The following is a 57,671-nucleotide window of genomic DNA, read 5'->3' as shown; positions in this document are numbered from 1 at the left end:
GATCCCGCCTCGGCGGTGCGGCGCAGCAGGCCATGGATGGACGATCCCGCCGCCGCCATCGCCGCCGCGGCGCTGCCGGTGCGCAGCCGGTGGAACAGGAACAGCGCGGCAATGGCGTCGCCGGCACCATTGACCGACACCGGCAGGCGCGGGGTGCGGAGCAGGTGGAACACGCCGCCCTCGAAGCTCAGCATGTCGATCGCGTCGGCCGGGGTGCTGTCCGTCTCCAGGCTTGTCAGCAGGATGCAGCCTGGCCCCGCCGAACGGAGCAGCGCGCGCAACCGCTGAATGGCATGCTTGGCGCCGCTCAAGGACCCGCAGTCGATGCCTGTCAGCCGTTCCAGCTCAAACCTGTTTGGTGTGGCGATATCGGCCGCGGGCAAGACGCTGTCGTGCAGCAGTGTCTCGATGCCGGGACGGACATAGACGCCCGTGTCGGTATCGCCGATTACCGGATCGCAGCAGTACAGCGCGGCTGGGTTCGCCCGTCGCGCGAGCGCCACGGCATGCAGGATGGCGTCGCCGATACCGGCGTCGCCGACATAGCCGGACAACACGGCGTCGCAATGGCGGAACGCGTCACGCGCGGCGATCCCCTCCACCAGCTCGCGCACTGACTGGCCGGAATACACCTGCCCCGCCCAGGCGCCATAGCCGGTGTGGTTGGAGAACTGCACGGTATTGATCGACCACACCTCGGCGCCGAGGCGCTGCAGCGGGAAGACCGCGCTGGCATTGCCGACATGGCCGTAGCAGACCCAGGACTGGATCGAGAGGATGTTCACAATGCCAATCCATGGATCTTACAGCGTGATCGCCTGAGGCTGACTTAGTCAGAAGGCGTGAGTCACGCGATCAAACAATGTGTTAAAGCGCGATTCGTAGGTCAACCTAAACCAATCGCGCTTTCATGCGAAACCCGTGCCTTCTTGATCGCCTCGCCGGTGCCGCACCCCACCTTCGTGCCGCCTCGGGCCAGGCTAACCACCCCCGCGCCAACGTCGCCGCCTCGCTTCCTTCGGCGACACCCATCATTGCCCATCCCGCCGCGGGATTGCACAATGGAACGTGCCCGGGGGACCATACCGGCGGGTCGTCCGGTATTACGGAGTTTTTAATGCGCCGTCGTCTGCGTAGCCTGTCGCGCCTGTGCCTTCCGGCGCTGTTGCTTGCCTTGTTCGGCTGCGGCCTTGGCCGCAACCAGTTCGCACCCGCTTGTCCCGTCGCTCAACTGGTGCCGGCGCTGGCGGACCTTACCCGCTATGCCACCGCCGGTGCCGGCGGCGGTCATGACCTGACCGATCTGATCCTGCAGGCGCGTGTGGTCAAGGTAAATGGCACCTGCCAGCCAACGGATTCAAAAACCATACTGGATGCGTCGGTGCAGGTCTCCATCTCCGTGCAGCGTGGGCCGGCGATGCGCGGGCGGCAGGCCGACGTGCCGGTCTTCGTCGCGGTCGCCGAGGGCAACGACGTGCGCGACAAGCAGATGTTTCCGGTTCACGTCGTCTTCCCGCCCAACGTCGATCGGCTGACACTGACCAGCCAGCCGATCGACATGGGATTGCCGGTTAGCCAGAACGTGAATGGTGCGGCCTACAACATCATATCTGGTTTTCAGCTCTCGCCGGACGAACTCGCGGCGAACCGCCAGGCGGCGGGGGGTTGAATATGTTTCACACGGGCCAACCAACATTGTCGATGGCGCGGAAAGGGCCGATATAGACAGACCATGAGCGATACGCCACCGAAGGGACGCCCGAACCAGGGAAGACGGCGAGGCATGAAAAAAGAAGACTGGGAGATTCCGCCCAATCTGCAGCCCGATCCCAGCGACTACACGTTCGACCTCGAACGGGCGCTGAAGGCTGTGGTCAGCCTGAAGACCTATGTTCCAGCGGATGCGTTCACCGCGAACACATTGGGAACGGAGCGCGCCGGCAGCGGCGTGGTGATCAAGGATACCGGCCTGATCGCGACGATCGGCTACCTGATCACGGAAGCCGAGACGATCTGGATTACCTCCGCCGACGGGCAGGCCGTTCCGGGCCATGCCCTGGCCTATGACCAGGAAAGCGGGTTTGGCCTGGTGCAGGCGCTGGGCAAGCTGAACGCCCCTGTTCTGGAACTGGGCGACTCCGACCGTCTGAAGGTCGGGGATCAGGCGGTGTTCGCCGCCGGCGGCGGTCGCCACCATGCGATCGAAACGCGCATCGTCGGCCGGCAGGAGTTCGCCGGCTATTGGGAATACGTGCTGGATGACGCGCTGTTTACCGCCCCGGCTCACCCGTTCTGGGGCGGCTGCGGACTGATCGGCAGCGACGGCAAGCTGATGGGCATCGGTTCCCTGATCCTGCAGCAGGGCGACGGCAAGGGGCGGCGGCTCGATATGAACATGGTGGTGCCGATCGGCCTGCTCGGGCCGATCATGCAAGACCTTCTCAGCTACGGCAAAGTCAACCGTCCCGCGCGCCCGTGGCTGGGACTGTATGCCACCGAGTCCGACGAAACACTGGTCGTCGGTGGCCTGGCCGACAATGGCCCGGCGGAACAGGCCGGGTTGCGCGCCGGCGACAAGATCCTGACGGTGAACGACGAGGAAATTCCCGATCTTGCCGGCCTCTGGCGCCGCGTATGGTCGTCCGGCAGCGCCGGCGCCGAGGTGCGGCTTCGGATCGAACGGGATGGTTCGCCCAAGCGCATTTCGCTGCGCTCCGCCGACCGCACCAGCTTCCTCAAGTCGCCGAAGCTGCACTGATATGGTGGATCAGGCCGCACCCAGGTTGCGTGGCACGATTGTCCCGGTGACGCCGTTCCAGCAGAACTGTGCCATCCTGTGGGACGACGCGACCAAGACCGGCATGGTTGTCGATCCCGGCGGCGACGTCGATCGCATCCTTGAAGCGATCGACCAGACTGGCGTCCAGATTGAGCGGATCGTGCTGACGCACGGCCACCTCGACCACGCTGGTGGTGCGGTTGCCCTGCGCGACGCCTTGCAGGCACGTTCAGCAACCGTCATCCCGATCGAGGGGCCGGACCTGCGCGACAAGTTCCTGCTGGATAGCCTCGCGGAGCAGGCGGCGAGCTATGGTTTCGAGGCGCGCAACGTCACCCCGGATCGTTGGATGGCCGAGGGCGACGCCCTGATGCTCGGCCCGCATCGCTTCGAGGTGCTGCATTGCCCCGGCCACACGCCCGGCCATCTGGTCTTTGTCAATCACGCCGCGCGGTTCGCGCTGGTGGGCGATGTGCTGTTCCAAAGCTCGGTCGGCCGCACCGATTTTCCTTACGGTGACCATGCCGCCCTGATCGCCGCCATCAAGACCAAGCTGCTGCCGCTGGGCGATGATTTTTCGTTTCTGTGTGGCCACGGCCCAGGCTCCTCGATCGGCACCGAAAAGGCAGCCAACCCATTTCTGCGCTGAAGCCGCCAACGCTGAAGCCGCCAACGCTGAAGCGGCTTGCACCGGTGCGGCTGCACGCATGAGGCCCGCGCTGACCGCCCATCCCGGTCAGCTTGGCCTGTTCACGCCCAACCCGACGCCATTGTGTGCTTTTGTCGATATGCTGCGCCGCTTTACCCTCAGCGGCGCGCCCACCGATGAATTCGAGACCGCCGGATTGCGCTACTTCGTCAACGCATTCTGGACCGCCGGTCAACGGCGTGGCCACAGCCTGCACGACGTCAGCTACCGCGCCTGCTTCAAGCCGCAGCTTCCCGGCTTCTTTATCGAACATCTGACGGCACCCGGCGCTCGCGTCTACGATCCGTTCTCCGGCCGCGGCACGACCGCACTTCAGGCCGCGCTGATGCGGCGTGCGCCAGCCGCCAACGACATCAATCCATTGAGTGCGATGCTGTGCGCACCGCGGCTCGAGCCGCCAGCCCTTGCCGCGGTGCGCGAGCGGCTTGCCGGCATCGACTTTTCCCGGACGACGACCGACCCGATCCAGGCGGACCTGCTCGCGTTCTATCATCCGGAAACGCTGCGCCAGATCACCGCCCTGCGTCTCTGGCTGCTGCAGCATGCGGACCCGCTGGACCGCGTCGATGCCTGGATCAGGATGGTCGCGATCAACCGTCTGACCGGCCATTCGCCGGGCTTCTTCTCGGTCTACACCCTGCCGCCGAACCAGGCCGTCTCCGCCGCGTCGCAGCGCAAGATCAACGAGAAGCGGGATCAGACACCGCCGCGTCGGGATGTGCCGGCGATCATTCTAAAGAAGACCGTGGCCCTGCTCGCCGACGGGCCGCCGGATCCGCATCCGCCGGCGGTGCTGATGACCGGGCCGGCGGAGCGCACCCCGGCGCTGGCCGATGCGTCAGTCGATCTGCTGATAACCTCGCCGCCATTCCTCAACGTCGTGGATTATCAGGGCGACAACTGGTTGCGCTGCTGGTTCGCCGGCATCGATCCGGCGCGGGTCGGCATCGACCGCCACGCCGGCATCGCGGCCTGGCAGGCGTTCGTCCGCCGCGCCTTCCAGGAATTCGCCCGCGTGGTCCGTCCAGGCGGGTTTGTCGCCTTCGAGGTCGGCGAGGTACGCGGCGGCACCATCCTGCTGGAACGCCACGTCGTCATGGCGATCGAGGGGCTGCCGTTCGACGTGCTGGGCGTGATGGTGAACCAGCAGGAATTCACCAAGACCGCGAACTGCTGGGGCGTCGGCAACAACCGCGCCGGCACGAACACCAATCGGATCGTCATGGCGATTCGGCATTGAGCTGGACCATTCCCGCTCACGCTGACCTGGCACCGGCACGCACCTCCACCCGGCCACCCTGGTGAACATACTTCCGTGGGTGGCCGGGATGAAGGCGGCGCGAAATAGGCTCTAGACCGAACTTTGCTGTGTTTTTGAGCCATCCGGTTGATTACCAAGGAAACGTGCCACGAACGTAGTCAAGCATTTGGCGAATTTCTCCTTGACACAGGCCGAACCGGTTTGATTCCATGCCTCATGCACATCGCCAAGGTCCCAAACCGTAACGCCAAACCGTCCTTCCTCCTGCGCCAAACCTATCGCGAGGACGGCAAGGTCAAGAACCGCACGCTGGCCAACCTCTCCAAGCTGCCGGTCGAGCGCATCGAGACTCTGCGTGCTGCCCTGCGTGGCGACCCGCTCGCCCCGGTTGGTGACAACGGCTTCGAGATCCGCCGCTCGCTGCCGCATGGCCACGTGCTTGCGGCGCTGAGCGTGGCACGGCGCATCGGCCTCGACGATCTGCTGCCGCGCCGCGCCCCGCCGCGCCGCCGTGACCTGGCGCTGGCGCTGATCGTCGCCAGACTGCTCGACCCGGCGGCGAAGCTGGCGACAGCGCGCATGCTCGACAGCGCCACCGCCAGCCACTCGCTGGGTGAAAGCCTCGGCCTTGGCTGCGTTACCGCCGGCGAAATCTACACCACCCTCGACTGGCTCGGCAGCGAGCAGGCCTTCATCGAAAACCAACTCGCCCGCCGCCATCTGAAGAACGGCGCGCTGGTGCTCTACGACGTCACCTCCACCTACCTCGAGGGCCGCTGCTGTCCGCTGGCCCACCACGGTTACAGCCGCGACAGCCGTGGCGATCGGCCGCAACTGGTGATCGGCCTGCTGTGTGCCGCGGATGGTTGCCCCGTGGCGGTCGAGGTGTTCGAGGGAAACACCGCCGACCCGGCCACCGTCGCGGCGCAGATCAGCAAGCTGAAGCAGCGCTTGCGGCTGCGCCACGTGGTGATGGTCGGCGACCGCGGCATGCTCACCGCCGCACGGATCGAACAAGCCCTCCGCCCCGCCGGCCTAGACTGGATCACCGCGCTGCGTGCCCCGGCGATCCGGCAACTGGCGGAAGGCGGACAGCTGCAATTCTCCCTGTTCGACACCCGCGATATGGCTGAGATCAGCAGCCCGGATTATCCCGACGAACGGCTGGTGGTGTGCCAGAACCCGCTGCTGGCGGCGGAACGCCAACGCAAGCGTGACGCGTTACTGGCGCTGACCGAGGCCGACCTGAGCAAGATCCAGGCCCGGGTGACGCGCGCGAAGAACCCTCTGCGCGGGGCTGGGGACATCGGCCGCGCGGTCGGCGCTCTCCTGGGCAAACGCAAGATGGCCAAGCATTTCGCGTTGACCATCACCGACGCCGCATTTGACTTCACGCGCAAGGCCGAAGCGATCGCCGATGAAGCCAGGTTCGATGGCTTTTACGTGCTGCGCACCAACCTCCCCGCCAAGCAGATCGATACCGCCGGGACCGTGCGGGCCTACAAAGCCTTGGCCCAGGTAGAGCGCGCGTTCCGCTGCCTCAAGAGCGTCGATCTGGACCTGCGGCCGGTGTTCCATTGGACCGCGCCGCGGGTACGCGCGCATGTCCTGCTGTGCATGCTGGCGTATTACCTGGAGTGGCATATGCGCCAGCCGCTGGCGCCGATGTTGTTCGACGATCATGACCGCGCGTCGGCCGAAGCAGAGCGGACGTCGCCAGTGGCCAAGGCCAAGGTCTCCAAGGCGGCTTATCGCAAGGCCTCGACGCAGCGCGTGGTGGACGCTAGCGGCGAGCTCCAGCCGGTGCACAGCTTCCGCACCCTGCTGGGCGATCTGGCAACATTGGCCCGAAACACCGTCTGCTTCGCAGGGCAGAAGATGCTTACCGTTCAGACCACCGCAACGCCGATACAGCGCCGCGCACTCAGTCTGTTGGGGGTCGAATTGACGGCAGCGTAGACAGCAAGCAGGTGGGGTCCGGAGTCGGATCAATGACTTACGTCGAAAAGACGGTAAAGTTCAGTCTAGAGTATGCGTCTTGGTCAAGCGACGTCTGGCGTCCATCTGCGATGATCCCGCAGCAGCGCGTTGGCGATGATGATGAGTTTGCGCATGATCGCGACGATGGCGAGCTTGGCGGGTTTGCCGGCCTGGCGCAGCGCCTGGTATTTGGCCTTGAGCGGCGGATTGAAGCGGATGGCGACTAGGGCGGGCATGTCGATCGCCTGCCGGAGGTTGGCGCGGCCGCCCTGGATGAAGCTTTTGCCTTGCCAGGTGCCGGATTGTCGGGTGACCGGCGCCAGGCCAGCGAGGCTGGCGGCCTGCTTGGCGTCCATCGAGCCGAGTTCTGGCATGTCGATAAGCAAGGCGAGGCCGGTGGCGGCGCCCAGGCCAGGGATGCTGACAAGGATGTCGAAGCGGGCCTTGAGCCTGTCATGGGCGGCCAGAATGGTTGTCCGCTGGCGATCGATGGCCTGGATCTGGGTGTCGATTTGCTTGAGGTGTTGCTGGCTTTGGCGCTTGAGCAGGGCAGCGTGAGGGTCTTGGCGCGGTTGAGTGCTGCGGTGCGGTCCTTCACCAAGGCCCGCCGTGCGGCCAGCAGTTCGGCCAGCTGATCAACGGTTGGATCCCGGGCGGGGGGGATGTCGGGCTGCAGGAGGGCGCCGAAGCGGGCCAGCATGGCGGCATCGACGGGATCGGTCTTGACCCGTTTGCCGGTGGCCTCGGCGAAGCGGCGGGCCTGCAGCGGGTTGACTTTGACGGCGGGCAGCGCGGCGCGGCCCAGCGCCATTTCGAGGGCGCGGTGGTAGGCGTCGGTGGCCTCGAAGACGATGCGGGTTGGCTGGTAGGGGGTGATCCAGGCGATCAGCCTGGCGTGGCCTTGGCGATCATTGGTGAACCGCTGGGCGAGGCCCTGCGGGTGGAGGTGGACCTCGAGGCTGTCTTTCGCGACATCGATGCCGAGGGTGACGTGATCCGCGGTTGGTGCTATGGCGTGGCTCATCTTTTCCTGTCCCATGCTTGTCATCCGGGGCGTGCAACACCCAGGTATCCGTTCGGGCCTTGTGGAAAAGAAGCGGGCGATCCCACTCTAACTCGGTCCTACCCGACCGGCGTGATCTCGATCCATCCCGCTTCACCAGCGGCGGGTTGCAACCCGCCGCTGGTGAACCATTGTTCCGCAAAACCTGGGGCAAGTCATAAGACAAGCGTGATCCAAGCAGGTGGCATCACCGAAACGGTGAATCACGCGACCAAACAAAGGGCTAGAGTGGGTCCGTGAGCAGGGCGGACGGAAACGCTCTGGCGGCCGGTGCCATGCGAGGTCCGCGGGCTCGTGCTCAGTCGAACAGCTTGCTCGCGATCGCCGCGACATGCCGGCCCTGGAAACGCGCACCGGCCAGTTCGTTCTCTGTCGGTTGGCGCGAGCCGTCGCCGGCGGCGATGGTGGTCGCGCCATAGGGACTGCCGCCGGTTACTTCATCCAGCTTCAGCTGTCCCTGGAAGCTATAGGGCAGCCCAACAACCACCAGGCCAAGATGCAGCAGGTTGGTGATGACGGAGAACAGCGTCGTTTCCTGGCCGCCGTGCTGGCTCGCGGTTGAGGTGAAAGCGGCACCGACCTTGCCGTTCAGGGCGCCGCGCATCCACAAGCCGCCGGTCTGGTCGAGGAAACTCGCCATCTGTGACGACATGCGACCGTAGCGCGTCGGGGTGCCGACGATGATCGCATCGTAGGCCTCGAGATCGGCCACCGTCGCGACCGGCGCCGCCTGGTCGAGCTTGAAGTGACCCGCCCGCGCCACGTCCTCCGGCGCGGTTTCCGGCACGCGCTTGACATCCACCGTGGCACCCGTCTCACGGGCCCCCGCGGCGACCGCGGCGGCCATCTGCTCGATGTGACCATATGTCGAGTAATATAGAACCAGGATTCTGGGCATTAGACTGTTCTCCGTTGACTGGTGGACTAGGTTGCCGATTTCACCGGATCGGCCGACACGCGAGCGCACCCTGCATCAGGCGGCCGAACGTTCTTTAAGCAGAGTGTGCAGATCAAGACGCCGCGTGAACATCAACAGCGATCCCTCCGCCGTGCGGGGCCATTCCTCGGCTGGACGGTCCCAGTAAAGTTCAACGCCGTTCCGATCCGGATCAGAGAGATAGAGCGCTTCGCTCACGCCATGGTCCGATGCCCCGTCAAGCGGTATGCCGGCTGTCATGAGGCGATGCAGCGCCTCGGCCAGATCGGCTCTCGACGGATAGAGGATCGCCAGGTGAAACAGCCCGGTCGCGCCAGGTGGCGGTGCGTCTCCATTCCGGCTTTCCCAGGTGTTCAACCCGATGTGGTGGTGGTAGCCGCCGGCCGAGATGAACGCCGCCTGATCGCCATGACGTTGCGTCACGCTAAACCCCAGGATGCCGACGTAGAAGGCAAGGGACCGTTCAAGGTCCGACACCTTCAGATGCACATGTCCAATGCGGGTGCCGGCCGCGATCGGACGGAACTCAGCCCGGCGAGCGAGGTCAATCGTATTTTCAGCCATGATGAAACTCCCATTGATCATCGGTCATCTCGTTCTGTCAGGCGGTATATTGCACTTTACAGCCCACGGATAATCTGCCGAGTTGACGGACCACTTCACTCTGTCAGTTGGAAATCCGCTTGCTTGACCAGGTCACCGGGATGCGCATCTTCGTCCGCACCGCCGCCGCGGGCAGCTTGGCCGCCACCGGCCGCGCGCTCAACCTGTCACAGACCATGGTCACCAAGCACATCGAGGCCATCGAGACACGGCTCGGCGTGCGGCTGCTGCACCGTTCCACCCGCCGGCTGACCCTCACAGAAGCCGGCCGTGGCTACCTTGAAGCCTGCCAGCGAATTCTGGCCGAGATCGAGGAAGCGGAGGCGGCGGCTGGCGCCGGCCAGGCTGAACCGCGCGGGGAGTTGCGCATGAACGTGCCGGTGTCGTTCGGCACGTTCCAGATCGCACCGCTGCTGGACCAGTTCACCAGGCGGTATCCGCTGGTCGAACTCGAACTCGGGCTGAATGACCGTGTGGTCGATCTGGTCGAGGAAGGCTGGGACCTGGCGATCCGGATCGGAGTATTGCGCGACTCCAGCCTGATCGCCCGGCGCCTCGCTCCCTGTCGCACCGTGGTCTGCGCGTCGCCTGCTTACCTGGCCGCATGCAACACACCACGCACCCTTGCCGACCTCGCACGCCATAATTGTCTTGGCTACACACTGTCCGATCGGTTGGGATATGGCCAATGGGGGTTTGATCCGGATGCCTCGGTCATTGCGGCCGTCTCCGGGAGCCTTCGCGCCAACAATGGTGACGCGCTTCGCCTGGCGGCGCTGGCCGGCCTTGGCGTGATCTACCAGCCGACTTTCCTGGTGGCGGACGACCTGCGCGCTGGCCGGCTGATTGCCTTGCCGCTCGACCACCCACCGACGGAAAGTGGCCAGGTGCACGCGGTGTTCCGTCCTGACCGCAGGTTGCCGCTCAAGTCCCGGGTCATGATCGAGTTCCTGGCTGAACATTTCGGAGAGACGCCGCCCTGGGATCGCTGACAGCCGGAATAGGAAGCATCGAGGTGATGACACCGACCGGTAAACGTCTGACCGACCGCCACCGATGTCGGGTCGCCAATCTTGCTTGTCCCAGGCCCTGATCGCCTCTCAGGCCCTGATCGCCTCTCAAGCCCTGATCGCCTTTCCAGTCGGATCAGGCCGCGAAGCTATAGGCACCGCCACGGGAAAGCGCCGCCTGATAGGCTGGGCGGGCCTGGAAGCGCCGCACCCAGGCGTCCAGCTCGGGATAGGCGCTCCGATCGGTGTTCGCGCCGGCGAATTCTCCCACGAAGCTCATTTGGATGTCCGCTCCGGTCAGTTCGGAGCCCAGCAGATAGTCGCGACCGTCGAGGGCGGCATTGATGTAACCCAGATGGCTGGCGATCTCGCCCTCGATGCGCGGGCCAAGCGGGGCGCCGGCCGGGCCGAGGCGGGAGACGTAAAGTTTCAGCAGCAGCGGCAGCATGGCGGACCCTTCGGCGAAATGCAGCCACTGCATGTAGTCGTCATAAGCAGGGGTCGCCGGGTCGGGCTGCAGCCGGCCGCCGCCGTGGCGGCGAATGATATAGTCGATGATTGCGCCAGACTCGATGATCGTCCGGCCATCATCAATGATCACCGGCGACTTGCCGAGCGGGTGGACGGCCTTGAGTTCGGGCGGCGCGAAACGGGTCTGTGGATTGCGCTGGTAACGCTTGATCTCGTAGGGGATCGCCAGTTCCTCCAGCAGCCACAGGATGCGCTGCGACCGCGAGTCGTTCAGATGATGGACGGTGATCATTGTGACGGGGCTTCCTCGGTTGGGGTCAGGCAGTGCGGCGCTTTTTTATAGTGCGTGGCTTGCGTCTCGTCACCCTAAGCGCCGAAGGCTGGCTTTGCCGTTGTTGTCAGTTATACGAATGGTGATGGCAGTGGCCTGGATCGCCGGCGCCAGACATCCTTTATTCCAGACATCCTTTATCAAGGTCATGACGTGGTCACCCGAGGACAATCCAAAGACGGGTTTCGCTTGGGCAACCAATCAGCTAAAGTGGTATATGGGTGATACCTTGAACGTACGACCTGATGAGCAGATCCCGATGGGTGCCGCGACCGGAACAGAGGCTCGGCTTTTCCACGATATCGTCCGAAGAATTGGCCGTCTGCCAACCGGCGTTCGACGGGTGGAATTCCGCTTCGGCGAGGATTCTGAGGGAGCGTCCGCCGTGTGGATTTCCTTGATTGCCGACGACGATCTCAAACCTTCAAAGGAAAAAATTGCGGACCTTCAAAGGATTGCCGGTGAAGTGCGGGCGGAAATCCTCCGCAGCGATACCGACCGATGGCCCTACGTCGAGATCGTGACCGAGTAACCGAGTGACCCTCCATCACGATCTGCTTGATCAGGCTTTACATTTGGCGACGCGTGAAACCAAGAAACCGAAGCAGGCCAGTCTTCGCCGAGCCGTATCGGCGGCCTATTATGCGCTGTTCCATCTATTGGTGGCGGACGGCGCGAAACGGCTTTCACCCGCAAAACCGGCCGGCCTCAGCCTGCTGATTCAGCGTGCCTTTAACCACGGAGCGATGCGAGACGTCTGCAAAAGCTTTGCTGACGGTCATAGAGCCGCTGTCAGGAACAGCCAACCTGGACAACCTCCGCCGGCCACGCGGAAACTAATTACGCTGCCGCTTGACCCTCCCCTGTTTGGCGTCATTCAGGCGCTAATCGATCTTCAGGAAGCTCGCAACGAGGCAGACTACAACCTTGACAAACAGTGGAACCGGTTAGATGTCCTCAGTCGTGTCCAGACCGCTCGCCAGGCTTTTGTCGATTGGGCAGCAATCCGAAACAGTCCAACCGCAACGGTATTTGTTGTGGCGCTTCTCCTGCAAAAGCATTGGGGAAGATAATTGGGATTAATTGAAAAGAGCATAGCACGAGTCATAACAAGGTTTGGCTCGGTCCCGTTGCAATTATACCTTTCGGAATACCCGAAGTTGTGAGATTCTGGATATTGGGCTTAAGGACGCCACCCATTCACTGGAAGACGCATTGTGCATAATGGGACAGGACGAGCTTAGGACTCGTTAGGAGATAACTGCTTCGGTCGACACCATGTTTGCCCTTGAAAACACAGGGAAAGCTTCATGCGTAATGCAGCACTTATAGACGGCCCGAGCCTTAGAGGCCAAGAGCCTGCTCATGCTCCAGTCGCCAAGTTAATGTTGAGTGCCGCCAATGGTCCTTGGTTCAACACAATGCCTGTTTCTTCGTCCCCGGGGCGCAGGCAGTCAGAAGACTATTTCGTATTCTTCTCGTAAAGTATTCCCAACAGATTTTTTATCGGGACGAATCCGATACCGTCCATGAAGCGACTATCAGCACTATAGTCGCGATTGTCGCCCATCACGAAAACATGGTTCTGTGGAACAACAAATTCCGGCGTGTTGTTAACGAAGCCGTCGTCTCGCTCCTTTAGAATATCGTGCGTAATGCCATTCGGCAGTTTTTCCTGATAACGCCGAAGCACAATGTGGCTGCCTTCGTCATCCGCCGAATAGTCGCCGTCGAGCTGACGGGTGCAGCGCTGTCCATTTATAAACAGCTCGCCTGCACGCAGCTGGACGTGCTCTCCGGGCAATCCTATCAATCGGGAAACATATAGGACATCCGGCTTATGCGGATAACGCAACACAACGACATCTCCTCGCTGAAGGCGAGGATACAATGCCTCAAGCGTAACAGGTGGCGCTACCACGGAATCCGGAAGCGCATGTCGAAAGCACGTTGCAAACGCCACATCACCTAGCACAAGACTCGGCTCCATTGATGAACTGCGCAACGCAAATGTTGCCACTGGCAGGTCGCACGCTGCGAGCGCCGGAGCGGCACCTAACGCAACCCACGCGAGCAGAATTTTGCTAATCCACATCGCGACGTAAAAGGAACTCGAACGGGTAGAGAGTTTATTGGTCACTTTAGCCTCCGAATTGTGGCATGCCACCGTTTTAGCTCTTCGTGTGGCCTGATCTCTGCTCTCGGCGCGCGGAGCCTTCCGTCGGATGTTTGCTGGATGCAGTTGCACCTGCGACCTTGCCAAAGCACCCGTTCTGGAGCTTCAATAGTGGTGTGGTGCTTTCCCATCAGCGCCAATGTGCTTAACGACGTTACCGTAGACGGATTGGGGACTATCAGGAATGTGGAGGAGATTAAAATCTTTTCGGGAGCGGAATCCTGAACTATAGCCCAAATTCACTGACCAAATAAAGAGATGGTCGGCTTCGTCGCTACAGCATTTCGCCTCCGTTAAGTGGATCTCCTGCCTGTTGGTTACGTAAGGTACTGCTGTCAGGTCGCCTCGCAGGGAGGGCGTAGCCTGATCGGAGAGGCGACCCGACAGCAGCGGCAAAATTCATGCGGCTGCCACGTGTGGCGGCAGGTGGGTGAAGTAGGCTTGGTCCGGCGTCCGGGCGTCAAGGCTCGAGTGCGGTCGTTTGCAGTTGAAGAAATCCAGATATACCCCGATCAGGCGCCGCGCTTCGGCGACGGTTTCATAGGCCCGCAGATAGACCTCCTCGTACTTCACCGACCGCCACAGCCGCTCGACAAATACGTTGTCTCGCCACGCACCACGACCGTCCATGCTGATGGCGATCCCGTTCTCCAGCAGCAGCCCGGTGAACGCGGCACTGGTGAACTGGCTGCCTTGATCGGTGTTGAAAATGTCCGGTTTTCCCTGCCGCGCCAGCGCTTCCTCGACGGTCTCGAGGCAGAAATCAACCTCCATGGTGACCGACACCCGCCACGCCAGAACCCGCCGGCTAAACCAGTCAACCACCGCCGCCAGATAGACAAAGCCTTTCGCCATCGGAATGTAGGTGATGTCCATCGACCACACCTGGTTGGGCCGGTCAACCGGCAGGCCGCGCAAAAGATATGGGTAAATCTTGTGTCCTGGACACGGCTTTGACGTGTTCGGCCGACGGTAGATCGCCTCAATACACATTCGGCGCATCATCGTCCGCACCATCTCGCGGCCAATGATCACCCCCTCCCCGCGTAGCAGATCGCGCAGCATCCGGCTGCCCGCGAACGGGTAGTCCAGGTGCAGCGCATCAATCCGCCGCATGATGACAAGCTCGCCCTCGGGCACCGGCTGCGGGTCGTAGTACAGGCTGCTGCGGCTCAATCGCAGCAACGCCGCCTGCCGCCCCAGCGGCAACTCGTGCGTCCGGTCAATCATCGCTTTGCGCTCCGCAGGCCGGCCTTGCTGAGCGCACCGGACAAAAAATCGTTCTCCAGCGTCAGCTCTCCGATCTTGGCGTGGAGTGTCTTGACGTCGATGACAGGTGCCGGTTCGGATGCTCCGCCGCCCGAACCAAACAGGCCCGAGGCTGCCTCCAGCAGGTGTCCCTTCCAGGCAGTGATCTGGTTCGGATGCACCTCAAACTGTTGCGCCAACTCGGCCAGCGTCTTCTCGCCCTTGATCGCGGCCAGCGCCACCTTGGCCTTGAAGGCCGCAGCGTGGGTCCGGCGTGTTCGCTTCGTCATATTCGCTCCTGATCCGCGGCATCCTCGCCGCTCTCAGGCAGAAGTTCCACTTAGCAGACTGTCCGAATTTAGCCGACCACCTCTTAACGCCCGTGGCCTGCTCACAAGCGCGCTTTCCGAAATTCATCGAGACTCTGATTGTGACAATGGGAGGCTCCGTAGAAATGGCGACCAATTTCCTTAAGGACTTTATCATTCGTGCCGGTGCCGCGCTTGAAGCGGAAGATCGATTGATCATGGGGTCAGGCCACGTCAGGGGTGAAAGCGGTGGTATTCTTCGGTTAAACAATGAACGAGTTTACCAGTTTATCCTATGGCGGGCCGTTCTTTCGAGTTGGAATGCGAAAGTAGAGGAGCGGACACATGATCTTGTGATATTTGACCCTACTGATCCCAGCAAGCACCTTGCCATATTTGAGATGAAGAAATGGATGGCTGCTAGGGGCCTACCAGAACTTCCCGGCATCCTAACCGATATAAAAAGGCTTAATGCGTCTGACGCCCCTAACACCGCCCTTATCATATTTTCAGCAAATGACCGGGGCGATATGGATAAACAATTAACGTGGCTTGAGGAACGGATTTTTGCTGGCATCCCCAAACCGCCGAATGCGACCTATTGCTTTTTGCTTTCCAACAGTGAGTCCATACACACCTACTGCTGAGTTCTGGGTCGCGGTTTGGCCTATAAAATCTGGGCCGCTTTTCTCGCAGCATTGAGGCGCGTTACGCATACTGTGCATGCCGACCTGACTGCGGGACTTTCCCCTCGCGTTGTTTGACCGTGCCGCCCAGACGCATAGCTTTTGTCGGATACCTTGATTACTGGAGCGTATATAGGAAATATTTCTTGATTTGTTCGACAACTTCCGGTAGTAGCCGCTCAACTCATCCGGAACGACGCGCCATGACCGAACCCAGCACCCTCGCCAAACCACTCACCACCACCCCGTCGCCCTGTCACCCCCACAACGTCCTGCTGAACCTCATCGTCACCCTGCTGACGCCGATGTTCCTGATGGAAACCGGCGGCGACCTGACCTTCGCCCGCATGGCGGCGCTGGAGACATTGAACGAATACCGCGCCCACACCCAGATGGAGCTGATCGCCGTCGCGCAGATCATCGCCTTCGGCTTGGCGGCGCTGGGCTCACTTGCGCTCTCCATGGCCGACGACACGCCGCCCTTGATGATGCTGCGCTGGCGCTGCAACGCCAATGCGCTGAACCGCTCCGCCGAACAGAATCGCCGCGCCCTCGAACGCTGCCGCTCGGCCGCCACCGGCGGCGGCCAAACAGGGAATGCCGCGACGGATTATCGAAATCTGAACGCCGCGGCAGGGTCGGACATCCCGCTCGATGACGCGCAGGCACAGTATGAGACGGAAGTGATGGCAGAGCTGGCACGGACCCGGACACGGGTCGCCGCATCGAATGCCCGCGTGCATGCCGCGAGCAAAGCCGCGCCTACCGATCTGTCCGCGCCTCAGGCTCCCACGGCGGCCGCCGAACCGGCTCCGGCACCACAATACACCGCGCCAGTCCCGCCGATCATGCCCGCGTCGGCGGAGCCGGCGAACATGCCAGCACCGGCGGAGCCGGCCACGACCCTCGCACCAATTCAGCCAGCCATCATGCCCGCGCCGGCGCTGACTGCCCCCACCCAGGCGCCGGTCCTGGCAACTCATCCGTTGGCGGCGACACAAGCCATGACGGACGAGGACAGGCATCGGGCATTCTGGGCGGCGGCGCTGTCAGGCGTAGCCGAGGAATTCTCCGCAGAAATGGCCGACCTCCCGCCACACGAGCGTGAGGCCGCGATCGTCCAGATAGCCGCCCTCAGCAGCAGCGCGAACGCCTTGCTGTCGGGTGATCCGATGCCGTCGCTGCAATCCGCCCCGTCGCCGATCACGTCGCTCTGACGCCTGCCGCGGCGAAAGGCATATAGCCGGCCGAACCCGCACGCGGCGTGCCGGCACTCTACCGAAACCGCCGAACCGAATACGGCGCCAGATCAAACGCCGGCGCCCGCTCCGCCACCAGGTCCGCGACGATCTTTCCAGTCATCGCCCCCGCCGTCAGCCCGACATGCCCGTGTCCGAACGCATGCACGATATCCGCGCAGCCGGACGCCAGCCCCAGGCACGGCAGCCCATCCGGCGTCGAGGGCCGATGCCCCATCCATGATTTCACCCGATCCGCCGGCAGGTCCGCCGGAAGCCCCGGATAAACCTTGCGCGCGAACTTCAGCAGCACCGCCGCCCGCTGCCAGTTCGGCGCCGCCGTCAGTCCCGCAAGCTCCACCTGTCCCGCCAGCCGCAGCCCCTCCGGCGTCATCACGCACGCCATCTTCCCGTCGCTCGGCATCACCGGGTAGCGCGGCGCCACACCGGGATCGCGGATCACCACATGATAGCCGCGCTCGGTTTCCAGCACGACCCGGTCGCCCGCCGCCGCGGCCAGGACCTTCGACCAGGCGCCGGCGGAGATCACCGCCCTGTCGCAAGCCACCTCGCCATCCCGCGTCACCACCGCGCGCAGCCGCCCCGCCTCAAGGCGAAAGCCTGTCGCCGCCGTCTTCTCCAGCGTCGCCCCCTGTGCGATCGCATGCCGGGTCAGCGCCGCGACATACGCGCCAGGATCACGGCACTGGCCATTCTCCTCGATCAGCAGGGCGAAGCGATAATGCCGGTCCAGCGTCGGCTCCCGCTGCCGCAACTCGTCCTCATTCAGTTCCAGCCAGCGGATGCCGTTCTGCCGGCGCACCCGCCAGGACAGCGCCTCCGCCTCGAACGCGGCGCGGTTGGGGAACACGAACAGCGCGCCCTGTTGCGTGATCAGCGCGCCGACACCCGCCTCCGCCGCCAGCTTGCGATGCAGCGCCGGCGCATCCGCCAGCAGCGGAAGCAAGGCCCGTGCGGTCGCCGCGACCTTCGCCTCGGTCGCGCCCGCGGCGACAAACCGGCGCAGCCACGGCAGCAGCCTGGGCAGATAGGACCAGCGGATCGTCAACGGTCCCAGCGGATCGGCGAGGTAGCCGGGAACCTTCTTCCACAACCCGGGCGACGACATCGGAATGACGGAACTGGGATTGAGCAGCGTCCCATTGCCGTAGCTGGCGGCCTGCTCGCCACCCGGCTCACCCGGATCGATGATGCTGACCTGATGCCCGTCCCGCAGCAGTTCGATCGCGCTGGCGATCCCGACGATGCCGCCGCCGATCACGCCAACCCGGCTCATCCGGCGGCCGAGACGACATGAGCGCGCATCGTCGAAGCGATCGGCCCGGCACCAAATCGCCGCCGCAGCGCCGCGGTGACGGACGCCACCACCGGATCGGTATCGCCGCCGGCGCGCGCGTCGATCTCCGCCCGCAGCGGCGTACCCAGGCAGTAGCCCACCGCGGCATCCCGCGCGGCGGCGGCGGCATACGGCAGATCCACCGTCGTGTAGATGGCGTCGGTAAAGCCGGCGACGGTCAGTTCGTCATCCACGACCTCGTTATCGGCATAACCATGCAACACATGCGACAGATAGCGTGGCGTATCGGAAGGAAACAGCGTCCCCATCGCCCGCTGCACGCAATCCGCGACCGGATTGTGCCGGAAGGTTGCCGGCACGTTGAAGACGAACCGCGCGCCCTGCTTCATCACCCGTCTGGCCTCACGAAAGCCTTGAACCCGGTCGGTCAGCGCCATCACGCCGAACTGGCAGGCGACGATCCCGAATGTCCCCGCCTCGAACGGCAGCGCGCAAGGCTCCGCCGTCTGCCAGATCACCCGAGCCGTGCCAGGCTTGTCGGAGGCATAATCGACCATCGAAGTGCTGGGGTCGGTGGCGATGATCGTCAGGCCGGCCGACACCGACGATGCGATCGCCTGGGTCAGCAACCCGGTGTCCGCGGCGGTTTCCAGCAGTGGCCCGACGCTCAGCCTGGACAGCCGCCGCGCCATGTCGTCGGCGAACGGCGACAGCAGGCTGGGGCCAAGATAGCGGTCTCGGATCGCTGGCAGCGAGTCGGCAGGAACCATGCAGGTTTGTGCCATCCAGAGTTAAACGGCCTTTTTCAATCCATAGAACTGCGGCCAGCCTTCCGGCACGTCCTGCATGTATTTGTGGAACGCCGTCGGCTGGTCGTACATTCCCATCGGCACGTAGGTCGGGTTCTGCCAGAACGCTGTCTGCATTGCCGCGCAAAGCTTTTGCTGCGCCGCCTGATCCGGCGCCTCGAACCAGGCGCTGTAGAGTTCCTCGATCTTCGCATTGGTCGGCCAGCCGAACCAGGCCGCCGAACCGTTGCCCCGGATCGCGATGTTCGGTGCGGGCGTGATGTTACCGAAGCCCCCGAGATACGTGTAAAAGACGTTCCAGCCACCCTTGTCGAGCGGCTCGCGGCTGGCGCGCCGCTGCACCACCGACCCCCAGTCCATCGCCTGCAGATCGACGTTGAAACCAATCTTGGTCAGCACGTCGGTGCCGACCTGCGCCATCGCCCAGATCGCCGGGATCGTGGTGGCGGCAAGAACGACGACCTTCTCCCCGTTGTAGCCGGCAGCGCCCAGGTCTTTCTTCAGCTTCGCGTAGTCCTTAGGCCCGTGGGTGACATCCAAGCCGACCGTGCTCGCCATCGGGGTTCCGGGTACGAACAATCCGATCGGGGTCTTGGCGAGGGATGGATCCGCGCCGGCGACCGCCTCCATCACTTCCTTCTGGTCCATCGCGTCAAGCACGACACGACGGATCGCCACATTGTCGAAAGGCGGGAACAACTGGTTGAAACGCAGGCATCCCATCTCGCCAGTGCGGTCCTTCACCACCGCGGTGACATCCTTGTATGTCTTGATCTGCGGCAGCAGGTCCAGGCTCGGATTTTCCCACCAGTCCACCTCGCCCTGTTGCAGGGCGGCGGACGCCGTGCCTGGGTCCGGAATGAAATTCCAGACGACGCGGTCCACGTGCACGATCTTCGGTCCGGCGTTGAAGCTGGGCGTGCCGCTCTTGCGGGGCACATAGGCGGTATTTTTGCTGAACACGACGCGGGAGCCGGGGATGCGCTCAGCCGCCACATACCGGAAGGGGCCGCTGCCGATCGCCTCCGGGATCTGCTTCATCGGGTCGGTCTCGGCCAGTCGTGCCGGCATGATGGCGCAGTAGACTTCGGCCAGGGCGTTCGGCAGCAGGGGGAAGGGCTTGTTGAGGCGAAAGCGGATCACGCTGTCGGACGGGGCGGACACCTCGTCCACCCGCTTCATCAAAGCCTGGCCGAACGGATTGCGCACGCAGAAGCGCTTGATGGTGGCGACGCAGTCGCGCGCCAGGACCTTCTGCCCGTCGTGGAACGCCAGGCCGTCGCGCAGGGTCAGTTCCCAGGTCTTGCCGTCATCCTCGGTGCGCTGGCCTTCGACCATCTGCGGCTGCACCTGGAACTGCGCGTCATAGCCATACAGCGTGTCGAACACCGCCAAGGAGTAGTTGCGGGTGATGTCGGCGGTGGTCCAGACCGGATCGATCGATACCAGATCGGCGTGCGGCACGAAGTTCACCGTCTTTGGCCCATCCGCCCGGGCAATCCGCGGCATGGCGAGCGAGGCGGCCATGGCGGCGGCTGATCCGAGAACATCACGACGCTTCATTATATCCCCCTGCACCAAGCTGCTCGGCGATGTTAGGGCCTGGAGCGAAATAGTCGAGTGAGCAATTCAGGCGGAAAACCAGCGACAGGGCCAAGCCTGCCCGTGCCGACCGTGGCGGCGAGGAGGCTGACTAATAGATGTCCCGCAGATACCGCCCCTGCCGTGCCAGCGCGACGATCCAGTCCCGCGCCTGATCCTCGGACAGTTTCCCCTCTGCGATCGCGATCCGCCGCAATGCCGCATCCACGTCGCGCGCCATCCGCGTTGCATCGCCACAGACGTAGAACCGCGCGCCGTCCCGCAGCCAGCGCCACAGCTCCGCCGCGTGCTCGATCATGCGGTCCTGCACGTAGATCTTCTTCGCCTGGTCGCGTGAGAACGCCAGGTCGAGTGGCGCCAGCGTGCCGTCGGCCAGCCAGCGCTGCAGTTCCGGACCATAGAGGAAATCGGTTCGCCGGTGCTGGTCGCCGAAGAACAGCCAGGTGCGGCCGCGCAGGCCTTCAGCCTCCCGCTCCGCCAGGAAGGCGCGGAACGGCGCGATCCCGGTGCCCGGTCCCACCATGATGACGGGAATGCCCGGATCAGGCGGCAGGCGGAAATGGCTGTCCTGCACGCTGGCGAGAATTGGCCCGGCGCCGCAGGCGTGCCGGCCGAGGAAGCCGCTGCCGACGCCATGCCGCTGCCGCCCGCGCCGCGTGTCACGCACCAGGCTGACGCACAGATGCACCTGGCCTTCGTGCAGCCGCGGTGAGGACGCAATGGAATACAGCCGCGGGCGCAGCATCGGCAGCGAGTGGACCAGGTCGGCCAGCGGCGGCCGGGCGGACGGAAACGCTTCCAGCAGATCCAACAAATCGGGCGAGTCCGGTTCGGCTCCGTCTTCGCCGTCGACCAGCCGGCGCAATGCGACGGCATCGGCGGTCGTGCTGGCCGCCATCGCCAGCAGGTCGAAGGTGCGGTCAAGCGGCCGAGCGATGTCGAGCATGGCCAGGGCTGCGCGCAGCGACCGGGTCTGGCCGTCGGTGCAAGGCACCATCTCCTGGCCGGTTGCGCCCAGGCCCGCGATTGTCGCCTCAATCAGCGCCGCATCGCAGTGCACCGTGATGCTGAGCGAGTCACCCGGCAGATACGTCAAGCCGGAGCCGGTCAGGTCGATCACGACATGCCGCACGTCCTTGCCTGATCCCGGACCAGTCAATGGATCAGCGGACAGCACCCGGACTGGAACGCCGATGGGTGCTCCAGCCTTGATCGGTGTTGGCGCGGTGGCCGGGGCAGGGGCCTCGGCCAGCATCTGCTTGACGACCCGCGCCGTCTGCTTGGCGCCGGGCACGCACAGCGTGGTGGTGGTTTCACGGCCGTCGGCCAGGGCTTCCGAATAGGTTTGGCACAGATAGCCACATTGTCCGCAATCAAGTTGCGCCATCGCCGCCATCAGCCGGCGTGCCAGCGGCCGGCCTTGCGCCAGTTCCAGGCGCTCCGGCAGTTGCAGCGCCGGGTCGTGCCAGGGAAATTCCTCGGCCGGTGCTTTGGCGGCGGTGGCCTGGGGGGTCTCGGTGCCGCCATACAGCCCGGCCAGGAACCCGTTCAGCCAGGCGCGTTGCGCGGCGGAGAACGGCGCGTTCTCCGGGATCGGCGGGATCGGCGGCGTCATCGCGTTCATGCGGCCAGTGCCGGCGCATCCGGGGTGATCGCCGCCAGCACGTCGTCGCCGCGCGAAGCGGTCCAGGCCTGGAAGCTTTCGTCCGGCTGCCGGGTCTGCTGCCAGGCGATCAGCAGCGCCAGCACCATCGGCGGCAGGTCGGCAAACGCCACGCCGGCGCGGATCAGCCGGCCAATCGCGGCTTGTGGTCCGGCACCGCCGCCGACGTGAAGGTCGTAGCCTTCCACCATGTCCTCGCCCTGCTCCACCTTGACGGCGAGCAGCCCGATATCGGCGATGTAGTGCTGCGCGCAGGAGTGGTGGCAGCCGGTCAGGTGGATGTTGACCGGCGCATCGACCGCGAGCCGCGCTTCGAGATACCCGACAAGCTCGGCCGCGTGCCGCTTGGTGTCCCCGGCGGAGAACTTGCACCCCGCATTGCCGGTACAGGCGATCACGCCGCTGCGCAGTGGCGAGGCCCGCCAGGACAGCCCTAGCGCCTCGATCGCCGCCCGCGCCGCGGGAACGTCCGCCTCGGCTACATCCGGGATCAGCAGGTTCTGCCACACCGTCAACCGGATCGTGCCGGACCCATGGCGATCGGCAATCGCCGCGAGGCCGCGCATCCGCTGGCTGGTCAGCCGCCCGATCGGGCACGCGACGCCGATGTAGCAACGTCCCGGCTGCTTCTGCGCATGCACGCCGATATGGCCAAACCGGTCTTGCGGCGCCGCCGGCACGATGGCGTCGCGATCGACCCGCGTCAGGGTCTCGCCCAGCTCCGCCTCGACCTTTCGCAGGAAAGTCGGCAGGCCGATCCGGTCCAGCACGTATTTGAGGCGAGCCTTGGTGCGGTCGGTGCGGGTGCCCTCGGCAATGAAGACGCGCAGGATCGCGTTGGCTGTCCGGGTGGTGGCGTCCGGTGCGACGATGACGCCGGTTTCGCGGGCGAAGTCCCGATGGCCGGTGATGCCGCCGAGACCCAGGCGGTAATAGACGCTCGGCGGCACGCCGAAACCATCCGCCACCGTCACCGCCGTGAAGGCGATGTCGTTGGTATCCTCCAGCACCGCGACCCGCCCGCCGCCATCGAAGGCGATGTTGAACTTGCGCGGCAGTCCGTAAAGTTCCCGATGATGCAGGATGAAGTGGTGCAGCGCGCGGGCCTGCGGCCTGGTGTCGATCAGTTCCTGCGGGTCGATGCCGGCGGTGGGGCTGCCGGTGATGTTGCGGATGTTGTCGGCGCCGGAGCCGACGGAGGTCAGGCCGATCTCGGTCAGCCGCAGCAGCACCTCGGGCGGCCCATCCACCTTGATCTCGCGAAGCTGCAGGTTGGCGCGGGTGGTGATGTCGGCATAGCCGCCGGCCAGATCGTCGGCGATGGCGGCGATACTGCGGAGCTGTTCGCTTCTCAGAATGCCGCCCGGTATGCGAAGCCGGCACATGAACGCGTTTTGTGCCGGGGCGACGTAGAACAGGCCGAAGAATTTTCCCAGGAACACGTCGGTTCCCTTGGGAAAGCGGTTCGCCATGGCGAGCGTGCTGATCTCGTCAAATCGGTCGAGCGGGTGCTTGGTTCGTTTCGCCGCTTCCTCCGGCACCAGCTTGCCACCGGCGGCGATGGCAGCATCCTGCACCGCGCGTTGCAGGTCCGACGGATCGGCGGACGGCTTTTGGCCAGCCGATCCTGCTCCGAGCGGCAGGCCGAGCGCGGCCCTGCGGGTCTCCACGCCGTGCAGGAAGCCTTTCAGATATTCCTGCTGCTCGACGCTGAACGGTGTTTCGCCATCCGCCATGCGGTCAGGGCTCGACGGTCCGCACGAGACTTGCCACCTTAACCGGTTCGGCGGGTCTGGGTGCGAAGGTGACGAACAGCGCGAGCGCCACGAAAACGAAGCCGCCGACCAGGTTGCCGAGCGTCACCGGAACCAGGTTCCAGATGACCCAATCGATCAGACCGACCTTCGCGCCCATCATCATGCCGGCTGGAATGACGAACATATTGACAACCGTATGCTCGAAGCCCTGCGCGAAGAAAACCAGGATCGGCATCCATGCGGCGGCGATCCTGCCAATGACCGAAGTGGAGCACAGTCCCATCACCACGCCCATGCAGACCATCCAGTTGCAGAGCACCGCCTTGACGAACACGGTGAGCATTCCCGCCATGCCCAACGCCGCATAGCCGGTCGTCTTGGCCTCCGCGAGTTGCCGGACCCGTTCGGCCACGCCGGCGGGTGCGACATGTACCGCATTGGTGACCGCGATCACGAACAGGCCGCCATAGGCAACACTGCCGACCAGGTTGCCGAGGAACACCCAGCACCAGTTGGTGAACATGCGGCCGAAGCGGACCTTGCCGGCCATGACCGCCATCGGCACGACGGCGAAGCTGCCGGTGACAAGCTCCAGACCGAGCAGAACGATCATGACGAAGCCGACCGGAAAAATCAGCGCGCCAACAAGCAATTGCCCGGTCTGCGCCGCGGCGCCGAGGGCCAGGCTGGTGGCAATCCCAAGCAGGCCGCCGGAGAGCGCGCCCCGGATCATCAGGTCGGTCGGACCGAGCCCAGCCTTGACGGTGCCGGACTGGATCATGGCGGTGATGATTTCGGTCGGTTTGACGAGGTCCATATGGAGCCTTTTGGGGCGTATTCCTGACAAAGAAGCAAATCCTATGCCAGTTGTACCTCAACGGTGATCGCTCCGCCGGCTGTGGACGGGTGATGTCCGGCTCACCCACGCTCTGGTGATTCATTGCGATGCTTTGGTGCAGTGATCGCCTTGTATTGTGCGAGATCTGGAGCCAGCAGAACAGTCAATCGCCGCCTGAGACCGAAGCAATTCGGGTCATTGTCATGTGGGTGGAGGCCTAAAGGCTTTGTTGACGATCAGTTTGTCACCTGGCGCGCGCAGCTTAGCCGTGATGGTTAAATTTTTGGCCAAGGCAGCGTTCGCAGGCAATTTTAAGAAGGCGGAGGCCAATGTGGAGAGGCACCTGCGTTGCCAGGGTGATGATCGGCTGCGCGAGGGGTCCTATTATTGTAACATCCGGGGGGCGGCGACCGGAAAAGATGAAGTGGACAAGGAGTTTCACAGAGGCTACGCGGAGTTCCACGAAGTAGAGAATTCAGTGGATCACGCTTAATGCGGTAATTAGCTTGTTGCTGGTGGGCAAATGCGATCCAGGTGTCAGGAGATTAAGGCGTGATCGTTTTAGGTTGCCCCGTAACCGGCGTTGACCGGATAGTTAGCGCACGCCTGCAAGGTATATTCGTCGAGGCTTTTTTGATGGCTCCGGTGCCTGCCTCGATGGTGCGGGCGGTGGCCGTTCGCACCGACGTCTTGAGCTCAGTTACTCCCAGGGATGGGGGCCAAGGAAGCCAGCCAGGTCGCACACCTCCATAATTGCTGCGAAACCGAGGACTAGCACAGTGACCGTGATAGCTGCGTTTTTCACATGATAACGGATGAGTTCCCTGCGATGCATCGCACGGAGCGCTGTGGAGGACATTGGCCGACCCCAAGTGCCGAGGTTCAGGCTGTCCGTGTTGTAGGTTCCGATGTAGCAGTATGAAATACTCATGCTTCGTTTCCTTCAGTGCTATAGGCGCAGGCAACGGGTTTTGCAGCTGCTTCTTAAGTCCGACTATTATTCAGCACTCCAGGCCTATTTGGAAGCCACATCGGAAAAGAGCGAGGTAGTTGTGTCTGCACAGGCAAGGGAAGCTTCGTCGCATACGAATTATATGCCACGAAGCCTTTGGTGGTGAGCTCTCCAACCAAAAGCTCGAGGCAAATTATCCGGCGACACTCCCGCGTCAGACGCAGTTTATCCTCAGGTCTTATGCCGCGAACGTCAAAGTTGAGAAATACCGTTGGGGTCAGCGGATTTACGAGCGCACAATGGTTGTGTCCAAGGCACAAGACCCCACCACTCACACCAATCTTTTTCCCCATGAGAGGTTCTGGAGCCTCAAACAAAGTATCGGAATCAACCAGTGTATCCACCTCGACCCTTGTGGGTACTTGATCGCTGGCGTGGACTTGATGGCATATTGATATCGCCAGGCAGAGCCATAACCACTGCATTCCAGGTTTTGGACTCTTTTTCAAGTGTCTCATGCTCGTGTTCCTTGCTGTATCAGTTCAATGTGTACCAATCTAATTTACGACGAATGCTACAGGATATTATTCTCGCTAAAACTCATCCATTGGCCAGCTCCAACAATGATATGATCGAAGACCTTTACTTCGAAAACGGCTACTGCCTGAACAATTTGCCTTGTCATGGCCTGATCTTCCAAGGATGGCTCCATGCAACCAGAGGGATGGTTATGTGCCATCACCAATCCCACAGCGTCCAGCTCAAGGCAGCGCTTCACAACGTCCCGCACGTAAACAGGAACGTGGGCAATGCTACCCTGCCATAGAACTTCGTTGGCAATTAGCCGATTTTGGCGGTCAGTAAATAGCACACGAAAAACCTCAGACCTCTCATGACCCATGCTAACAAGCAGATACGAGATCATCTGATCCCAGCGATCAAATATTGGTGCATCTGAGAACTCTTGTTCCTGAAGGCGTGCGGCCGCAGCATGAATGGCCTTTAATACTACCACCCCGTCTTCGCCAAGCCCATCGAGTGCCATCAACGTTTTAGCGGAAGCACTTATCACGCGATTAAACGTTCGAAACTTGGAAAGTAATAGTCGCGATACCCGAACGACCGTGTTGCCTTGTAGGACAGGTGACAAAATCAGTTGGAGGAGTTCCTGATCGGCTAGCGCGTTGGAACTTCCTAGTAGCAGACATCGGCGGATTTGGTCTTCCTCAAGCGCCCAAGAGTTATAGCGGCATTGGCCTGTGGCAGTATGTTCTGACGCAGAGGTTGCCGGGATGCCGAATGGAAGTGGCAGGGCGCCTCCCCCCCATATCGCCGCCGTAACCCGGTCATGGTGGCCGACAAGATGCGCCACAAGTTCGCCCATTGGAGAGATTTCCCTAGGGTCGGAAAAAGGAAGCACGGCGGAACGGTGGAAATTGGACAGCTCCACTTTACGGCTCCGGATCAGGCGTTTGCGTGGAAATAGGTGTAGGTGCTGCCATCCGCTTCGGTGCCGGAGCTTTCCGAGAGCCTGCCATTGGTGAGGTCGGCCTTGGTTAAACCGGCGAATGTCGCGGAGAATGTTGGGCTGCCTGGCGCCGTCGCGTGCAGGGTGAGGCCGGTGTAGCCGCCCGCGCCCTGACCGTCCTCGAAGTCGAACGTGAAGCTGGTCGGCGTCACGCCGAACATCGTCAAGGCATCGCCCGCGTGGAAGTTGACGACGGTGCTCCAGATATCCGCCGTGGCACCGCGACCATCCACGAAGAATGTATCGGATCCGGTGCCGCCGGTCAGGAAGTTGGACCCGCCGCCGCCGTCCAGCACATTGTTGCCGCTGGTGACCGCGAGTGCGTCATCGCCGTTGCCGGAATGCAGGAACCAGTTTGGTGTCGTCACTGTAATGTTCAGGTTGCTGCTCGTGATATTGACGTATTGGTCCTGCAGGCCGGCGACAGGCCCGGTGTAGGCTTGGGCGACCACGGGGATCGCCTGGTTACTGGCAGCGTTAACAGCAGTAATGCCGCTGGACCCATTGATCGCAGCGTTAGTTTCGGTCACGCCGCTCAGGTTGGTAGCGGCCATTGTCCGATCTGAAACGGTCTGACCGGTTGGAACCGTACTCTTGTCGTTAACCAAGATGGTGGTGGTGCCGGATTGTGCGGAGGCGCCGACGGGCGTGTTACTACTAGAAAGCGGCACGGCGGTCATGCTGGCCGGTGCGGCGAAGCCAGTGGCGGTGCCATCGGCGCCAGCCACCGAATAAGGACTTGCAATAAGAGCAAGCACACTAGCTTCACTGGTGACTTGTGCCACGGTGGCATTCAGGAGCGCCTGATTTTGAGCAACGATGTCAGATGTGATACTGCCTCCATCTATCACCGGGCCGACTTGGGCTGCGGAAGCTAATGATGGAGTACCAGCATCCTCGGGGGATCCGGATGCGCCGGTAATCTGGAGCAGATTTGCCGTAGGCGCAACTAGTTGCGCATAGTCATTTGTCATTGAAAGTATGGCATTTATTGTCGGCGCACTTCCGCTAGAAGGTACATTTCCGATCAACTGTATAATTGGCAAGCTACTACTTGACATTGAATACCTCGAGGATGACTTATCGCGTGGATGCTGTGGGTCGGAGGCGCAGTGTCACTAGGTCAAAGCGCCGGCTGATTAGCAGACGTGAAGCGAAGAATTGCTGCTATTTCAGGTTGATGATAGACGTTCAAAGGCATTCTGGACTCTATTGATCGTTTGACAAACTTTCATTGCGGTATTCTCCATTAGGGCAGCACGATGGCCAAGATGAAATCACCTTGACACGCGTGCACAGCCTTTGCTTCAAGCAAAACCTTCGGATTTCATGCGATTTCTTCGCGACCACATCACCATGCATATCCCTGGCCCATCCGATACTTTGAATGAACATCTCATTCTAGCCGGACAAGCTGTGGATCCCGAGGTGGGGTGAACGGAAAATGCAGGGTAAGCGTAAAAAAAGGGTTAACAGCCAAACTAAAAATTGCATTATACCTGAGTATAGCTTGACACTATACTGGAGTATACTAGCCGGGGTAAAATACGGTTAAGCAGCATGCCATTGTGTAAGATGCGGTATCGGAATTCCCCAGCGCGCCCTCAGTGTCTGTCTCGGAACGTCCGCACAAAGGTAGTTGAAGTCCGAATCAACCAGCAAATTTAGGAGGCTAAAACATCCGCTTGATCCGGGAGCCTTCCATGTGGAGCTCCGAGACGCGAGCAGCGCATAATCGCGACCAGCTGCGCGACCTGAGCGATTTGACCAATGTGGAATGGCAGGTCCTCGCCTCGCTTCTCCCGCCACCCGCCAAAACTGGCCGGCATTGCTCTTAGGTGATGCGAGACCTGCTCAACGCGATCTTCTATGGGCTGCATGGCGTGGTTTCCTGGCGCATGCTGCCGCAGCACCTTCCGCCCCACCAGACGATATACCGATAGTTTGTGCGCTTCCGCGATGCTCGACGCAGACCCGGATTGACGTCAAGACTTTTGAGCGTTGGTATCATACATAAACGTTGGCCAGCTTGAGCAGCCGATAGGGCATGAATGTTGTGCGAACCGCAGCCTAGGTGAGCGCGACGTTCAGTTTATGCGTCAAATCCGATGTCGTCAGCATAGCGCGCCACGATCATATCCCGGCTTGCATGGCACCGCCGGCATTGTTCGGTCCACAGGTCGTAGACGTAATGAAGGTAGATGTTCGCCAACAACGGCGAGGGGCAGGTCGTGCGGTTCCATTTTGCCATACGGCCGGCACGCCTTGATCACGGCGCAAGCTGAACCCCATCTATTCCTCCACCCACCATAGGCTGCCTGCACGTCCAGCCATGACCAAAGTCGAGTAACCTTTCATTAACCAATGGGACATAGTATGCCGGTGGCACAGGAAAAAGGTCGCGTGCATTATGCGAAACAGTCGCAAGTCACCATGGGTCAAGCACTCTGTTTATCTAAGCCCGGCCAGCATCCTGGAAAGCGTTTTTTTTCTCAGTGCTACCGTTATTTGGAGGTATATATGATGTCGGTCATATGTGCCAACCAGCCGACATATACCCGCCGCCAGCGACTTTATCTTCAGATGGAGGAAACTTTCTGGATCAGATTGCATGCCATTGCCCGACTTGAAAGCACATCGTCCGACGCAATCATTGCACGTGCCCGGGCTCAGCACTGCACTCTCCCAGTCAGTCGCGCCGTACGAGCGTTCATCCTTAATCATTACGTTAACATCGCTGCACAGAGACCGCCACCGACGCCTTTGACACCGCCCAAAAGCATTAGGCAGGTCCTTGACCGGATACGGCACGCAGACAATTGTATCATTACTCAGCCACTCGCGAATGAGCATGATTTCACATAAACGGTTCTGGATTAGGATGGTTTAAGACAGGAACTCGCCAATTAGGATAGAAGTTATCATTGTTCGTGATATACCGGAAAGACAGGAAAAGCGCGATATTGCGCGGTGATAATAACGTCAAGCGATTGTGCCATAAAGAAAATTATCGCGCGAATTTCATTTTCCATTAACTTCTGTGTGCGCCTATGCGGCTGTCCACTATGGAGTGTGTCATGGCGAGTAGCCGTCTTGTCTTCCGTCCCATCGGCACAGCGCGGGGTCAAATCGGTATTAAACTGGAACCAGAGTTTTGGCATTGGCTCAGTCAAATTTGTGAGCGTGAGAGAATCCACCTAAGGGAACTTATCAGTCAAATTAGCGAGGCCTGCCCTGACGGCAACCTCGCCAGCACGATACGGGTCTTCGTTCTTGACTATTTCTGTGATGCGGCAACTGAGTCAGGACATACACAAGCGGGTCATGGAGAAATGCCGAGCTCCATTCTTGCATTGCGGTCATTAAAGGCGGCCTAACAGGTCACTGCTCAACCCAGCATAGCGCGGCCTGCCCCTGCAGCGCCTCTCGGACCGCATGATATGCGTCGATATGTGGCGCGTTGCTGTGCCGGCAACCGAGCGGACGCCGGCAAACAGGCCAGCGACCCAACCTGAGCCGAACGCGCCGGCGGCCCTGCGGTAGGTCGCAACGGGACGCAGTTCGCGTTTCCAGGCGTTGTTGCCGGCCGTCATCTCCGGATGCGACAGGACGGTGAATAGATGCTCGGTCAGAAATGGCGCTACAACGTCCGCCGTGAACTTGGTTGCCTACACGATAGTCAGATGTCCGGCGTGACCGCAGACGGCGGTTCCATCACGCGCGCCCGCAGCAGCGGGATGATCACCGGTGCGGCCGCGTCCGACATGCGGCGTCCGTCATGGCCGACACCGGGTACGTCGATCACCCGCCATTGCAGCGGAACATGGAGCGCCGCGGCTGCGTCCTGTGCGGTGCGCAGGTAGGTGTGGGCGCGCGCATAGCGGGTCGGCCCCTGCTTCATCGACTTTACGCCTTTGGGGAAAAACCGCCCGCTGGTCTTGGTGTCCTCGGTCCCGGCCATCAGTGTGAGCGGGAAACCCAGCAGCCTTCGCAGGTCATCCGTGGTGACGTCGGTTGCTCCCAGGCCCCAAGGCCAATCGATCGACATATCCGGCATCGCATAGGTGCCGGCGTTGGCGCTGACCGCCACCGCAACCCGATCCCGGTAGCCAAACGACAACATACGATGGACGTACTGGCCGCCGGCCGAGTGGCCGAACAGGCCGTAGCGCTCGGTGCTGGTGACGCCTTGTCCACGCAGCGTGTCGAACAGTCTGGGGCCAATGCCGAACGTCCATAGCTTCCGCGGATTGGGCGTGCCATCAATAGCGTGCAAGTTACCGAAGTTGTAGCAAAGATATTCGGGAAAGCCGGCTTGCGGGAACTCGATCGCGATCACCAGCATGCCGTTGGCATCGGCATGCGGCAGCCAATAATCCCGATAGTCCTGTCCATTGCGGCCAACCCCGTGGTGGACGAACAGCACTGGCAAGCCAGGGTGCCAAACCGTAGGCCGCGCCGAATAAAGCACCAGTTCCCGATCGGGGAGGACGGGATCGAAGTAGGGCAGGGCGTTTGGGCCCGCTTGGGCGACAAGCGGAAACAGGTCGATCATGGCTAAAGACCTTTGGACGGCACAGCGATCTTTTATCCCAGTCGGCGCATCAGAACGGGCCTGTTCGCTGTATTGAAACCAGCCGCGTGACATCCCAGCCGCGTGACACCGGCGTACGATGCAACCATTCAGGCCAGTAGCGCCATGCCAAGACGGTTTAATCAGCCACCTCTTGGTAATGCGCCGTTAATGCTCTAGCAAGGTGCCGCGAGCAAGAGAAAGGAGGCGATTATCATTACAGAAGCCGGACGCATGTTCGTAGCGTTACGAAAGGATGGACCGGCGCACGCCGCCGGGCGTCCAACAATCTATCACGCGGTTACGCCGCATTGCCGGATAGCGCTTTGCGCGACCGAACCGGGTGCGGCTTCGGGCTGGGCGGAACCGCCGTCGGAAAGCGTGACTTGCGCTGCCTGTCAGATCCGGCTGCAACGCCTGAGGTCGCGTCGCGCATCCTGAACCCTTCAATAATGCTGCCGTCCGTGACGAGGTTTACCGGCGGACGATACCATGGAGCCGAGACCAAGCCGTTTGCGGCTGCAAGCATCACAGGCTCCGGAAGGGTTGCCGAACCCTTGTCGAATATTTTGTCGATCGGCGGCAAAGAGCGCCGCAAGCGGCGATGGCATGACATGATCATGAGCGACTGGATGATCCAGTCTGGCCGACAGAACTTGAAGCAGGGTTTGTGGCAGCGCCTACCAGCGCCGGTTAATTGAGGCCCCACCTGCAAAAAGTGGGCTCGTGGCATCGTTCAGCCGCTTGTCCTGCACAATCCACGCCTCGGCTTCGGCTTCCGACTTGAAGCCCAGTATGGTCTGCCGCGTGCCGTTGGCGCCCGCCACACCGATGTTGAAACCAGAACCATCACCGACGGCCACAATCGTGTAAGTGCTCATGCACTAGATATGAACATGCATGGCAGGAATACATCAGGCGCAGAGGCCGCTCCCAAATAAGTTTTCAGCCGCTGGTCAGATCTAGCAGCCGTTACGCGATGAACGCGTCGCTGGCGGCAGCGCACGACGCTTCCGCGGTCATGGCGGGCGGAGCGCCGCCATTGGTGTTTTGCAGTGCTGGTCGTGATATGGGCAGGCATGGCCGGCGTCCGCCAATCCGGATGGAGTCGGGCGACAGTCGCTGATTCGAAACAATTGTTTCTTGCAACCATTCCCGATGGAGCAAGGGCATGGACAGTGCCCATTATTCGGGAGTGACGTCGCCTACCATGATCGCTGCCTGACCGACTGTCGTGCCGGCCGCGAGGGTATGTACACCGCCAGCAACGGTGGACAATTTGACTGAGCCCAGCTCGTTGTAGATCGCCACGACGTGCGTGGCCCGGACCTTGAGCAGGCCGCCGCCCTCGGTATCGAACGTCACCCAATCCATGGCTCGCTCCTTCTGGTTCATGCGTAGACGGGAAGCGCCCGACGCGACAGACGAGCCCTCGGCCGACATTGCCGCTACCGGACCTTCGTCACGTCAGGCACTCACGTGGCCTTCGCCGCCTGGGGCATTCAGGCGGCCTTCGCCGCCTGGGGCATTCAGGCGGCCTTCGCCAACCGAGCACTCAGGCGGCCTTCGCCGCCGGGGCATTCAGGTGGCCTTCGCCACGGCGCGCTTGGCCACCACGCCGATCAGGTGCGCGCGATACTCGGCGCTGGCGTGAATGTCGCCGTTCAGATCGTCGGCCGGCGTGGTAATTCCGGCAATCGCATCCGGCGCGAAATTCGCCGACAAGGCCGTCTCGAACGCGGTGTGCCGGAACACGCCGCCTTGGCTGGCCCCGGTAATCGCCAGACGCACAGCCGACGGAAATTTTGCCACGAACACGCCGACGATCGCATAACGCGACGCCGGGTTACGGAACTTCTCGTAGGCTGACTTCTCGGGGATCGGCATTTCGACCGAGGTGATGATCTCTCCCGGCTCCAGCGCCGTGGTGAACATCCCCTGGAAGAACTCGTCCGCCGTGATGGTGCGCCGATCGGTCTTGATCGTGCCGCCCAGTGCCAGCAGGGCCGAGGGATAGCAGGCCGCCGGGTCGTTGTTGGCAAGCGAGCCGCCCATGGTGCCGCGATGGCGCACGGCTTCATCACCAATCAAGGCTGCCTGGTACTGCAGGCCGGGGATCCTGGCCTTGATCTCCGGGCTGCTGGCGATCGCCGCATGCGTGGTCATCGCGCCAATAATGACCTTGTCGCCGCTGACGGTGATGCCGGACAGGCCGAGCTTCGACAGGTCCACCACGGAGGTCGGCTTGTTCAGCCGCTGTTTCAGCACCGGGATGAAGGTCTGGCCACCGGCGAGCGCCTTGGCTTCCATGTCGTCGGACAGCAGCTTCACCGCATCCGCCACGCTGCCGGGCTTTTCATACGCGAAATCATACATCGAAATGTTCTCCTTGCCGTCGATCTATTCCGCCGCCAGCCCCTGGGTCATGCCCGGGGGCATGCCAGGCCGAGCGGCCTGGATGATGGACCAGAGTTTGTGGCCGGTGGCGGGCATGTCCAGATGCCGCACGCCATAGTCTTTCAGCGCATCCACCACGGCGTTGATCACCGCCGGCGGCGAGCCGATCGCGCCAACCTCGCCGCAGCCTTTCGAGCCGAGGGGGTTGTGCGTACACAGGGTGTTTTCCGTGGCGACCGTCATATCGGGAATATCGTTCGCTCGCGGCATCGTATAGTCCATAAAGGAGCCCGATAGAAGCTGGCCGCCGCGATCGTAGACGGCGCTTTCCAGCAGCGCCTGGCCGATGCCTTGCGCGACGCCGCCCTGCACCTGGCCCTCGACGATCATCGGGTTGACCACTCGACCGACGTCGTCCACCGCAGTGAAGTTCACCATCTCCACGACACCGGTTTCCGGGTCGATCTCGACCTCGGCGATGTGGCAGCCGCCGGGGAAGGTGAAGTTCTTCGGATCGTAGAAGGCGGTTTCGTCGAGGCCGGGCTCCAGCGTCTCGATCGGGTAGTTGTGCGGCACGTAGGCGGCCAGGGAGATGTCCGTCAGCGTCTTCGACCGGTCGGTGCCGGCGACCGAGAAGGTGTTGTCCTTGAACTCGATGTCCTCGACCGAGGCTTCCAGCAGATGCGCGGCGATCTTCTTGCCCTTGGCGATGACCTTGTCCATCGCCTTGACCATGGCCGACCCGCCGACCGGCAGGCTGCGGCTGCCGTAGGTGCCCATGCCGAAGGGGATCTTCGCGGTGTCGCCGTGCACGATCTCGATCTGCTCGAACGGCACGCCGAGCTGGTCGACCACCAGTTGGGCGAAGGTGGTTTCGTGGCCTTGGCCGTGGCTGTGGGTGCCGGTAAAGACGGTGACGCTGCCGGTGGGATGGACACGGATTTCCGCGACCTCATACAGGCCGGCGCGGGCGCCGAGCGAGCCGACGACGGCCGAGGGCGCGATGCCGCAGGCTTCGACGTAGGTGGAGATGCCGATGCCGCGCAGCTTGCCGCGTGAAGCGGCCGCCGAACGCCTGGCCGCGAAGCCGTCCCAGTCGGCGTTCTTCAAGGCAACCTTGAAGGTCGTCTGATAGTCGCCGCTGTCATATTGCAGCGCCACCGGCGTCTGGTAGGGGAAGGCATCGGCGGGGATGAAGTTCCTGCGCCGCAGCTCGACCTTGTCGATACCGGTGTCGTGCGCGATGACGTCGACCAGGCGTTCCAGCAGGTAAGTCGCCTCCGGCCGGCCGGCGCCACGATAGGCGTCCACCGGCACGGTGTTGGTGAACACCGCCTTGACGTTGCAGTAGATCACCGGCGTCTGGTAGACGCCGGACAGCAGCGTGGCATACAGGTAGGTCGGCACCGCGGGCGCGAAAGTCGACAGGTAGGCGCCCATGTTCGCCAGCGTGGCGATGCGCAGGCCGAGGAACTTTCCCTCCGCGTCCAGTGCCATCTCGGCGGTGCTGACGTGGTCGCGGCCATGCGCATCCGACATGAAGCTTTCGTTGCGATCGCATGTCCATTTCACCGGGCGGCGCAGCTTGCCGGCGGCCCAGGTGACGATGGCTTCCTCGGCGTAGTGGTAGATCTTCGAGCCGAAGCCGCCGCCGACATCGGGTGCCACCACGCGCAGCTTGTTCTCCGGGATGTGCAGCACGAAGGCGCCCATCAGCAGGCGGATGACATGCGGATTCTGGCTGGTGGTGTACAGCGTGAAGTCGCCTGACGAGGTGTCGTAGTCGCCGATCGCCGCGCGCGGCTCCAGCGCGTTCGGGATCAGCCGGTTGTTGACTAGATCGAGTTTCACGACATGGGCGGCGCCGGCGAAGACGCCATCGACCACCGCCTTGTCGCCGATCACCCAGTCGTAGCAGATGTTGCCGGCTACACCATCATGCACCTCCGGCGCGCCGGGGGCGACCGCATCGGTCAGGTTGGCCACCGCCGGCAGGTCGGTGTAGTCGATCCCGATCAGTTCCGCCGCGTTCCTTGCCGCCTGCCGGGTGTCGGCGATGACCACGGCGACCGGATCGCCGACATGGCGGACCTTGCCGACGGCGATCACCGGGTGCGGCGGTTCGGCCATCGGCGTGCCGTCCTGGTTGTGGATCTGCCAGCCGCAGGGCACGCCACCGACCCCGTCCGCCGCCATGTCGGCGCCGACGAACACCCGCACCACGCCGGGTGCGGCGGCGGCGGCGGCCGTGTCGATTTGGTTGATCACGGCGTGCGGCCGGTCTGACCGCTTGATCACCGCGTGAAGCTGACCGGGACGGTTGATGTCGTCGGTGTAATTGCCGCGGCCGCTGAGGAAGCGCACGTCTTCCTTACGGCGAACGGAGGCGCCAATGCCCTCGAAGCCCATGATCGTTTCTCCCGGACTGTCTTATCTTCTTATGGACGGCGCTTTATTCGGCCGCCTTGGCGTGCATCAACGGATGGGCGGCGGCGATTGCCTTGACGATGTTGTGGTAGCCGGTGCAGCGGCAGAGATTGCCTTCCAGGCCCTCGCGGATTTCCTTTTCCGTCAGGCCATCGGGATGCGACTGCACCAGATCGATTGCCGTCATCACCATGCCGGGCGTGCAGAAGCCGCACTGCAGCGCATGATGCTCGCGGAACATCTCCTGCATCGGGTGCAAGGTGCCGTCGGCCGCCGCCAGACCCTCAATCGTGGTGATCTGCATGCCGTCCGCCTGCAAGGCAAGCTGGGTGCAGGATTTGACCGACATGCCGTCGATCAGCACCACGCAGGCGCCGCACTGGCTGGTGTCGCAGCCGATATGGGTGCCGGTCAGGCTCAGTTTCTCGCGCAGCAACTCGACCAGCAGGGTGCGACCTTCAACCTCCGTCGTGTGCTGCTTGCCGTTGACCGTCAGGGTGACCTGAGGCATCACGCTTTCCTTCTCATTATCGTGGTTTCGACACAAGGGGACGCCCGAGGCGTTCAGCCGCTTGGCGCGGCTGGTGCCCTGGACGATCCCGTTGTCGATCAGTTTGATCGCGACGGCGGGATGCGGTCAAGCGGGGGATGCATCGATGCGGCAACGTGATACCGGCCCGCGACCGTCTTGACCGGGTAAGGGCATGCGTTGGCCACGCCGGCGGGAGGTCGGCGTCCACGCCTTTGCCGAGACCATTGCTGCAAGCCGTGCGTCACGGGCTGGCTTGCCTCGGCTGCCTGCCGGCGAAGCCAAACCGGTTATCAAGCGGCGATGGCTTAGGTTGTTTGCTCGATAAAGGCCGAGAGCAGAGCCTGGAAACGCGCCGCTGACGGAAACTTCTCGAATCGATGAATTGCCGGCGTCTTCGCCCAAGGCAGCATTTCGCTCGTGTAGGTTTCGATAAAAGGGCTGAAAGCGCGCGCATTGTCCAACATCGTGGCGCGTATGTTGACGAACTCGTCCATGCCCTCAGGGCGCGTGAACAGCCAGCTCATGCAATGCGGACAGAACGAATGCCGTGTCGCGCCCTGCAATCCGCCGATCGTGGGTTCGCCCTTCGTCAGCTCAAAGCGACTCCTCGGATACAAAGCGCTGAGTGAGAATGCACTGGCCGTCATGCGTTGGCAGCCAGTGCAGTGGCAGGCCATGGTGATCAGAGGCTCTGCCGTGACCTTGAACCTCACCCGCCCGCAGCGACAGCCACCCTCTCGTTGGTCGTCGTGGTCCGCCATTTCCCTCTCCCTCATGCGCCAGTCACGGCACACATATCAAGACGACGGTGACCCGCACAGTACCGGTCGACGGTCCGCTCCTGGCTCTGCTACGGAGGCGTAAAGGCCGACTTGAAGCGTGCGACTTCAATGTCCGTCGGGCACACGCCCGCCACGACGGGAGAACGGCGGTGGCCGTCGGGCGAGACCGCACCGCTTGCGATTACCGCATTCGCGTCACAGCCAGTATCGCCTCGTTGACATCACATCCAGTATTGCCAGACCCGCGCCTCGATCTCCCGCACATGCTCGCGCAGCCGCCGACGCCGCCAGTTCGCCAGCTCAACCGGGTGGGCGGCCGCCATGTACTGGCGGATCACGCCCTCGACCTGTGCGGCGGCATTCTGCCCCAGGATCACCGCGTCCACCTCGTTGTTGAACACCACGCTGCGGCGATCGAGGTTGGAGGATCCGACCACCGTCCAGGTATCGTCCACCACCGCCAGCTTGGCGTGCAGCACGGCATCGCGGACCTCGAAGATCTTCGCCCCCGCCTCCAGCAGATCGCCATAGGCCGCCCGGCCGGCGTACACGGCGCTTTGCACGTCGCTGTAGGCCGGGGCCACGATGCGCACGTCGATGCCCCGCCGACTGGCCGCGGTCAGTGCCTCCCGCTCCTCGTGCGGCGGCACGAAATAGCCGCTGCACAGCCAGATGCGTTGGCGGGCGCTGTGGATCGCCGCCATCAGGGAGGCGTAATACAGCGGCCGGCGATTGCCGGGGGAGCTGCCGATGATGCGGATGGTCTGCACGCCCTGGCGGGGCAGCGGCGGAAAATAATCGGCCTGGTCCGCCGCCGGCGCCTTCTGCTCCCGCCAAGTGCCGAAAAACAGCTTCTGCAGTTCCGCCACCGCCGGCCCATCGATCCGCACCGCGACGTCGCGCCAGAACGCATGACGTGTGTCGGCATCCGGCTGAACCCCGGCCGAGGGTGGGTTTTCATAGGCCTTGTCCAGGTTGACACCGCCGGTGAAGCCGACGCGTCCATCGACGATCATGATCTTGCGGTGATCGCGGTCGTTCGGCGACCAGCCGACGCGGACGCTGAGCGGGTCCAGCGGATTGAACTCGACGACCTTCGCGCCCGCCTGGCGCAACGTGTCGAAGAAGGCGGGCGGCGTGTCGCGCGAGCCGAACCCGTCATAGATCATGTTGACCTTGACCCCGGCGCGCAGCCGGTCCAGCAGGACGCTGGACAATGGCACGCCATCCGAAACGATATCGGCAAGGATGAAGTACTCCAGGTCGATGCTATCGCGTGCCTGGGTCATGACCTGAAACATGGCGCGAAACGCCTCGGCTCCGCCCGACAACAGGGTGACCATGTTGCCGAAAACGATCGGACTGGCCGACAGGCGGCGCTGCAGGTCGTATTGCTGCTGAAGCGCCACGGTTTCGTCCGCGGCTTCACGTCCGTCGGCTGAGCCGGGTGCGGGGGAACCGCCTCCGGTCAATCCGATATCGCGAGCGGTCAGGCCGATCACTTGAGGTACTGTTGCGCATCCGCTCAGGAGCGACGCGGTGGCGATTGTCGCAAGGCGGCGGCGGCCGATGCCGTAATGCTCTGAAATCATGTTTTATCCAAATAGGTTCCGCTGATCGCAGACAGGAATAATCAGGATCGGCTGAAGCCGATAAGAAAGCAGAGCACTAGAACAAGTAGGTTTCCAAATCAATAACGTAGCCGCACAAGATTAGTTTAACCTTGGCATCAGAGCAGTTTCCGATCAGGTCGCTCCGTTTTGAATCCGTCATGGCTGGGATGACCCTCGGTCCCCGACCATGACGAATTGGTGCAACTTGATCGGAGACCGCCATAGCCAAAATGTCGACAGGCCAGGGTGTTGTGCTTGAATCATCAGGCGGAAGCGCCGTCCGCGACGGATAATTTTCGCTGTCATCATTTTCCAATATGTTAGTATGCCCGAGAGTACAACCGCAATATGTTAATTCAAAGAAACAGAATACCCGTGGACGACCGCGCGCCGCCGGTTTTGCCGCGGGATCCGGACGTGATACAGTGAAATCGTAGAACAGGAGAAGTGCCATGGAAATCCAGGCCTTGGGATATGTCGGCATCGGGTCATCCGATCTCTCCGAATGGACCAGCTTCGCCAGCGACTGGCTCGGCATGCAGATGATCGAGCGCGGCAACACGGCCCGCGCCTTTCGCATGGACGACCGCAGCCAGCGGCTGGTGGTCGACCGCTCGCTGCCCGAGGGCGACCGCTACTTCGGCTTCGACGTCGCCACCGCCGCCGACCTGCAATCGCTGGCCGCTCGGCTTGACGCCGCGAACGTGCCGGTGACGTGGGAGGCGAAAGCGCTTGCCGACCAGCGCTTCGTCAAGGAAGTGATCAGCTTCCGCGACCCGGCCGGAAATCGCTTGGAAGCCTTCCATGGCGCCGCCGTCGCCGACACGGCGTTTCGTCCGGGCCGCTCGATTTCCGGCTTCCGCACCGGAACACTGGGGATGGGCCACGTGGTGTTCCACGTCCGCAACATCGACGACCTGCTGGGGTTCTACCGGGATCTGCTTGGCTTCGGCATCAGCGACTACATCCTGACGCCGTTCCGCGCCTACTTCATGCACGTTAACGGCCGCCACCACAGCGTCGCGCTGATCGAGACCGGCAAGCAGGACCTGCACCACTTGATGATCGAGCTGTTCTCGCTGGACGACGTAGGGCAGGGCTACGACATCGCGCTGGGTGAACCAGAGCGTATCGCCACCACCCTCGGGCGGCATCCGAACGATGCGGTCACATCATACTACCTGCGCTCGCCGTCCGGCTTCATGGTGGAATACGGCTGGGGTGGCAAGGAAGTCACGCCTGGCAACTGGACTCCGACGGAGGTCACCGTCGGTCCCAGCCTGTGGGGCCACGACCGCGCCTGGCTGCCCGCCGAACAGCAGGAGAAAGCCCGGACCATGCGCCTGAAAGCCGCCGCCGACGGGGTGCGCGAACCGCTGCATGTGCTGGACGGCAACTATCGCCGGATGGAGGGCGTGTGCCCGTGGTGGGACACGATGCGGGCGTAAGAGCCCGAAGATCGACAAGCGCATTGCTCGGAGCAGCGCAATACACTCTACGACGTCATGGCGGCCGCAGGGCCGCCATCCACGGCTCTCGAGGCGCTGGTTGACCAGCGTATCAACATGGATAGATGCCAAATACCGGCAAGTCCCGCCGCTTATGGACCTCGGCTTGCCGCGTCCATGTGTGCCTTGGTGACCGCTAGAAGGAAGCAACTTTGGTAACGAGCGGCGTCGACAGGTGGACCGATCACACCCCTATGTCTGATCCGGGTAGTCACACGCCTGCCTTGGCCGGCTTTCCGGCCAACATCGATGTTCTGCATCAGGTTATTCAGGGCGTGCTTGTTCATTCGGACTGGCTGGCCGAATATGGCCTCGATGAGAAACTGCTTCATGCCGGGTCAAGGCAGACGCTTCCTGTTGCACGACGCCTGACGGACATCTTCGAGAGAGATGCGCGGCACCTGCACATTCCACGCTCGCCTGATCGAAGGGCGATCGGCACCTGCCGCGATTTCGCGTTGTTGCTGTGTGCAATGCTTCGCGGCAAAGGCGTTTCCGCTCGCATGCGCTGCGGCTTCGCGTCCTATTTCCGTGAGGGTTGGGAAGATCACTGGGTTTGCGAATATTGGGACAAATCAGCGCGGGCGTGGCGCCTGAGCGATCCGCAACTCGACCCAATACAGCGGGAGAAATGCCGCATCGAGTTTGATCCGACCGACGTTCCACGTCAATCGTTTGTCACGGCTGACAAGGCCTGGCTGGATTGCCGAGCGGGCCGGTCCAATCCCAGCCGGTTTGGCCATGGCCAGACGACCGGGCTTTGGTTCTTAAAAGTCAACCTTATCCGGGACCACTACGTGATCAACAACCAAGAGACATCCCCTTGGGACACCTGGCGGGCTGCACCATCGTCCATGCGTGCTGTCGGCGACCATGACGCCGCCATGCTGGATGCGTTGGCTGCTATGCCGGAGCGCCCGCTTGTTGAAATCAAACCCGACTGGGTGGCATAGGCTTGGCCCTGCGCACGAAACGCTGCTCCATCACCTCCTTACCCCATTGCCATCCTGGCCGCTCCTCCACCAAGGAGAAGCCTTGCGCCTCATACAGGCGCCGAGCACTATCGAGGCCTAGGAAGGTCCAGAGATGGATTTCAGCAAAGCCCTGCCGGTCACAGAAGCCGATAGCGTCCGATAGCATCCGCCGACCGATCCCTCCGCCGCGTATCCCATCATCTACAATGAACCAGCGTAAATGGGCGATACCGGGTCCCATGTCCTCGCCGTCGATCGCGATTGTACCAACTACGACGCCGGCTTGTATGGCGAGCCAGAGACAGTTGCCGGGTTTGTCCAGGCGAGCTGAGAACTCGGCCAAGCCCGCGGCAACCCCCGCCTCGAACGGACGCCCAAAGCCCGCCATCCGCGTGTAGAAGCGCGCGTGCATCTCAGCGCAGCGACCGATCGTGCCAGGCCGATACCCGGTCTCGATTTCCACGACGACCCGCTCGCTCGGCTTCCCCGTCCTGCCCGCCAAGAGCGCCGCCGCGTAAAGGGACAGACCGTCAGCTACGGTTTGGTGCTGCTCGGGGCGCAGTTTGTCCAGCGCACCCGTCAACTGCCGCCTTGCAAAGCCATTGACCGCTGCAAGCGTCGCCTGCCCCTTTGCGGTCAGCGAGAGTGGCTTGGCGCGACCGTCCTGTTCGTCCAACCCCTCCCTTATGTCACCGGATGCGACGAGCTTTTGCAGCATCCGGCTCGTGCTAGACTTCTCCAGAGCGAGGAGGTCACAAAGTTCACCGGCGGTGACAGATTCGCGTGTTCCGATTTCCAGCAGGGCATGAACCGCGGAGGGCGGCAGCCTGGTGCCAGCCAGCGTACTCCGCATGAAGCCGAGTTCCCGGACAAGCCTTCGAGAAGCCTCCCGTATAGGCTCCGCCTGGGGGTAGCGCGCTTCAGCCGTCATGCTGACCTCGCCTGTATAGTTGCATGATACAACTTTAACCTGGCATCTGGTGATCGGGAAGGACTGGTTTGGGTTGAAACCGGCTCCCGCGTCCATAATTTCGCCGGCTAGCAGCCGTTCCAGAACGGGGAAGGCTGCCTTGCTACCCGCCAACATCTCGAATCCGCGAAGTCGGATGGGCCGATTTCTAGAGCCGGCGGCCATGTCAGGCGCGCGGCCGCTGTCTGTCCACCAACGCCAAGTTAGGCCACCGGCTGATCAGCGGTTAAGCCAGCCACTCCCGGCAGACCGCCGACAGGCGTTCCGCGGCGAAGACGATGACGAACACCACGATCAGCAGCAGCGACACCTGCTGGTACTGGAACAGGTTCATCGCCGTCAGCAACTGAAAGCCGATGCCGCCGGCACCGACAAAGCCCAATACCAGGGATGAACGGATGTTCTCGTCCAGCCGATACAGCCCGATACCCGCGAGCGACGGCAGGACGGACGGGATGACGCCCTGGGTGAAGACCTGCATCCGATTCGCCCCGGTCAGCGACAGGGCGTCGATCGGCGCCATGTCCATGGTCTCGATGGTTTCGGCGAACAGCCGCCCCAGCATGCCGATCGAGTGGACCGCCAGCGCCAGGCCGCCGGGGAACGGGCCTAACCCGACGGCAGTGACGAACAGCAGCGCCCAGACCAGGTCGGGCACCGCCCGGGTGAAGCCGATGACGCCGCGCGACAGGTAGTACAGCAGGCGCGACGGCGTGACGTTGGCGGCGGCGAGCACCGAGAGCGGCAGCGCCAGGATGATCCCGGCGATGGTGCCGAACAGGCCGATGTCGATGGTTTCCAGCGCCGGCCAAGCGGCATCGGGAAGCCGCGAGAAATCCGGTGGCATGGCACGCCGGACGATGTCCACCATGCCGTGGAAGCCGGTCACCAGATCCTGCGGGCGGGCCTGCACGACGACCAGCGCCTGCACCACCACCGCCATGCCGAGAACAACCACGACCGAGCGCAGCGCGACCGCCGCGGCTCGGCCCCAGTCGGGTACGCGCGGCATGGGGGCTGTGGACGTGCCGATCCGGACATCCTTGTTCGTGGTGCCGATGCCGGGACCGTTCATGCTGCCCTCGGCAGATAGAGTGCCTGAACCTCATTGGGCGAAACCGTCTCGGACGCCCGGTCGAAGACGATCTGGCCGGCGCGCATGCCGATCAGGCGGTCGGCGAACCCGAGAGCGAGGTCAACCTGGTGCAGCACGCACAGCACCGCCAGGCCGTCGTCGTGCGCCAGGCGGCGCAGCAGGCGCATGATCTCGTTCGCGGCTTCGGGGTCCAGGCTGGCGACCGGTTCGTCGGCGAGGACCACGCTGGGGCGTTGCAGCAGGGCGCGGGCAATGGAGACGCGCTGGGCCTGGCCGCCGGACAACGTGCCGGCCCGCTGCGCGGCGAGGTGGACTAGGCCCACCTCGGCCAGGCAATCCCGCGCGGCGGGCAGTTCCGCGGCTGGCACGCCGCCCAGGCTGGTCCACAGGCCGCGCTGGCGGCCGAGCGCGCCACAGGCCACGTTGGCCAAGACGCTGCGCCGTCGGACCAGCGCCGCCTGCTGCCATATCATCGCCAGTTCCAGCCGGCATCGCCGCAACTTCTCACCGGTCAGTTCGGCGAGGTCGATGCCGTTAAGCCAGACCTGCCCCGCGCTTGGCGTCAGCGCCCGCGTGAGGCAGCGCAGCAGCGTCGTCTTGCCGCAGCCATTGCCGCCGAGGACGACCAGCAACTCGCCGGCCCGCACATCCAGGTCGACGGCCTGCAATGCCTGCGTGCCGGCTGGGTAGCGCATCGACAGCCCACGAACGGACAGGCGGGCATCCGGTGGCGCGGTCAGCTCAGTTTGTCCAGGTCGATGTTCAGGGTCTTCACCAGGTCGCGGATGCCATTGTAGGCGGCGTCGGTCTGCGGCACGAACCGCTCACCACCCAGGCCCATGATCTTGCGGTCGGCTGCCGGCAGGCTGCTGAGGTCCAGCGTCTGCAAGGCCTCGGTCAGGCGTTGCTTGAAAGCCGGCGGCAGGTCGCCGCGCACGGTGATCGGGTCGGTCGGGATCGGGTTGGACTTCCACAGGAACACCAGGTCGCCGTCCTTGTAGTGGCCGCGCTGGGTGGCTGACTGCAACTGCTCGCTGTTGAGTTCGCCGGCCTCGACCTTGTGGTTGTAGAGGGCCTCGTATGAGGCGGTGTGGCTGCCGGCGAACAGCGCCTTGATGTCCTTGTCGGGATCGATGCCGGCCTTGCGCAGGCCATAGGCCGGGAAAAGATGACCGGAGGTGGACGCCGGATCGGAGAAGGCGAAGGAATGGCCGCGGATCTCCGCCACCGTCTTGATGCCGGATGACGGGTAGGTCACCAGGCTGGCCCAGTAGGTGTCGGGCTTGCCGTCCTTGCTGCTGAACGCGGCGACGGCCTGCGCCTTGGCGATCTGGTGCGCCAGGACGTAGCCGAGCGGGCCGAATTCGCCGACCTCCAGCTTGCCGCTGCGCATCGCCTCGATCTCGGCGTTGTAGTTGGTGGCGATGTAGACCTTGACCTCGCAGCCGATCTTCTTGCCCAGCAGATCGCCGATGTGGCCGTAGATCGGCACCAGCTTGGCAGAGGTGTCGAACGGCTCGACACCGAAGCGGACGACGCCGTCGTTTGGGCAGTCGGCGGCGGTGGCGGCGCGGGCGGCCGGTGTGGCGGCGAGGATGGACGTGGCGGCGGCAAGCAGCACTGCCAGCCCGCATGATAGATTCGACTTTGTCACAAATAGCGTCCCTTGGCGAAGATTTGGCGCGGATTGTAAGCGCAAGAATGCCAAAGGTTATGACAAGCGGATTAAGTTCGTTAGCTGTTCCAAATAGCGCTTAGCAGGCCGTGAGGACGCCCCACCGGAGTGGCTGAGCAGGCTTGCCCGCTTTCATCAGTTGAAGGCGTTGGATGGCTTTCGATCAGTCTTGGCAAGACAAGGCCAGCGCCGGAAGCCTTCGGGACCGACGTAAGTGTCGCGACCACGGGCGTCGAACGCGACAGCGGCGGCTCAGGCGGGCGCACCATAGCGGAGCCCATCAACGATGAGCGCGACCATGCGTTCCGCGCGGCCCGGTCCGGCATTGTGGGCGGACATGCACAAGCTCGCCACTGCCCCCAGAAGCTCATCGGCATCGACGTCCACGCGGATCGCGCCGGCGGCGGCGGCGGCTTCAAGAAGCATACGAAAGGCCGGCCGCAGGCGCTGGTCGAAGTAACCCGGCAAGGTGTCGAACGCCGGATCCCCCGAATGCAGGGCCTTGGCGAGCCCCCGTTTGGCAGCGACGAAGGCGACGTACCGCTGCATCCAGCCCGCCAAGGCGTCGATGGGGTCGCACTCAGCCGCCAGGATCGCCGCGGCATCGGCGCAGGCATCGATCTCGCGGCGAAATACGGCTGCGATCAGGTCCGAGCGCTGTGGGAAGTGCCGGTAAAGCGTGCCCAGGCCGACACCAGCCGTCTCCGCGATCGCTCGCACCGGCGCGTCCACCCCGGAGGTTGCGAACACCTTCTTGGCCGCATGAAGCAATGCGTCGAGGCTGCGCTGTGCGTCGGCGCGCACGCGCTTGCCGGCGCCGCGTCGGGCCTCCAGGCCGTTGCCCTGGTCCTCTGGTCTGTCGCTCACTACATCCCCACTTGCAAATCGGATCAATGATCCGCATTAATACGGAACCGCGATCCGTCTAAGTTCCTAGCCGGGCCGGGCAGCGCCTTCAACAAACCGCAAAAGAGCGAAATTCCCATGCAGGACAAACCCGTCGTCTTGGTTACCGGTGCCAATCAAGGGATCGGCCTTCAGATCGCCAAGGATCTGGTGGCGCACGGTCTTACTGTGCTGGTCGGGTCCCGCAACCTCGAACGCGGCGAGGCCGCGGCCAAGCAGATTGGGCCGGACGCCCACGCGCTCCAGCTCGACGTGACGGATCAGGTGTCGGTTGCCGCGGCAGCGCAACGTGTTCGCAACGAGTTTGGCCGCCTCGACATCCTCATCCAGAACGCGGCCATCTCGAATACGAACAAGCTGCCCGGCCAGTCCGTCGAGGCGTACGCAAAGACGACCCGGCCAAGCAATGTGTCGCTCGATGAGATGCGCGCGGTGTGGGAGACGAACGTGTTCGGCGTTCTCGCCGTCTACCAGGCGATGCTGCCGCTCCTGCGAGAGACGCCGGGCGCGCGCATCGTCAACGTGTCGAGCGGCGTCGGGTCGCTGACGACGAACTCGAACCCGGCCTTTGCCTACCGCTCGATCTTCAGCCCGGTCTATCCAGCATCCAAGACCGCGCTCAACGCATTGACGGTCGCCATGGCGATAGAGCTGGAGCCGGAGGGGATCAAGGTCAACGCCGTCTCCCCAGGCTTCACCAAGACAAACCTCAACGGGTATGCGGGCACGGAGACGGTCGAGGAGGGCGCCCGCGAGGCGGTGCGCGTGGCACTGCTCGGCCGCGACGGCCCGACAGGCACGTTCACGCGCTGGGAAAATGCAACAATCCCGTGGTGATCGGCAGGAAGGGCAGCTAGGCGTAGCAAACGTCTGTCCCACGCAGGGCTTCGCGCTGCCTGGCGGAGCCTAATGACCGAAAATTCTTGCAACCTTTGCAGGGCCTTTGTGTTGCGGAACCAGGCGGGTGTGCCTGACCGGCAGCATCGATCTGTCCAAACACGCTCACCGCGGCAGCGTGCTGCTCCCCATTAGAAACAGATCCACCGCGCGGGCGCATTGGCGGCCCTCGCGGATCGCCCAGACCACCAGCGACTGTCCGCGCCGCATGTCGCCAGCGGTGAACAGACCGTCGCGGGAGGTGCGGTATTCGACCGTGTTGGCCAACACGTTGCCGCGTGGGTCCAGTTCCACCCTGGCCTGCTCCAGCAGTGAACCGCGCCGAGGGCCCAGGAACCCCATCGCCAGCAGAACCAGATCAGCCTTCATCTGGAAGTCGCTGCCGGCGACTTCGTGCATCGTCATCCGCCCGTCCGGCGTGCGCTCCCATTCCACACGAACGCAGGTCAGCGCCTCGAGGCGGCCGTTCGAGCCGGTGGCGCTTTTGGTCAGCACCGCCCAGTCGCGTTCGCAGCCCTCATCATGGGCGTACGACGAGCGCAGCTTGGTTGGCCAGTCGGGCCAGACCATCGCCTTGTTCTCATGCACCGGGGGCTTGGCCATGATCTCGATCTGGGTGATCGAGGCGGCACCCTGGCGGGCCGAGGTGCCGATGCAGTCGGCTCCGGTGTCGCCGCCGCCGATCACGACGACATGCTTGCCGCGGGCGCTGAGCGTGCCGAACGGCGCGGCGGCGGCTTCATCGTCGCCGGCGTCCCGCTTGTTCTGCTGCGTCAGGAAATCCATCGCGTAATGGATGCCCTCCAGGTCGCGGCCGACCACGTCCAGGTTGCGCGGCCACTCGGCGCCGCCGGTCAGCACCACCGCGTGGTACTCCGCCAGCAGCACATCGATCGAGACGTCCTTGCCGACTTCGGTGCTGGTCTGGAACGTCACCCCCTCGGCCGCCATCTGGTCAACCCGGCGGTCGATCAGGTGCTTTTCCATCTTGAAGTCGGGGATGCCGTAGCGCAGCAGGCCGCCGATCCGGTCCTCCCTTTCAATCAGGGTCACCGCGTGGCCAGCGCGGGCAAGCTGCTGCGCGCAGGCCATGCCGGCGGGTCCCGAGCCGACCACCGCCACCGTCTTGCCGGTCCGCTGCTCGGGCGGCAGCGGCGTGATCCAGCCTTCCGCCCAGCCGCGATCGACGATGGCGCATTCGATCGTCTTGATGGTCACCGGGTTGTCGTCGATGTTCAGCGTGCAGGACGCCTCGCACGGGGCCGGGCAGATGCGGCCGGTGAATTCAGGAAAATTGTTGGTGGAGTGCAGGTTGACCAGCGCCTGCCGCCACTGCTCCTGATAGACCAGATTGTTCCAGTCGGGGATCTGGTTGTTGACCGGGCAGCCATTGTGACAGAACGGGATGCCGCAATCCATGCAGCGCGCCGCCTGGCCATTGAGTTCTTCCGGCGACAGCGGCCTGACGAACTCGGTGAAGCTTTTCAGCCGTATCTCGGGCTTTTCATAGGCGCGGTCGCGCCGCTCGATTTCGAGGAAGCCGGTGGTCTTACCCATGGTCGTCTCCGAAGACCCGCACGCGGGCGGGCAGTGGTGTTGTTACTCTGCCGCAACAGTGGCGGAAGCGACCGCTTCCGGCCGGAGTTCCAGCAAGGCGCGCTTGTATTCCCGCGGCACGACCTTGACGAAACGGGACAGGACGGCCTCCCAGTCCTCCAGCAACCCGCGGGCCTGGTTGCTGCCGGTGAACAGCAGATGCCGCTCCACCAGGATGCGCAGCCGTTCGGCGTCGAACCGCAGCGCATCGCCCATGCCGTTGTCATCGACGCCGGCGGCGCGCTGACGCGGCCGGCCCGGCGCGTCGGCCAACCCAAGTTCGGCGACACCGACCGTCTCCAGCTCGACCCCAGCCATGTTGCAGAGCTGCCGAAATTGGCTGTGTTCGTCATAGACATAGGCGATGCCGCCCGACATGCCAGCGGCGAAGTTACGGCCGGTGGCGCCCAACACGACGACGACACCGCCGGTCATGTATTCGCAGCCGTGGTCACCGCAACCCTCGACCACCGCGACCGCGCCAGAATTGCGCACCGCGAAGCGTTCCCCGGCGACACCCTGGAAATAGGCTTCACCGGCGATCGCGCCGTACAGCACGGTGTTGCCGACGATGATGTTCTCCGTCGGATCGCGCCTGGCCTGCGGCGGCTGGCGCACCACGACGCGTCCGCCGGACAGGCTTTTGCCGACGTAGTCGTTGCCGTCGCCGGTCAGGTACAGTGAGACGCCATGCGCCAGAAAGGCGCCAAAGCTCTGCCCGGCGGTACCGGTCAGGTGGATCGAGATGGTGTCCTCCGGCAGCCCGGCATGGCCATAGCGGCGGGCGACCTCACCCGACAGCATGGCGCCTACGGTGCGGTTGACGTTGCGGATCGCATGCTCCAGCCGCACCGGGGTCCGCTGTTCCAGCGCCGGCGCCGCCTCGGCAAGCAGGATCTGGTCCAGCGCCTTGTCCAGATGATGCTCCTGGGCCTCGGTGTGATAGATCCCGATCCCCGGCTTCAGCGCCGGCTGGTACAGCACCTTGCTCAGGTCGACGCCGTGCGCCTTCCAGTGCTCCACCGCGCGCCGCATGTCCAGCTTGCCGACCTGGCCGATCATTTCGTTGACGGTGCGGAAGCCCAACTGCGACATCAGCCCGCGGACTTCCTCGGCGACAAAGAAGAAGAAGTTGATGACGTGCTCCGGCGTGCCGGTGAAGCGCTTGCGCAGGACAGGGTCTTGCGTCGCGACGCCGACCGGGCAGGTGTTCAGGTGGCACTTGCGCATCATGATGCAGCCGGCGGCGATCAGCGGGGCGGTGGCGAAGCCGAATTCGTCGGCGCCCAGCAGCGCGCCGATCACCACGTCCCGGCCGGTGCGCAGGCCGCCATCGACCTGCACAAAGATACGACTGCGCAGCCCGTTCAGCACCAGGGTCTGCTGGGTCTCGGCCAGGCCGATTTCCCAGGGCGATCCGGCATGCGTCAGTGACGTCAGCGGGCTGGCGCCGGTGCCGCCTTCGAAGCCGGCGATGGTGACATGGTCCGCCCGCGCCTTGGACACGCCCGCCGCGACCGTGCCGACGCCGACTTCCGACACCAGCTTGACCGAGATCCGTGCCCGCGAATTGGCGTTCTTCAGGTCGTGAATAAGCTGCGCCAGGTCCTCGATCGAGTAGATGTCGTGGTGCGGCGGCGGCGAGATCAGGCCAACGCCGGGCGTCGAGTAGCGTACCCTGGCGATGTTCTTGTCCACCTTGTCGCCGGGCAGTTGTCCGCCTTCACCCGGCTTGGCGCCCTGCGCCATCTTGATCTGGATGTCGTCGGCGTTGACCAGGTACTCGGTGGTGACGCCGAAGCGGCCCGAGGCGACCTGCTTGATGGCCGATCGTTCCGAGTCGCCATTGGGCAGCGGCAGGTAGCGGTCGGCTTCCTCGCCGCCCTCGCCGGTGTTGGACTTGCCGCCCATGCGATTCATCGCGATGGCCAGCGTGGTATGCGCCTCACGCGAGATCGAGCCGAAGCTCATGGCGCCGGTGACGAAGCGCCTGACGATCGAAGCCGCCGGCTCGACCTCCTCCAGTGGCACCGGGGTCGGCGCGAACTTGAACTGCATCAGGCCGCGGATGGTCAGCAGCCGCTCGCTCTGGTCGTTGATCGCCTGGGTAAAGGCGTGGAACTCGGCCGGCAGGTTGCCGCGCACCGCGTGCTGCAGCTTGGCCACCGTGTCCGGCGTCCAGGCGTGCGCCTCGCCACGCAGGCGGAACGCATAGTCGCCGCCGACGTCGAGCATGCCGTCATAGATCGGGTTGTTGCCATAGGCGTTGCGATGCCGAGCGACCGCTTCCTCGGCGATTTCCTGGAAGCCGACGCCCTCGATCGAGGTCGCCGTGCCGGTGAAGCATTTTTCAACGAAGGCCGACGACAGCCCGACGGCGTCGAAGATCTGCGCGCCGCAGTAGGACTGGTAGGTGGAAATGCCCATCTTGGACATCACCTTCATGACGCCCTTGCCGACCGCCTTGAGATAGTTCTTCTGCACCTCGTGGGCGGACTTGTTTACATTGGCCTGCCGGCGGATCTGCTCCAGCGTCTCGAACGCCAGGTAGGGATTGACCGCCTCGGCGCCATAGCCGGCGAGGACGCAGAAATGATGCACCTCGCGCGCCTCGCCGGTCTCCACCACGATGCCGGTGCTCATGCGCAGACCCTGGCGGACCAGGTGCTTGTGGACGGCGGCGGTGGCGAGCAGCGACGGCACCGGGATGCGGTCCTCGCTGACCTCGCGGTCGGACAGGATCAGGATGGTGAAGTCGGCCAGCACCGCCTCGGTGGCTTCCGTGCAGATGCGCTCGATGGCGGCCCGCATGCCGCCGGCGCCGTCCTTGGCGGCCCAGGTGGTGTCAATCGTCTGGGTGCGGAAGGCGCCGCCGGCCAAGTTGTCGATGTCGCGGATCTTGTCGAGGTCAGTGTTGGTCAGGATCGGCTGCGAGACTTCCAGCCGATAATAGTTGCCGGCGTGATGTCCCAGCAGGTTCGGCCGCGGCCCGATGATCGACACCAGCGACATCACCAGTTCTTCGCGGATCGGGTCGATCGGCGGGTTGGTGACCTGGGCGAAATTCTGCTTGAAGTAGTTGAACAGCAGCTTCGGCTTGTCCGACAGCACCGCCAGCGGCGTGTCGGTGCCCATGGACCCGATCGGGTCGTCGCCCTTCTGGCCCATCGGCTCCAGGAAGAACTGGAGGTCTTCCTGGGTGTAGCCGAAGGCCTGCTGGTGGTGCAGCAGCGCCTCGGTATCGTTTGGCCGGGGCAGGGCGCGGCGTTCCTCCGATTCCGGCAGGTCTTCCAGCTTGAACTGGGTCTGCTTCAGCCATTCGGCGTAGGGATGCTCGCGCGCCAGCTTCTGCTTGATTTCGGCGTCGTCGATGATGCGGCCTTCCTCCAGGTCGATCAGCAGCATCTTGCCCGGTTGCAGCCGCCACTTGCGGACGATTTTTTCCTCGGGGACCGGCAGCACGCCGGATTCCGACGCCATGATGACGTAGTCGTCGTCGGTGATGACGTAGCGGGCGGGGCGCAGGCCGTTGCGGTCCAAGGTGGCGCCGATCTGCCGGCCGTCGGTGAAGGCGATGGCGGCGGGGCCGTCCCATGGTTCCATCAGCGCCGCGTAGTACTCGTAGAACGCCTTGCGCTCCGGGTCCATTAGCGGGTCATGCGCCCAGGCTTCCGGGATCAGCATCATCATGCCATGCGCCAGCGAGTAGCCGCCGGCGACCAGCAGTTCCAGCGCGTTGTCGATACAGGCGGTGTCCGACTGGCCGTGCGGGATGATTGGCCACATCTTGTTCAGGTCCGGCCCGATCAGGTCGGATTCCATCGACCGGCGGCGCGCGTACATCCAGTTGACGTTGCCGCGGACGGTGTTGATCTCGCCGTTGTGCGCCAGGAACCGATACGGGTGCGCCAGCTTCCACGAGGGAAACGTGTTGGTGGAGAAGCGCTGGTGCACCAGCGCCAGGGCCGAGGTGGTCAGCGGGTTGCCAAGGTCCTGGTAGAAGCTGCCGACCTGGGTCGCCAGCAGCAGCCCCTTGTAGACGATCGTGCGGGTGGAGAACGACGGCATGTAAAGTTCCGTCACCGCCGGGATGTTCCGTTTCTCCGCCAGCGCGCGCAGGTTGTTCAGGATCTGCTTGCGGATTGCCAGGATCTTGCGCTCGAAGCCGTCCTGGTCGCGGATCGACAGGTTGGAGGCGACGATGGCCTGGCGGATCACCGGCATGGTCTCGATGACTGTTCTGCCCAGGCCGGTCAGGTCGGTCGGCACATCGCGCCAGCCGACCATGGACTGGCCTTCCTTGGCCACCACCTGCTCGAAATGTTGTTCGGCGTAGTGGCGGGCCTTCGCGTCGCGCGGCAGGAAGCACATCGCCACGGCGTAACGTCCGGCCGCCGGCAGCGACTTGCCGTGCGTGCGCGCCCAGTCGTTCAGCAGCGCGTCGGGCATCTGGATCAGGAGGCCGGCGCCGTCGCCCACCATCGGATCGGCGCCGACCGCGCCGCGATGGTCGAGGTTTTCCAGGATCTTCAGGCCCTGGCTGATGATGTCATGAGATTTTCGGCCCTTGATGTTGACCACAAAGCCGACGCCGCAGGCGTCATGCTCGTTGCGGGGATCGTACAGGCCTTGACTCATAACCTCGTGCATAGCCGCGACTTTCTTTGGCGTGTCTATATGACCGTCAGGAATGCGCGATGACGCGCAAACCGCCGTTGTGCCCGCTGGGCGGGTGAAAGGCAACAATCCTGCCGGTCTGCAACCTATGACAGGCTTCCACCTGGCGGCAAGGCGCCACGGGAGATTTCACGGCGGGGTCATTCCCGGTTGCGTGCCGGCATGCGATGCTGCACCGGTTCGAAAACAAGGCGGGAGAACGACCGATGATTACGCTTTACGGCATGGGCAGCCCGAATGTGGTGAAGATCTACATCGCGCTGGAGGAAGTGGCACTCCCTTACACCGTCCAGCCGGTCGACGTGTTCAGCGGCAAGCAGTTTGATGAGGCCTTCCTGAAGGTAAATCCAAACGCAAAGGTGCCAGTCATCGTCGATCCAGATGGACCCGGCGGCAAGCCCTATACGGTGTTCGAGTCAGGCGCGATCCTGTTGTACCTGGCGGAAAAGACCGGCAAGCTGCTGCCCACCGACATGGCGGCGAAGTATGACGCCATCCAGTGGCTGATGACCCAGATGTCCACGGTGGGGCCGATGGCCGGCCAATATGTCCACTTCCTGCGCTTCGCGCCGGCGGGGCAGGACTATTCCAAAAGCCGCTACACGACACAGGTGCATCGCGTCTGCACGGTGATCGAACAGCGGCTGGGATCGGTGGCCTATCTGGGTGGTGCGGACTACGGTATTGCCGATATCGCGACCTACCCCTGGCTGCGCATGATCCCGACGCTGCTGGGTCCGACGGCGGCGACGCAATTCCCGCATGTCATGCGCTGGGTCAAGACCATCGATGAACGCCCAGCGGTGAAGCAGGCGCTCGCTGCGGTGGAAGCGGTTCGCGCGAAGACCACTGCCTTCGACAAAGCGGAGGCTGCCAACCTGGACAAGATGTTCGGCCGCGGCGAGTTTGCCGCCGCGTGATGACGCTCGGGCGGCGGCCGGATGTCCGCCGCCCGTGCCCTGTCGGTGGTATCGGCGTGGTTAGCGGTAGTAGCCGCCGTGGCCGCCGAACAGCAGGACCAGCACGATGATGATCACCACCAGGGTCAGACCGCCACCATAGGATCGACCGCCATAGTAGCCGGAGCGATAACCATAAAAACCCCCGCCGCCGAACAGCAGGAACAGGATAATCAACAGTAAAATCAAACTCATTGCAACCACCCTTTTTTGGTTGCGGACTATAATGATTCAGCGGCTTGGCTGTCAACCCCATATTGGTTCGGCATCAATCGCGGTGACCAGGTGGCGGCTTCCTGGCAGCGTCGCGGCAAGACGACTTCAGCGGTAAACTTATCGACATGGTCCTGCCAAACTGGCATCCCGAAAGCCTGGCCGCTCGCTACCCCTTCCTCCGGCGCCGAGCGGCGCTGACCGATGCGGTGCGCGGCTTTTTTCATGCCCGGTCCTATACCGAGGTTGAAACGCCCTACGCAGTCGCAACCCCTGGGGAGGAGGTGCATCTGCGTCCCTTCGCCACCCTGCGCGAACGCCCGGACGGCAGCCACGAGAACCTGTGGCTGCACACCAGTCCGGAATTCGGCATGAAGCGGCTGCTGGTGGCGCAGGCAGGCCCGATCTTCCAGTTCGCCCGGGTCTGGCGCAACGGCGAGGCCGGCGCGCTGCATGCGCCCGAGTTCACCATGCTGGAGTGGTACCGGCCCGGCGCCGGCCTGGACGACCTGATCGGCGAAACCGTCAGCCTGCTGCGCGCGGTGCTGCCCGGTGTGGTGACCTGCCGTGGCGTCACCACCGATCTTGGACGCATTGAACGCATGACCGTGGCCGAGGCCTTCAGCCGCCATGCCGGCGTTGATCTGCTGGCGATCGGCGAGGACGCGCCGGCCCTCGCCGCCGCCGCGGGAACCCGGCTGCGCGACGGCGAGACCTGGGAAGACCTGTTCTTTCGCCTGCTGCTGGAGCGGATCGAGCCGCATCTCGGGCGCGATCATGCGACCTTCCTGACGCATTGGCCGGCTGCCCAGGCCGCGCTGGCCCGCCGTGATCCGGCCGATCCGCGCGTCGCCGAACGGTTCGAGCTTTTTGTTTGTGGCATTGAACTGGCCAACGCCTTCGTCGAACTGACCGATCCGGTCGAGCAGCGGGCGCGTTTCGTGGCAGACCGGGCCCGCCGGCATGGCATGACCGATCCAGGCGTGACCAAGCCAAATGTGACCAAGCCAGGTGTTATCGGCACGGACTGGCCGCTGGACGAGGACTTCCTGACGGCCCTGGCGTTCGGCATGCCTCCCAGTGCCGGGATCGCGCTGGGTTTCGACCGGCTGGCGATGATCGCCGCCGGGGCGGGGCGGATCAGCCAGGTGTTGTGGCTGCCGCCGCCCGACCTGTTATGACACTTCGGGTTTACGCCCGTGTCGATTGCAGCCACACAAAGACCCAATCGTCATGATCAACCGGAAGAACGGAGACAGCACGCCGATGTACGATGTTATCGTGGTGGGCGGTGGCTCCGCCGGCGCGCCCGCCGCCGCCCATCTGTCCGCCGATCCGGCCCGCCGCGTGCTGCTGCTGGAGGCTGGGCGTGACTGGCGCGCGGCCGACGCGCCCGCAGCGATGCGCAGCGCCAACATCATTCCGTTCATGAACGATCCGGCGCATCAGGCCGAATGGCAGTGGCCGCATCTGATGACGCGCCGCACCCGCACCCAGCCGCCACGCTTCTACTGGCGCGGCAAGGCGCTTGGCGGCTCATCCGCCGTCAATGCGCAGATCGCCACACGCGGCGTCGCCGACGCCTTCGACACCTGGGCGGAAGCTGGCTGCGAGGGCTGGTCGGCGGCCGAAGTGCTGCCGGTGATGCAGGCGTTCGAGGACGATCCGGCACAGGGCCGCACCGGCGGTCGCGTTCCGGTCTATCGCGCGCCGGAAGCGCTGTGGGGTCCGGTCGATCGCGGCCTGCGGGATGCCGCCCATGCCGCGGGCTATGCATGGAACCCCGATCTGAACGCCGCCACCGGCGAGGGCATTTCCTGCTATCCGTTCAACGTCCGCAACGGCCGCCGCATCTCGGCCAACGAGGCGTTCCTGGAACCGGTGCGCGACCGGCCGAACCTGGAGATCATTGGCGGCGCCCTGGTGGACCGCGTGCTGCTGACCGACGGCGGCGCGACCGGCGTGCGGGTGCATCTGGCCGATCGCGGCTGGATGGAAATCCATGCGCGGGAGGTTCTGATCTGCGCCGGCGCCATCCATTCGCCCGCCATCCTGCTGCGCTCCGGCCTTGGTTCGGCGGCGGACCTGCGGGCACTGGGGATATCCGTGGCGCGCAACATGCCCGAGGTCGGCGGCAACTTCATGGACCACCCAACCCTGCGTGCGAGCCTGGCGCTGCGACCTGACTTCGTCTCGCGCGATCCCGATCAGCGGCATACAAACTGCTGCGTGACCTACACGTCGGGCCTCGCCGGCGGCGGGCGGCGCGACATGATCATGATCGGGTTCAACCATCGCGCCATTGGGCAGGGTGAGATGCCGTCCGGCACCGGCGCGGTGGGTGCGTCGCTGTTCAACGCCTTTTCCCGCGGGCGGGTGCGGTTGGCATCGTCCAATCCGGCGACCGATCCGCTGGTCGAGGAGAACATGCTGGACGATCCTCGCGACGTGCTGCGAATGCGCGACGCGGTGCGGCGGCTTGCCATCCTGGTCGCCCATCCGGCGCTGGCGGACCTCGCCACGGCAATCACGTTCCATGACTCTGGCCTGAATTTTGATGCCGTCGCCGCGATGCCGGAGGACGTGCTGGATGGGCTGATGCTGGATCA

Annotated in this window: 48 protein-coding genes and 1 pseudogene (2 of these 49 only partly in view); 18 read left to right on the top strand and 31 right to left on the bottom strand. The window is 63.4% G+C overall.

Annotated elements, in window-relative coordinates:
* On the bottom strand, positions 1–785 hold the 5' portion of the coding sequence (gene pdxY, locus ACQY4S_RS05100) for a pyridoxal kinase PdxY (RefSeq protein ID WP_428484106.1). The gene continues 76 nt to the left of window position 1, outside the view; 785 of the gene's 861 nt are visible here — the first part of the coding sequence; its start codon is at positions 783–785; its stop codon lies beyond the left edge, outside the window.
* Between the two features lie 332 nt (positions 786–1,117).
* Here pdxY and ACQY4S_RS05095 point away from each other — a divergent pair, with 332 nt between their 5' ends.
* The 5 genes from ACQY4S_RS05095 to ACQY4S_RS05075 all read left to right on the top strand — a co-directional run bounded on the left by ACQY4S_RS05095 (position 1,118) and on the right by ACQY4S_RS05075 (position 6,708).
* Positions 1,118–1,669, top strand: a complete 552-nt coding sequence (locus ACQY4S_RS05095; RefSeq protein ID WP_428484105.1) for a hypothetical protein — start codon at positions 1,118–1,120, stop codon at positions 1,667–1,669.
* Positions 1,670–1,783: 114 nt separating this feature from the next.
* Complete coding sequence (locus ACQY4S_RS05090; RefSeq protein WP_428484104.1) at positions 1,784–2,758, top strand: S1C family serine protease; 975 nt, start codon at positions 1,784–1,786, stop codon at positions 2,756–2,758.
* A gap of 1 nt (position 2,759) precedes the next feature.
* A complete protein-coding gene (locus ACQY4S_RS05085; protein WP_428484103.1) occupies positions 2,760–3,428 on the top strand; it encodes an MBL fold metallo-hydrolase in 669 nt (222 codons plus the stop codon).
* A 58-nt stretch (positions 3,429–3,486) separates the two neighbouring features.
* Positions 3,487–4,728: a site-specific DNA-methyltransferase gene (locus ACQY4S_RS05080; RefSeq protein ID WP_428484102.1), complete on the top strand. Its 1,242-nt coding sequence runs from the start codon at positions 3,487–3,489 to the stop codon at positions 4,726–4,728.
* A gap of 237 nt (positions 4,729–4,965) precedes the next feature.
* The gene (locus ACQY4S_RS05075; protein WP_428483124.1) at positions 4,966–6,708 is read left to right on the top strand and encodes an IS1634 family transposase; all 1,743 of its coding nucleotides are present in this window, start codon (positions 4,966–4,968) and stop codon (positions 6,706–6,708) included.
* 83 nt (positions 6,709–6,791) lie between these two features.
* On the opposite strand, the pseudogene ACQY4S_RS05070 reads toward ACQY4S_RS05075, so the two are convergent.
* From ACQY4S_RS05070 to ACQY4S_RS05060, 3 genes and pseudogenes are all read right to left on the bottom strand, one after another.
* Positions 6,792–7,753: pseudogene (locus ACQY4S_RS05070) on the bottom strand (IS110 family transposase).
* Between the two features lie 337 nt (positions 7,754–8,090).
* The gene (wrbA, locus tag ACQY4S_RS05065) at positions 8,091–8,690 is read right to left on the bottom strand and encodes an NAD(P)H:quinone oxidoreductase (RefSeq protein ID WP_428484101.1); all 600 of its coding nucleotides are present in this window, start codon (positions 8,688–8,690) and stop codon (positions 8,091–8,093) included.
* A 75-nt stretch (positions 8,691–8,765) separates the two neighbouring features.
* Positions 8,766–9,293, bottom strand: coding sequence for a VOC family protein (locus ACQY4S_RS05060; RefSeq protein WP_428484100.1), 528 nt, complete (start codon positions 9,291–9,293; stop codon positions 8,766–8,768).
* 119 nt (positions 9,294–9,412) lie between these two features.
* On the opposite strand from ACQY4S_RS05060, the gene ACQY4S_RS05055 reads away from it, so the two are divergent.
* Positions 9,413–10,324 (top strand): LysR family transcriptional regulator, encoded by a 912-nt coding sequence (locus tag ACQY4S_RS05055; RefSeq protein ID WP_428484099.1) that lies wholly within the window; start codon positions 9,413–9,415, stop codon positions 10,322–10,324.
* 154 nt (positions 10,325–10,478) lie between these two features.
* On the opposite strand, the gene ACQY4S_RS05050 is transcribed toward ACQY4S_RS05055, so the two are convergent.
* Positions 10,479–11,105: a glutathione S-transferase family protein gene (locus ACQY4S_RS05050; RefSeq protein WP_428484098.1), complete on the bottom strand. Its 627-nt coding sequence runs from the start codon at positions 11,103–11,105 to the stop codon at positions 10,479–10,481.
* A 130-nt stretch (positions 11,106–11,235) separates the two neighbouring features.
* On the opposite strand from ACQY4S_RS05050, the gene ACQY4S_RS05045 reads away from it, so the two are divergent.
* Together ACQY4S_RS05045 and ACQY4S_RS05040 are read left to right on the top strand one after the other, a co-directional pair.
* Positions 11,236–11,676, top strand: a complete 441-nt coding sequence (locus ACQY4S_RS05045) for a hypothetical protein (RefSeq protein ID WP_428484097.1) — start codon at positions 11,236–11,238, stop codon at positions 11,674–11,676.
* A gap of 4 nt (positions 11,677–11,680) precedes the next feature.
* Positions 11,681–12,217, top strand: coding sequence for a hypothetical protein (locus tag ACQY4S_RS05040; RefSeq protein WP_428484096.1), 537 nt, complete (start codon positions 11,681–11,683; stop codon positions 12,215–12,217).
* A 389-nt stretch (positions 12,218–12,606) separates the two neighbouring features.
* Here the strand turns inward: ACQY4S_RS05040 and lepB are convergent, their stop codons facing one another.
* Entirely contained in the window at positions 12,607–13,284 is a 678-nt protein-coding gene (gene lepB, locus ACQY4S_RS05035) for a signal peptidase I (protein WP_428484095.1), read from the bottom strand.
* Positions 13,285–13,719: 435 nt separating this feature from the next.
* Positions 13,720–14,858 (bottom strand): IS3 family transposase gene (locus tag ACQY4S_RS05030; RefSeq protein WP_428483442.1). Its coding sequence is split into 2 segments (ribosomal slippage): positions 13,720–14,600 and positions 14,600–14,858, totalling 1,140 coding nucleotides; the frame shifts between segments, so codons are not numbered across the junction.
* Positions 14,859–15,022: 164 nt separating this feature from the next.
* Between ACQY4S_RS05030 and ACQY4S_RS05025 the strand changes: the two genes are divergently transcribed.
* Positions 15,023–15,523 carry a hypothetical protein gene (locus ACQY4S_RS05025; RefSeq protein ID WP_428484094.1) on the top strand — a complete coding sequence of 167 codons (501 nt, stop codon included), beginning with the start codon at positions 15,023–15,025 and terminating at the stop codon, positions 15,521–15,523.
* A gap of 242 nt (positions 15,524–15,765) precedes the next feature.
* Positions 15,766–16,779 (top strand): hypothetical protein, encoded by a 1,014-nt coding sequence (locus ACQY4S_RS05020; RefSeq protein WP_428484093.1) that lies wholly within the window; start codon positions 15,766–15,768, stop codon positions 16,777–16,779.
* A gap of 58 nt (positions 16,780–16,837) precedes the next feature.
* Here ACQY4S_RS05020 and ACQY4S_RS05015 read toward each other — a convergent pair whose 3' ends face one another.
* From ACQY4S_RS05015 to ACQY4S_RS04980, 8 genes are all read right to left on the bottom strand, one after another.
* Positions 16,838–18,097, bottom strand: a complete 1,260-nt coding sequence (locus ACQY4S_RS05015; protein WP_428484092.1) for an NAD(P)/FAD-dependent oxidoreductase — start codon at positions 18,095–18,097, stop codon at positions 16,838–16,840.
* Positions 18,094–18,888 carry a class I SAM-dependent methyltransferase gene (locus ACQY4S_RS05010; protein WP_428484091.1) on the bottom strand — a complete coding sequence of 265 codons (795 nt, stop codon included), beginning with the start codon at positions 18,886–18,888 and terminating at the stop codon, positions 18,094–18,096. Before ACQY4S_RS05010 ends, ACQY4S_RS05015 begins: the two co-directional genes overlap by 4 nt.
* A 21-nt stretch (positions 18,889–18,909) precedes the next feature.
* The gene (locus ACQY4S_RS05005; RefSeq protein WP_428484090.1) at positions 18,910–20,490 is read right to left on the bottom strand and encodes an ABC transporter substrate-binding protein; all 1,581 of its coding nucleotides are present in this window, start codon (positions 20,488–20,490) and stop codon (positions 18,910–18,912) included.
* Between the two features lie 130 nt (positions 20,491–20,620).
* Complete coding sequence (locus ACQY4S_RS05000) at positions 20,621–22,153, bottom strand: sulfite reductase subunit alpha (RefSeq protein WP_428484089.1); 1,533 nt, start codon at positions 22,151–22,153, stop codon at positions 20,621–20,623.
* The gene (locus ACQY4S_RS04995; protein ID WP_428484088.1) at positions 22,150–23,928 is read right to left on the bottom strand and encodes a NirA family protein; all 1,779 of its coding nucleotides are present in this window, start codon (positions 23,926–23,928) and stop codon (positions 22,150–22,152) included. The genes ACQY4S_RS05000 and ACQY4S_RS04995 overlap by 4 nt, the downstream gene beginning before the upstream one ends.
* Before the next feature lie 4 nt (positions 23,929–23,932).
* Positions 23,933–24,766: a formate/nitrite transporter family protein gene (locus ACQY4S_RS04990; RefSeq protein WP_428484087.1), complete on the bottom strand. Its 834-nt coding sequence runs from the start codon at positions 24,764–24,766 to the stop codon at positions 23,933–23,935.
* Positions 24,767–26,313: 1,547 nt separating this feature from the next.
* Complete coding sequence (gene radC / locus ACQY4S_RS04985; RefSeq protein ID WP_428484086.1) at positions 26,314–27,189, bottom strand: RadC family protein; 876 nt, start codon at positions 27,187–27,189, stop codon at positions 26,314–26,316.
* Positions 27,190–27,203: 14 nt separating this feature from the next.
* Positions 27,204–28,241, bottom strand: a complete 1,038-nt coding sequence (locus ACQY4S_RS04980) for a hypothetical protein (protein ID WP_428484085.1) — start codon at positions 28,239–28,241, stop codon at positions 27,204–27,206.
* 2,076 nt (positions 28,242–30,317) lie between these two features.
* On the opposite strand from ACQY4S_RS04980, the gene ACQY4S_RS04975 reads away from it, so the two are divergent.
* Complete coding sequence (locus tag ACQY4S_RS04975; protein WP_428484084.1) at positions 30,318–30,644, top strand: ribbon-helix-helix domain-containing protein; 327 nt, start codon at positions 30,318–30,320, stop codon at positions 30,642–30,644.
* A 302-nt stretch (positions 30,645–30,946) separates the two neighbouring features.
* Here the strand turns inward: ACQY4S_RS04975 and ACQY4S_RS04970 are convergent, their stop codons facing one another.
* Entirely contained in the window at positions 30,947–31,822 is an 876-nt protein-coding gene (locus ACQY4S_RS04970) for an alpha/beta hydrolase (protein ID WP_428484083.1), read from the bottom strand.
* A gap of 404 nt (positions 31,823–32,226) precedes the next feature.
* Here ACQY4S_RS04970 and ACQY4S_RS04965 point away from each other — a divergent pair, with 404 nt between their 5' ends.
* Positions 32,227–32,541, top strand: coding sequence for a hypothetical protein (locus ACQY4S_RS04965; RefSeq protein WP_428484082.1), 315 nt, complete (start codon positions 32,227–32,229; stop codon positions 32,539–32,541).
* Here the strand turns inward: ACQY4S_RS04965 and ACQY4S_RS04960 are convergent.
* The 7 genes from ACQY4S_RS04960 to ACQY4S_RS04930 form a co-directional block, all read right to left on the bottom strand.
* A complete protein-coding gene (locus ACQY4S_RS04960; RefSeq protein ID WP_428484081.1) occupies positions 32,521–32,721 on the bottom strand; it encodes a hypothetical protein in 201 nt (66 codons plus the stop codon). The genes ACQY4S_RS04965 and ACQY4S_RS04960 overlap by 21 nt on opposite strands.
* A 304-nt stretch (positions 32,722–33,025) precedes the next feature.
* Entirely contained in the window at positions 33,026–33,214 is a 189-nt protein-coding gene (locus ACQY4S_RS04955) for a hypothetical protein (protein ID WP_428484080.1), read from the bottom strand.
* Between the two features lie 207 nt (positions 33,215–33,421).
* The gene (locus tag ACQY4S_RS04950; protein WP_428484079.1) at positions 33,422–34,216 is read right to left on the bottom strand and encodes an FAD binding domain-containing protein; all 795 of its coding nucleotides are present in this window, start codon (positions 34,214–34,216) and stop codon (positions 33,422–33,424) included.
* 24 nt (positions 34,217–34,240) lie between these two features.
* On the bottom strand, positions 34,241–36,646 hold the full coding sequence (locus ACQY4S_RS04945) for a xanthine dehydrogenase family protein molybdopterin-binding subunit (RefSeq protein ID WP_428484078.1): 2,406 nt from the start codon (positions 36,644–36,646) through the stop codon (positions 34,241–34,243).
* A 43-nt stretch (positions 36,647–36,689) separates the two neighbouring features.
* Positions 36,690–37,175 carry a (2Fe-2S)-binding protein gene (locus ACQY4S_RS04940; RefSeq protein ID WP_428484077.1) on the bottom strand — a complete coding sequence of 162 codons (486 nt, stop codon included), beginning with the start codon at positions 37,173–37,175 and terminating at the stop codon, positions 36,690–36,692.
* Positions 37,176–37,501: 326 nt separating this feature from the next.
* Positions 37,502–37,957: a GFA family protein gene (locus ACQY4S_RS04935; protein WP_428484076.1), complete on the bottom strand. Its 456-nt coding sequence runs from the start codon at positions 37,955–37,957 to the stop codon at positions 37,502–37,504.
* Between the two features lie 242 nt (positions 37,958–38,199).
* A complete protein-coding gene (locus tag ACQY4S_RS04930; protein ID WP_428484075.1) occupies positions 38,200–39,570 on the bottom strand; it encodes a phospholipase D-like domain-containing protein in 1,371 nt (456 codons plus the stop codon).
* A gap of 473 nt (positions 39,571–40,043) precedes the next feature.
* Here ACQY4S_RS04930 and ACQY4S_RS04925 point away from each other — a divergent pair, with 473 nt between their 5' ends.
* A complete protein-coding gene (locus tag ACQY4S_RS04925; RefSeq protein WP_428484074.1) occupies positions 40,044–41,039 on the top strand; it encodes a VOC family protein in 996 nt (331 codons plus the stop codon).
* A 212-nt stretch (positions 41,040–41,251) separates the two neighbouring features.
* On the top strand, positions 41,252–42,052 hold the full coding sequence (locus ACQY4S_RS04920) for a transglutaminase domain-containing protein (protein WP_428484073.1): 801 nt from the start codon (positions 41,252–41,254) through the stop codon (positions 42,050–42,052).
* Here ACQY4S_RS04920 and ACQY4S_RS04915 read toward each other — a convergent pair.
* The 5 genes from ACQY4S_RS04915 to ACQY4S_RS04895 form a co-directional block, all read right to left on the bottom strand.
* Positions 42,030–43,160 carry a bifunctional helix-turn-helix transcriptional regulator/GNAT family N-acetyltransferase gene (locus ACQY4S_RS04915; protein ID WP_428484072.1) on the bottom strand — a complete coding sequence of 377 codons (1,131 nt, stop codon included), beginning with the start codon at positions 43,158–43,160 and terminating at the stop codon, positions 42,030–42,032. The genes ACQY4S_RS04920 and ACQY4S_RS04915 overlap by 23 nt on opposite strands.
* Before the next feature lie 109 nt (positions 43,161–43,269).
* Positions 43,270–44,118, bottom strand: coding sequence for a phosphonate ABC transporter, permease protein PhnE (phnE, locus tag ACQY4S_RS04910; RefSeq protein WP_428484071.1), 849 nt, complete (start codon positions 44,116–44,118; stop codon positions 43,270–43,272).
* Entirely contained in the window at positions 44,115–44,834 is a 720-nt protein-coding gene (locus ACQY4S_RS04905) for a phosphonate ABC transporter ATP-binding protein (RefSeq protein WP_428484070.1), read from the bottom strand. The genes phnE and ACQY4S_RS04905 overlap by 4 nt, the downstream gene beginning before the upstream one ends.
* A 41-nt stretch (positions 44,835–44,875) precedes the next feature.
* Positions 44,876–45,760 carry a phosphate/phosphite/phosphonate ABC transporter substrate-binding protein gene (locus ACQY4S_RS04900; RefSeq protein ID WP_428484069.1) on the bottom strand — a complete coding sequence of 295 codons (885 nt, stop codon included), beginning with the start codon at positions 45,758–45,760 and terminating at the stop codon, positions 44,876–44,878.
* 306 nt (positions 45,761–46,066) lie between these two features.
* A complete protein-coding gene (locus tag ACQY4S_RS04895; protein WP_428484068.1) occupies positions 46,067–46,681 on the bottom strand; it encodes a TetR/AcrR family transcriptional regulator in 615 nt (204 codons plus the stop codon).
* A 117-nt stretch (positions 46,682–46,798) separates the two neighbouring features.
* On the opposite strand from ACQY4S_RS04895, the gene ACQY4S_RS04890 reads away from it, so the two are divergent.
* Entirely contained in the window at positions 46,799–47,557 is a 759-nt protein-coding gene (locus ACQY4S_RS04890) for an SDR family oxidoreductase (RefSeq protein ID WP_428484067.1), read from the top strand.
* Between the two features lie 165 nt (positions 47,558–47,722).
* Here the strand turns inward: ACQY4S_RS04890 and ACQY4S_RS04885 are convergent, their stop codons facing one another.
* Together ACQY4S_RS04885 and gltB are read right to left on the bottom strand one after the other, a co-directional pair.
* A complete protein-coding gene (locus ACQY4S_RS04885; RefSeq protein WP_428484066.1) occupies positions 47,723–49,174 on the bottom strand; it encodes a glutamate synthase subunit beta in 1,452 nt (483 codons plus the stop codon).
* Between the two features lie 42 nt (positions 49,175–49,216).
* Positions 49,217–53,851, bottom strand: coding sequence for a glutamate synthase large subunit (gene gltB, locus ACQY4S_RS04880; RefSeq protein ID WP_428484065.1), 4,635 nt, complete (start codon positions 53,849–53,851; stop codon positions 49,217–49,219).
* A gap of 245 nt (positions 53,852–54,096) precedes the next feature.
* Between gltB and ACQY4S_RS04875 the strand changes: the two genes are divergently transcribed.
* Positions 54,097–54,810, top strand: a complete 714-nt coding sequence (locus tag ACQY4S_RS04875) for a glutathione S-transferase family protein (RefSeq protein WP_428484064.1) — start codon at positions 54,097–54,099, stop codon at positions 54,808–54,810.
* A 60-nt stretch (positions 54,811–54,870) separates the two neighbouring features.
* Here ACQY4S_RS04875 and ACQY4S_RS04870 read toward each other — a convergent pair whose 3' ends face one another.
* Positions 54,871–55,044 (bottom strand): DUF3309 family protein, encoded by a 174-nt coding sequence (locus ACQY4S_RS04870; protein ID WP_428484063.1) that lies wholly within the window; start codon positions 55,042–55,044, stop codon positions 54,871–54,873.
* A gap of 146 nt (positions 55,045–55,190) precedes the next feature.
* Between ACQY4S_RS04870 and epmA the strand changes: the two genes are divergently transcribed.
* Positions 55,191–56,243, top strand: a complete 1,053-nt coding sequence (gene epmA / locus ACQY4S_RS04865) for an EF-P lysine aminoacylase EpmA (RefSeq protein WP_428484062.1) — start codon at positions 55,191–55,193, stop codon at positions 56,241–56,243.
* A gap of 85 nt (positions 56,244–56,328) precedes the next feature.
* Positions 56,329–57,671: the 5' portion of a GMC family oxidoreductase gene (locus ACQY4S_RS04860; protein WP_428484061.1), read on the top strand. 241 nt of this gene lie beyond the right edge of the window; only the first 1,343 of its 1,584 coding nucleotides appear in the window; it begins with the start codon at positions 56,329–56,331; the stop codon falls past the right edge of the window.

Origin of the sequence: Rhodopila sp. (genome assembly GCF_965276935.1) — a bacterium.
In the GTDB taxonomy this organism is placed as follows: domain Bacteria; phylum Pseudomonadota; class Alphaproteobacteria; order Acetobacterales; family Acetobacteraceae; genus Rhodopila.
This window is presented reverse-complemented; position numbering and strand designations above follow the sequence as displayed.

Bases quoted from the DNA above. Each gene is read 5' to 3' on its own strand.
- ACQY4S_RS05095 (WP_428484105.1), top strand. From the start codon at position 1,118: ATGCGCCGTCGTCTGCGTAGCCTGTCGCGCCTGTGCCTTCCGGCGCTG.
- gltB (WP_428484065.1), bottom strand. From the start codon at position 53,851: ATGAGTCAAGGCCTGTACGATCCCCGCAACGAGCATGACGCCTGCGGC.
- ACQY4S_RS04925 (WP_428484074.1), top strand. From the start codon at position 40,044: ATGGAAATCCAGGCCTTGGGATATGTCGGCATCGGGTCATCCGATCTC.
- ACQY4S_RS04960 (WP_428484081.1), bottom strand. From the start codon at position 32,721: ATGAGCACTTACACGATTGTGGCCGTCGGTGATGGTTCTGGTTTCAAC.
- ACQY4S_RS04915 (WP_428484072.1), bottom strand. From the start codon at position 43,160: ATGTTGGCGGGTAGCAAGGCAGCCTTCCCCGTTCTGGAACGGCTGCTA.
- ACQY4S_RS04970 (WP_428484083.1), bottom strand. From the start codon at position 31,822: ATGATCGACCTGTTTCCGCTTGTCGCCCAAGCGGGCCCAAACGCCCTG.
- ACQY4S_RS05010 (WP_428484091.1), bottom strand. From the start codon at position 18,888: ATGGTTCCTGCCGACTCGCTGCCAGCGATCCGAGACCGCTATCTTGGC.
- ACQY4S_RS04935 (WP_428484076.1), bottom strand. From the start codon at position 37,957: ATGGCGGACCACGACGACCAACGAGAGGGTGGCTGTCGCTGCGGGCGG.
- ACQY4S_RS05085 (WP_428484103.1), top strand. From the start codon at position 2,760: ATGGTGGATCAGGCCGCACCCAGGTTGCGTGGCACGATTGTCCCGGTG.
- ACQY4S_RS04950 (WP_428484079.1), bottom strand. From the start codon at position 34,216: ATGTATGATTTCGCGTATGAAAAGCCCGGCAGCGTGGCGGATGCGGTG.
- ACQY4S_RS05000 (WP_428484089.1), bottom strand. From the start codon at position 22,153: ATGAACGCGATGACGCCGCCGATCCCGCCGATCCCGGAGAACGCGCCG.
- wrbA (WP_428484101.1), bottom strand. From the start codon at position 8,690: ATGCCCAGAATCCTGGTTCTATATTACTCGACATATGGTCACATCGAG.
- ACQY4S_RS05015 (WP_428484092.1), bottom strand. From the start codon at position 18,097: ATGAGCCGGGTTGGCGTGATCGGCGGCGGCATCGTCGGGATCGCCAGC.
- ACQY4S_RS05050 (WP_428484098.1), bottom strand. From the start codon at position 11,105: ATGATCACCGTCCATCATCTGAACGACTCGCGGTCGCAGCGCATCCTG.
- ACQY4S_RS04980 (WP_428484085.1), bottom strand. From the start codon at position 28,241: ATGACAAATGACTATGCGCAACTAGTTGCGCCTACGGCAAATCTGCTC.
- ACQY4S_RS04955 (WP_428484080.1), bottom strand. From the start codon at position 33,214: ATGGATTGGGTGACGTTCGATACCGAGGGCGGCGGCCTGCTCAAGGTC.
- ACQY4S_RS04890 (WP_428484067.1), top strand. From the start codon at position 46,799: ATGCAGGACAAACCCGTCGTCTTGGTTACCGGTGCCAATCAAGGGATC.
- ACQY4S_RS04885 (WP_428484066.1), bottom strand. From the start codon at position 49,174: ATGGGTAAGACCACCGGCTTCCTCGAAATCGAGCGGCGCGACCGCGCC.
- ACQY4S_RS04875 (WP_428484064.1), top strand. From the start codon at position 54,097: ATGATTACGCTTTACGGCATGGGCAGCCCGAATGTGGTGAAGATCTAC.
- ACQY4S_RS05060 (WP_428484100.1), bottom strand. From the start codon at position 9,293: ATGGCTGAAAATACGATTGACCTCGCTCGCCGGGCTGAGTTCCGTCCG.
- ACQY4S_RS05025 (WP_428484094.1), top strand. From the start codon at position 15,023: ATGGCGACCAATTTCCTTAAGGACTTTATCATTCGTGCCGGTGCCGCG.
- ACQY4S_RS04905 (WP_428484070.1), bottom strand. From the start codon at position 44,834: ATGCGCTACCCAGCCGGCACGCAGGCATTGCAGGCCGTCGACCTGGAT.
- ACQY4S_RS04990 (WP_428484087.1), bottom strand. From the start codon at position 24,766: ATGGACCTCGTCAAACCGACCGAAATCATCACCGCCATGATCCAGTCC.
- epmA (WP_428484062.1), top strand. From the start codon at position 55,191: ATGGTCCTGCCAAACTGGCATCCCGAAAGCCTGGCCGCTCGCTACCCC.
- ACQY4S_RS04945 (WP_428484078.1), bottom strand. From the start codon at position 36,646: ATGGGCTTCGAGGGCATTGGCGCCTCCGTTCGCCGTAAGGAAGACGTG.
- ACQY4S_RS04940 (WP_428484077.1), bottom strand. From the start codon at position 37,175: ATGCCTCAGGTCACCCTGACGGTCAACGGCAAGCAGCACACGACGGAG.
- phnE (WP_428484071.1), bottom strand. From the start codon at position 44,118: ATGAACGGTCCCGGCATCGGCACCACGAACAAGGATGTCCGGATCGGC.
- ACQY4S_RS05080 (WP_428484102.1), top strand. From the start codon at position 3,487: ATGAGGCCCGCGCTGACCGCCCATCCCGGTCAGCTTGGCCTGTTCACG.
- ACQY4S_RS05090 (WP_428484104.1), top strand. From the start codon at position 1,784: ATGAAAAAAGAAGACTGGGAGATTCCGCCCAATCTGCAGCCCGATCCC.
- ACQY4S_RS04870 (WP_428484063.1), bottom strand. From the start codon at position 55,044: ATGAGTTTGATTTTACTGTTGATTATCCTGTTCCTGCTGTTCGGCGGC.
- ACQY4S_RS05005 (WP_428484090.1), bottom strand. From the start codon at position 20,490: ATGAAGCGTCGTGATGTTCTCGGATCAGCCGCCGCCATGGCCGCCTCG.
- ACQY4S_RS04995 (WP_428484088.1), bottom strand. From the start codon at position 23,928: ATGGCGGATGGCGAAACACCGTTCAGCGTCGAGCAGCAGGAATATCTG.
- ACQY4S_RS05075 (WP_428483124.1), top strand. From the start codon at position 4,966: ATGCACATCGCCAAGGTCCCAAACCGTAACGCCAAACCGTCCTTCCTC.
- ACQY4S_RS04975 (WP_428484084.1), top strand. From the start codon at position 30,318: ATGCGGCTGTCCACTATGGAGTGTGTCATGGCGAGTAGCCGTCTTGTC.
- ACQY4S_RS05020 (WP_428484093.1), top strand. From the start codon at position 15,766: ATGACCGAACCCAGCACCCTCGCCAAACCACTCACCACCACCCCGTCG.
- ACQY4S_RS04930 (WP_428484075.1), bottom strand. From the start codon at position 39,570: ATGATTTCAGAGCATTACGGCATCGGCCGCCGCCGCCTTGCGACAATC.